This window comes from Dyella agri, assembly GCF_044904705.1.
GTDB classification, from domain to species: domain Bacteria; phylum Pseudomonadota; class Gammaproteobacteria; order Xanthomonadales; family Rhodanobacteraceae; genus Rhodanobacter_A; species Rhodanobacter_A agri.
This window is the reverse complement of sequence record NZ_JADIKL010000001.1, coordinates 507,950-565,620: the sequence shown is the minus strand read 5'-3', so window position 1 is coordinate 565,620 and position 57,671 is coordinate 507,950. Positions and strand designations below refer to the sequence as shown.

At 66.9% G+C, this 57,671-nt stretch carries 47 protein-coding genes (2 of these 47 running past the window's edge); 40 read left to right on the top strand and 7 right to left on the bottom strand.

All coding sequences use genetic code 11. The annotated features are described in order from the left end of the window. Nucleotides 1-364, bottom strand: partial view of a nuclear transport factor 2 family protein gene (locus tag ISP14_RS02480; RefSeq protein ID WP_404536012.1) — the 5' portion only. It extends 98 nt beyond the left edge of the window; 364 of the gene's 462 nt are visible here — the first part of the coding sequence; the start codon lies at nt 362-364; its stop codon lies beyond the left edge, outside the window. A 135-nt stretch (nt 365-499) separates the two neighbouring features. Here ISP14_RS02480 and thiL point away from each other — a divergent pair, with 135 nt between their 5' ends. The 3 genes from thiL (at nt 500) to ISP14_RS02465 (ending at nt 2,903) form a co-directional block, all read left to right on the top strand. Then, complete coding sequence (gene thiL / locus ISP14_RS02475; protein ID WP_404536099.1) at nt 500-1,471, top strand: thiamine-phosphate kinase; 972 nt, start codon at nt 500-502, stop codon at nt 1,469-1,471. Beyond that, nucleotides 1,468-1,974: a phosphatidylglycerophosphatase A family protein gene (locus ISP14_RS02470; RefSeq protein WP_404536010.1), complete on the top strand. Its 507-nt coding sequence runs from the start codon at nt 1,468-1,470 to the stop codon at nt 1,972-1,974. Before thiL ends, ISP14_RS02470 begins: the two co-directional genes overlap by 4 nt. A gap of 158 nt (nt 1,975-2,132) precedes the next feature. After that, the gene (locus ISP14_RS02465; RefSeq protein ID WP_404536009.1) at nt 2,133-2,903 is read left to right on the top strand and encodes a hypothetical protein; all 771 of its coding nucleotides are present in this window, start codon (nt 2,133-2,135) and stop codon (nt 2,901-2,903) included. A gap of 114 nt (nt 2,904-3,017) precedes the next feature. Here ISP14_RS02465 and ISP14_RS02460 read toward each other — a convergent pair whose 3' ends face one another. Beyond that, nucleotides 3,018-3,962, bottom strand: coding sequence for an NAD-dependent epimerase/dehydratase family protein (locus tag ISP14_RS02460; protein ID WP_404536006.1), 945 nt, complete (start codon nt 3,960-3,962; stop codon nt 3,018-3,020). 90 nt (nt 3,963-4,052) lie between these two features. On the opposite strand from ISP14_RS02460, the gene ISP14_RS02455 reads away from it, so the two are divergent. Then, on the top strand, nt 4,053-4,961 hold the full coding sequence (locus tag ISP14_RS02455) for a LysR family transcriptional regulator (protein ID WP_404536004.1): 909 nt from the start codon (nt 4,053-4,055) through the stop codon (nt 4,959-4,961). Nucleotides 4,962-4,968: 7 nt separating this feature from the next. Here ISP14_RS02455 and ISP14_RS02450 read toward each other — a convergent pair whose 3' ends face one another. After that, complete coding sequence (locus ISP14_RS02450; RefSeq protein ID WP_404536001.1) at nt 4,969-6,459, bottom strand: alpha-L-fucosidase; 1,491 nt, start codon at nt 6,457-6,459, stop codon at nt 4,969-4,971. A 233-nt stretch (nt 6,460-6,692) separates the two neighbouring features. Here ISP14_RS02450 and ISP14_RS02445 point away from each other — a divergent pair, with 233 nt between their 5' ends. The 3 genes from ISP14_RS02445 to ISP14_RS02435 all read left to right on the top strand — a co-directional run bounded on the left by ISP14_RS02445 (nt 6,693) and on the right by ISP14_RS02435 (nt 8,681). After that, on the top strand, nt 6,693-7,661 hold the full coding sequence (locus tag ISP14_RS02445; protein ID WP_404535998.1) for a potassium channel beta subunit family protein: 969 nt from the start codon (nt 6,693-6,695) through the stop codon (nt 7,659-7,661). A gap of 68 nt (nt 7,662-7,729) precedes the next feature. After that, nucleotides 7,730-7,945 (top strand): hemin uptake protein HemP, encoded by a 216-nt coding sequence (hemP, locus tag ISP14_RS02440; RefSeq protein WP_404535996.1) that lies wholly within the window; start codon nt 7,730-7,732, stop codon nt 7,943-7,945. Between the two features lie 94 nt (nt 7,946-8,039). Next, nucleotides 8,040-8,681: a hypothetical protein gene (locus ISP14_RS02435; RefSeq protein ID WP_404535994.1), complete on the top strand. Its 642-nt coding sequence runs from the start codon at nt 8,040-8,042 to the stop codon at nt 8,679-8,681. On the opposite strand, the gene ISP14_RS02430 is transcribed toward ISP14_RS02435, so the two are convergent. From ISP14_RS02430 to ISP14_RS02420, 3 genes are read right to left on the bottom strand one after another with little or no spacing between them, the layout of a single operon-like run. Continuing rightward, nucleotides 8,678-10,768: an oxidoreductase gene (locus ISP14_RS02430; RefSeq protein WP_404535992.1), complete on the bottom strand. Its 2,091-nt coding sequence runs from the start codon at nt 10,766-10,768 to the stop codon at nt 8,678-8,680. The genes ISP14_RS02435 and ISP14_RS02430 overlap by 4 nt on opposite strands. Beyond that, the gene (locus tag ISP14_RS02425; protein WP_404535990.1) at nt 10,765-12,111 is read right to left on the bottom strand and encodes an amino acid permease; all 1,347 of its coding nucleotides are present in this window, start codon (nt 12,109-12,111) and stop codon (nt 10,765-10,767) included. The genes ISP14_RS02430 and ISP14_RS02425 overlap by 4 nt, the downstream gene beginning before the upstream one ends. Then, a complete protein-coding gene (locus ISP14_RS02420; protein ID WP_404535987.1) occupies nt 12,108-13,178 on the bottom strand; it encodes an aromatic ring-hydroxylating oxygenase subunit alpha in 1,071 nt (356 codons plus the stop codon). The genes ISP14_RS02425 and ISP14_RS02420 overlap by 4 nt, the downstream gene beginning before the upstream one ends. 272 nt (nt 13,179-13,450) lie before the next feature. Here ISP14_RS02420 and ISP14_RS02415 point away from each other — a divergent pair, with 272 nt between their 5' ends. From ISP14_RS02415 to ISP14_RS02255, 33 genes are all read left to right on the top strand, one after another. Further along, entirely contained in the window at nt 13,451-15,469 is a 2,019-nt protein-coding gene (locus ISP14_RS02415) for a tetratricopeptide repeat-containing sulfotransferase family protein (protein ID WP_404535985.1), read from the top strand. A gap of 46 nt (nt 15,470-15,515) precedes the next feature. Then, nucleotides 15,516-18,077, top strand: coding sequence for a TonB-dependent receptor (locus ISP14_RS02410; protein WP_404535983.1), 2,562 nt, complete (start codon nt 15,516-15,518; stop codon nt 18,075-18,077). 379 nt (nt 18,078-18,456) lie between these two features. Continuing rightward, nucleotides 18,457-19,728: an efflux RND transporter periplasmic adaptor subunit gene (locus ISP14_RS02405; RefSeq protein WP_404535981.1), complete on the top strand. Its 1,272-nt coding sequence runs from the start codon at nt 18,457-18,459 to the stop codon at nt 19,726-19,728. Nucleotides 19,729-19,883: 155 nt separating this feature from the next. Continuing rightward, nucleotides 19,884-20,609, top strand: a complete 726-nt coding sequence (locus ISP14_RS02400; protein WP_404535978.1) for an ABC transporter ATP-binding protein — start codon at nt 19,884-19,886, stop codon at nt 20,607-20,609. A gap of 46 nt (nt 20,610-20,655) precedes the next feature. Beyond that, on the top strand, nt 20,656-22,002 hold the full coding sequence (locus tag ISP14_RS02395; RefSeq protein WP_404535976.1) for a TolC family outer membrane protein: 1,347 nt from the start codon (nt 20,656-20,658) through the stop codon (nt 22,000-22,002). Between the two features lie 62 nt (nt 22,003-22,064). Further along, nucleotides 22,065-23,375 carry an ABC transporter permease gene (locus tag ISP14_RS02390; protein ID WP_404535974.1) on the top strand — a complete coding sequence of 437 codons (1,311 nt, stop codon included), beginning with the start codon at nt 22,065-22,067 and terminating at the stop codon, nt 23,373-23,375. Nucleotides 23,376-23,385: 10 nt separating this feature from the next. Then, nucleotides 23,386-24,627 carry an ABC transporter permease gene (locus ISP14_RS02385; RefSeq protein WP_404535971.1) on the top strand — a complete coding sequence of 414 codons (1,242 nt, stop codon included), beginning with the start codon at nt 23,386-23,388 and terminating at the stop codon, nt 24,625-24,627. Between the two features lie 41 nt (nt 24,628-24,668). Then, nucleotides 24,669-25,985 (top strand): ABC transporter permease, encoded by a 1,317-nt coding sequence (locus ISP14_RS02380; protein ID WP_404535968.1) that lies wholly within the window; start codon nt 24,669-24,671, stop codon nt 25,983-25,985. 10 nt (nt 25,986-25,995) lie between these two features. After that, nucleotides 25,996-27,222 (top strand): ABC transporter permease, encoded by a 1,227-nt coding sequence (locus tag ISP14_RS02375; protein ID WP_404535965.1) that lies wholly within the window; start codon nt 25,996-25,998, stop codon nt 27,220-27,222. Nucleotides 27,223-27,353: 131 nt separating this feature from the next. Next, nucleotides 27,354-28,670: an ABC transporter permease gene (locus tag ISP14_RS02370; protein WP_404535963.1), complete on the top strand. Its 1,317-nt coding sequence runs from the start codon at nt 27,354-27,356 to the stop codon at nt 28,668-28,670. 10 nt (nt 28,671-28,680) lie between these two features. After that, nucleotides 28,681-29,940 (top strand): ABC transporter permease, encoded by a 1,260-nt coding sequence (locus ISP14_RS02365; RefSeq protein WP_404535961.1) that lies wholly within the window; start codon nt 28,681-28,683, stop codon nt 29,938-29,940. 49 nt (nt 29,941-29,989) lie between these two features. Further along, complete coding sequence (locus ISP14_RS02360; protein ID WP_404535959.1) at nt 29,990-31,306, top strand: ABC transporter permease; 1,317 nt, start codon at nt 29,990-29,992, stop codon at nt 31,304-31,306. A gap of 10 nt (nt 31,307-31,316) precedes the next feature. Continuing rightward, a complete protein-coding gene (locus tag ISP14_RS02355; RefSeq protein WP_404535956.1) occupies nt 31,317-32,531 on the top strand; it encodes an ABC transporter permease in 1,215 nt (404 codons plus the stop codon). A gap of 86 nt (nt 32,532-32,617) precedes the next feature. Next, nucleotides 32,618-33,925 carry an ABC transporter permease gene (locus ISP14_RS02350; RefSeq protein ID WP_404535955.1) on the top strand — a complete coding sequence of 436 codons (1,308 nt, stop codon included), beginning with the start codon at nt 32,618-32,620 and terminating at the stop codon, nt 33,923-33,925. Nucleotide 33,926: 1 nt separating this feature from the next. Continuing rightward, the gene (locus tag ISP14_RS02345; protein WP_404535954.1) at nt 33,927-35,159 is read left to right on the top strand and encodes an ABC transporter permease; all 1,233 of its coding nucleotides are present in this window, start codon (nt 33,927-33,929) and stop codon (nt 35,157-35,159) included. Between the two features lie 47 nt (nt 35,160-35,206). Further along, on the top strand, nt 35,207-36,514 hold the full coding sequence (locus tag ISP14_RS02340) for an ABC transporter permease (protein ID WP_404535952.1): 1,308 nt from the start codon (nt 35,207-35,209) through the stop codon (nt 36,512-36,514). A gap of 10 nt (nt 36,515-36,524) precedes the next feature. Beyond that, complete coding sequence (locus ISP14_RS02335) at nt 36,525-37,754, top strand: ABC transporter permease (RefSeq protein ID WP_404535949.1); 1,230 nt, start codon at nt 36,525-36,527, stop codon at nt 37,752-37,754. Nucleotides 37,755-37,807: 53 nt separating this feature from the next. Continuing rightward, the gene (locus ISP14_RS02330) at nt 37,808-38,968 is read left to right on the top strand and encodes an alpha/beta fold hydrolase (protein ID WP_404535946.1); all 1,161 of its coding nucleotides are present in this window, start codon (nt 37,808-37,810) and stop codon (nt 38,966-38,968) included. A gap of 244 nt (nt 38,969-39,212) precedes the next feature. Next, nucleotides 39,213-40,532 (top strand): ABC transporter permease, encoded by a 1,320-nt coding sequence (locus tag ISP14_RS02325; protein WP_404535943.1) that lies wholly within the window; start codon nt 39,213-39,215, stop codon nt 40,530-40,532. 10 nt (nt 40,533-40,542) lie between these two features. Continuing rightward, on the top strand, nt 40,543-41,775 hold the full coding sequence (locus tag ISP14_RS02320; RefSeq protein ID WP_404535940.1) for an ABC transporter permease: 1,233 nt from the start codon (nt 40,543-40,545) through the stop codon (nt 41,773-41,775). A 45-nt stretch (nt 41,776-41,820) separates the two neighbouring features. Beyond that, nucleotides 41,821-43,125, top strand: coding sequence for an ABC transporter permease (locus ISP14_RS02315; RefSeq protein WP_404535938.1), 1,305 nt, complete (start codon nt 41,821-41,823; stop codon nt 43,123-43,125). Between the two features lie 10 nt (nt 43,126-43,135). Next, nucleotides 43,136-44,356 carry an ABC transporter permease gene (locus tag ISP14_RS02310; protein WP_404535935.1) on the top strand — a complete coding sequence of 407 codons (1,221 nt, stop codon included), beginning with the start codon at nt 43,136-43,138 and terminating at the stop codon, nt 44,354-44,356. Between the two features lie 88 nt (nt 44,357-44,444). Beyond that, nucleotides 44,445-45,785 (top strand): sigma-54-dependent transcriptional regulator, encoded by a 1,341-nt coding sequence (locus tag ISP14_RS02305; protein ID WP_404535933.1) that lies wholly within the window; start codon nt 44,445-44,447, stop codon nt 45,783-45,785. Between the two features lie 74 nt (nt 45,786-45,859). Beyond that, the gene (locus tag ISP14_RS02300) at nt 45,860-46,180 is read left to right on the top strand and encodes a hypothetical protein (RefSeq protein WP_404535930.1); all 321 of its coding nucleotides are present in this window, start codon (nt 45,860-45,862) and stop codon (nt 46,178-46,180) included. 169 nt (nt 46,181-46,349) lie between these two features. Further along, on the top strand, nt 46,350-47,735 hold the full coding sequence (locus ISP14_RS02295; protein ID WP_404535927.1) for a sensor histidine kinase: 1,386 nt from the start codon (nt 46,350-46,352) through the stop codon (nt 47,733-47,735). A 72-nt stretch (nt 47,736-47,807) separates the two neighbouring features. Then, nucleotides 47,808-48,182 carry a hypothetical protein gene (locus ISP14_RS02290; protein WP_404535925.1) on the top strand — a complete coding sequence of 125 codons (375 nt, stop codon included), beginning with the start codon at nt 47,808-47,810 and terminating at the stop codon, nt 48,180-48,182. 68 nt (nt 48,183-48,250) lie between these two features. Continuing rightward, nucleotides 48,251-49,597 (top strand): TolC family protein, encoded by a 1,347-nt coding sequence (locus ISP14_RS02285; RefSeq protein ID WP_404535923.1) that lies wholly within the window; start codon nt 48,251-48,253, stop codon nt 49,595-49,597. Next, nucleotides 49,594-50,706 carry an efflux RND transporter periplasmic adaptor subunit gene (locus ISP14_RS02280; RefSeq protein ID WP_404535920.1) on the top strand — a complete coding sequence of 371 codons (1,113 nt, stop codon included), beginning with the start codon at nt 49,594-49,596 and terminating at the stop codon, nt 50,704-50,706. Before ISP14_RS02285 ends, ISP14_RS02280 begins: the two co-directional genes overlap by 4 nt. Next, a complete protein-coding gene (locus tag ISP14_RS02275) occupies nt 50,706-53,801 on the top strand; it encodes an efflux RND transporter permease subunit (protein WP_404535918.1) in 3,096 nt (1,031 codons plus the stop codon). Before ISP14_RS02280 ends, ISP14_RS02275 begins: the two co-directional genes overlap by 1 nt. Nucleotides 53,802-53,947: 146 nt before the next feature. Beyond that, nucleotides 53,948-54,892 carry an SPFH domain-containing protein gene (locus tag ISP14_RS02270; RefSeq protein ID WP_404535915.1) on the top strand — a complete coding sequence of 315 codons (945 nt, stop codon included), beginning with the start codon at nt 53,948-53,950 and terminating at the stop codon, nt 54,890-54,892. Between the two features lie 73 nt (nt 54,893-54,965). Next, entirely contained in the window at nt 54,966-55,346 is a 381-nt protein-coding gene (locus ISP14_RS02265; protein WP_404535913.1) for an endonuclease domain-containing protein, read from the top strand. A gap of 13 nt (nt 55,347-55,359) precedes the next feature. Beyond that, a complete protein-coding gene (locus tag ISP14_RS02260) occupies nt 55,360-55,827 on the top strand; it encodes an NfeD family protein (protein ID WP_404535910.1) in 468 nt (155 codons plus the stop codon). A gap of 306 nt (nt 55,828-56,133) precedes the next feature. After that, complete coding sequence (locus ISP14_RS02255; protein ID WP_404535908.1) at nt 56,134-57,411, top strand: threonine/serine exporter family protein; 1,278 nt, start codon at nt 56,134-56,136, stop codon at nt 57,409-57,411. Between the two features lie 230 nt (nt 57,412-57,641). Here ISP14_RS02255 and ISP14_RS02250 read toward each other — a convergent pair whose 3' ends face one another. Next, a protein-coding gene (locus tag ISP14_RS02250) for an H-NS histone family protein (RefSeq protein WP_404535905.1) crosses the window boundary here: on the bottom strand, nt 57,642-57,671 show its end. The gene runs 294 nt beyond the window's last position; the window shows 30 of its 324 coding nt (coding positions 295-324); the start codon falls outside the window, past its right edge; it ends in the stop codon at nt 57,642-57,644.

Below are 57,671 nucleotides of genomic sequence, written 5' to 3'. Positions count from 1 at the left end.
GCGGCTTGCCGTCGAGCAGGAAGACGTAGGGCGCCCATACCACGGCGATGTTGTCGTCCACCTGCACCAGCGGATCGTGGATACGCTCCTCGATCTGCGCCTTGCCCGGCTTCACGTGGCCGATGAAGTCGCCCAAGCTGAGTTGGTCCGGCTTGCCGTCGCGCATCAGCGTCGCCATGCCCGCGGGCAGCACCTGCGCACGCATGCCAGCCTGGTCGTAGCGCGACATCGCAGAAAAAAAGGCCTGGATCCGCGCCAGCACGGTCGCGTGGCCGCCCGCGGATGGCGATGCTGCGGCCAGCGCCGGTGCGGCGGCGGCGAGGGTGACCGAAAGGACGGCGGGACGGAAACGGGCGTAGCGCATGGCGGCAAGCTCCGGCAGGGAAACGTGGCCCAGCCTCGCATGCCCATGGTTCCCGTACATGCGCCGCAGGTCACGGGCTTGCGCCGCGCGCCCGTGGATGCTCTGCTCTGTGGCCGTTTCCGCCGCTGGACCGCCATGGAATTCCGCCTGATCGACCGCATCCGCGAGCGCACCGCGCAGGGGCGCGAGGACGTGCGCCTGGGCATCGGCGACGACGCCGCGCTGCTGGCCGTGCCGCCCGGCATGGAACTGGCGGCGGCGGTGGACACCTTAGTCGAGGGCGTGCATTTCCCCGTGGGTACGGCGCCGGCCGACATCGGCTGGAAGGCGCTGGCGGTGAACCTGTCCGATCTCGCCGCGATGGGCGCCACGCCGGCCTGGGCGTTGCTGGCGTTGACCCTGCCCGACACGCTGGCGCCGGCGGCGCGCGAGGCTTTCGTGGACGGCTTCGCCGATGGCTTCGCTGCGCTGGCCGGATCGCAGCGGCTGGCGCTGGTGGGTGGCGACACCACACGCGGCCCGCTTGCGGTCAGCGTGACCGTGCACGGTTTCGTGCCGGCGGGCCAGGCGTTGCTGCGCGCCGGTGCGCGCGTGGGCGACGCGGTACTGGTCACTGGCACGCTGGGCGATGCGGCGGCAGGCCTTGCACTGTGGCAGCGCGCCGAGAGCGATGCCCGCGCGGCCAGCCTTGTCGCGCGGCTGAATCGTCCCACGCCGCGGCTGGCGGCCGGGCTGGCCCTGCGCGGGCACGCCAATGCCTGCATCGATGTTTCCGACGGCCTGCTCGCCGACCTCGGCCATATCTGCGCGGCCAGTGGCGTAGGTGCGGAAATCGAGGCAGCGCTGCTGCCGCGTTCGTCCGCGCTGCTTGGTCTGTTCGACGATGCCGCCGCGCGCGACCTCGCCTTGTCCGGCGGCGACGATTACGAGCTGTGCTTCACCGTGCCCGCGGCACGCGCGACCGAGGTACAAGCCGACCTGGCGCGGTTGGGCTGTGGCGCCACGCGTATCGGCCGCATCGTGGCGGGCGAAGGTGTGCGCGTACGCGATGCGGACGGCGGTTGGCTGGAACCCTCGCGCCGGGGCTGGGATCATTTCGCCGCATGAACACGCCGATCGAACGCAAGACGCTCACCGCCGCGCAGCGCCGTGTGCTGCTCGCCACGCCTGCGGGCTGGATCGCCTGCGGCCTCGGCTCCGGTCTCGCGCCGGTGGCGCAGGGCACTTTCGGTTCGCTGGCGGCGATCCTGCCGTGGCTGCTGCTACGCGAGTTGCCGCTGCCGTTCTACCTGTTGGCGATCGTGCTGGGCTTCGCGCTGGGGGTGTGGGCGTGCGAGCGAGCCGGTCGCGCATTGGGCGTGGACGATCACCGCGCGCTGGTGTGGGATGAATTCGTCGGCCAGTGGATCGCTTTGCTGCCGGCGCTGTTGGCGCCGTGGTGGGCGGTGCTCGCCGGCTTCGCGTTGTTCCGTTTGTTCGACGTGTGGAAGCCGTGGCCGATCCGCGTGTTCGACCGCCGCCTGCATGGTGGCCTCGGCGTGATGGTGGACGATGTAGCCGCAGGATTTTGCGCTGCGATTCTGCTGTGGTTCTTGCTGCGCGCGCTCTGAAAAATTCAGCCTGACGATCGCTGGATTGACGGGTGTTTGTTGGTAGCATCCGCGCAGCAGCGGCGGCAAGGGATGGCTGCGGTTATCCGACTACGCCAGCTTTCATGCATCGTGCTCACAGGGGAATGGATATGCGTCTGGGAAAGATCGCGGGTGGCGTGTTTGCGGTGACGGCGGCTGGCTTGCTAGGTGGTTGCGTGCCGCCTGCGGCGCGGGCGCCCGCCACGCAGGGGCAGACGACGGTCAAGTCCATCATGCAGGACACCGACGGCTACGCGGGCCGGCAGTTCACGCCGTACATGTTGCCTGCCGAGGTTCGCAGCGCCGTCGTCAACATGGATGCCACTCCGGCCGGCTTCGGCCGTCTGGTCGTGGAGGTACGCACCACGAACAGGAAGATCGGCAGCGGCGAGGTCTCCGAATTCGACGGCCATTGGGTGGTTGAAAACCAGGGCAACGGCATGATGCGCAGCGTCGAGACCATGTCGGCCAATGGCATACCCGTGCACATGACGATGAACCTCACTTACCGGAACATCCTCAATCTGCGTTCGCAGCAGGTACAGCTGGACCAGACCTACGCGCCGCGGATCGTGCAGGTCGGCGCCGTTTCCCATTTCGATGCCGTCTCCAGTGGCCTCGGCCAGTTGAACTACACGGTCACCGACACGTACGAGGGATTGCCGCGTGTAACGGCCGAAAGCCAGACCCGGTGCACGTTCGGCGCCGCATTCAACGCGGCGGAGCTGAGCCCCAAGATTGCCGGTTCGGCGCGCAATTTCGACTGCGAATTCTTTAACAGGAATGGCGTGACAACCAGCCGGTTGCACTACGCCTACCTGGACAAGTACGGCATTGCCGTGCTGCTCGATCGCGAGAACTCCACGGCGCACATCACCTTCAAGATCACCGATTTCAACGCCAGCTGAGTCGCGTTACTTTCGCTGTGTCCAGGCCCATGGCGGCGGTGCGTTCCGCGATACGCCGCCATGGGTTTCGGCGGTGACGTCCGGCGGGCAAATGCCGGCGGCACCTGCAGAAGCTCATTCCAGGCAACCGAAGCCGCGCAAGGTGGTTTCGACGGCCTGCTGCAGCGGCGTATGCGGTTCCGCGCCCAGCCATGCGACCAGCCGGCGGTTGTCCAGTTGCAGCGGCTCGCGCCACAGGTAACGCATCTCGCGCAGTTCGCGCAGCACCACCACGAACGGCGCAGCCAGATGGGCCAGCCACCAGGGGAAGGCGCGCAACGGCAGCGTGGCGTTGCCGGTGGCGCGACGTGCCGCGGCGAGCAAGGTGTTGCCGTCCACGAGGTGGCCGGCGAAGTGGAAACGGGCGCAACGTTCCAGCTCACTCTCGCGCCCCAGCAGTTGCGCTACCGTCTCGCCCACATCGGGCAGGTAGGCCCAGGCGTGGGGCAGCTCGCGCCGACCCGGATACAGCAGGGAGCGCAGGCGGCGGCCCGGTTTGGCCATCGCCGCGAACCAGTTGCTGCTGGCGCGCGGGCCGAAGAAGTCGCCGCAGCGCAGGATCAGGCTGCGCACATCGGTGGCCTCCGCCAGCCGTTGTTCCATGGCTACCCGGATAGCGCCCTTGCGGGTCAGCGGCCGCTGCGGATCGTTTTCCGCAAGCACAGGAAAGGCATCGGGTCCGTAGTTGTAGACCGTGCCCGGCAGCACCAATCGTGCCGCGTTGGCGCGGGCCGCGGCGAGGCTGTGGTCCAGCATCGGCAACACCAGCTTGTCCCAGTCGCGGTAGCCCGGCGGGTTCACCGCGTGGACCAGCACGTCCACGCCCGTGGCGGCTTGCATGACGTCGGCGGCACGCATCGCGTCGCCTTCGTGCCAGTCGATGCGCGGGTCCAGGCCGGGGCGCGCGGCATCGCGCACCAGTGCGCGCACCGTCCAGCCTCGGCGCAGCAGGGCTGCGGCGATCTCGCTGCCGACGCCGCCGGTGGCGCCGAGGATCAGGGCTGTATGTGTCGTATTCATGGTTTGGCTCCCGTATGAGTGGAGCCAGCTTGATGCGTGAGTAGATGTTTGAAAATTGCCTAATACCAAACATCTGCTATAAATAAATGTATGGATAACCATGAGCCGGGCTGGGACCTCTATCGCTCCTTTCTCGCTGTGGCGAGCGAGGGCAGCTTGTCCGCGGCGGCGCGCACGCTAGGCATGACCCAGCCCAGCCTGGGCCGGCACGTGCGGCAATTGGAAACGATGCTGGGCGTGGCCTTGTTCACCCGCTCGCCGCAGGGATTGGCGTTGACCGAGGTGGGCACCGAGCTGGCCGAACACGCGCGCGGCATGGCCGCCGCATCGGCCGCGTTGCGGCGCGCGGCCTCGGGCAGCCGGCAGGAGGTGCGCGGCGTGGTGCGCATCACCTGCAGCGAGGTGATCGGCGGCGAAGTGCTGCCGGCCATGCTGACGAGCTTGCGGCAACAGCAACCGGGCATCGTGATCGAGCTGTCGCTGTCCGATGCGACCGAGGATCTGCTGCGCAAGGATGCCGACATCGCCGTGCGCATGTTGCGGCCGAGTCAGGCTGCACTGGTGGCGCGGCACGTGGGTGGCATCGGCCTGGGGCTGTACGCACACCGGCGTTACCTGAAGGAGCGCGGCACGCCGCGTACACTGGCCGATCTGCCGCAACACGCACTGATCGGTTTCGATCGCGAGACGCCTGCTTTGCGCGCGATGCGCGGCCGCCTGCCGGGCGGTGAGGTGTATGCGCGCGAACACTTCACGTTGCGCACCGACAGTCCGCTGGCGCAGCTGGCCGCGCTGCGCGCCGGTTACGGCATCGGTGCATGCCAGCGTGCGCTCGCCCGGCGCGAGCGCCAGCTGGTGCCGGTCCTGCCCGAGGCGTTCGGGCCGAATCTGGATACCTGGCTGGTGATGCACGAAGACCAGCGCACGAATCGTCGCGTGCGGCTGGTCTTCGACTATCTGTTCGAGGCGTTGGCGATCTACGCGGCCGAGGGCGCCTGAGGCGGGATCACTTCTCGTTGTGGCCCGGTCCGTAGCGGCGATCCGGGCCGCGGTACGCGGCGACGCAGGCCAGCTTGGGTGCGCCGTAGCCGAACTCCAGCGTCAGCCGCAACTTGCTCGTGCGCACCGGGTCCATGCGGATAAGCTTTTTGTGGCCAATCGTGGTGCCCCAGGTGAGCGGTCGCCATGCGCCGCTGTCCCAATGCTCCACCCGGTAGTTGGCGATGTTCTGGCCCAGGGCGATCGCTTCGCCGAGTTCCAGCGTGTCGAACTCGATCTCGCGGGGCAGCTCGAATTCCAGCCAGCCGTCGCGGGTGGCCGGTGCGGCGCTCCAGTAGCTGTCCGGGTCGGCATCGAGCACTTTGCTGGGGAGGTGCGGCGCGTCGCTGCTGCTGGCGCGCACACTGGCGCCTTGCAGCAGGTTGCTGGCGAACAGCGCCTTGCGCTTCGCGGCAAAGCCTTGCAGCGAGGCGATGTCTTCCGGGTCGAACAAGCCGTCGCGGTTCGGCGGCACATTGAGCAGCAGCTTGCTGTTGCGGCCCACTGAGCTGAAGTACAGATCCATCAGCCCATCCGGCGTGCGCACCTGGTCGTTCTGCTCGGGATGCCAGAACCAGCCGGGGCGGATCGATACGTCCGATTCGCCGGGGCGCCACGCGCTGCCGTGCGGATCGCCGTGACCCAGCAGGTCGCCTATCCACGGGCGGTCGTAGCCGGGGTAGGGCACGCTGGCCGGGTCGATGCTGGACCAGCAGGTTTCGCCGGCCACGCCTTTCTCGTCGCCGATCCAGCGCACGTCGGGGCCGGCGTCGGAGAACATGACTGCGTCGGGTTGCAGCTTGCGCACGGTGGCGTGGATGCGCGGCCAGTCATAGGCCTGCCTGCGGCCGTTCGGGCCTTCGCCGTTGGCGCCGTCGAACCACACTTCCACGATCTTGCCGTAGTGCGTGAGCAGCTCGGTGAGCTGGGTGATGTAGTAGTCGTTGTAGGCCTCGCCGCTGCCGTAGCTTTTGGCGTTGCGATCCCACGGCGACAGGTACAAGCCGGCGCCAAGGCCTTCGGCGCGGCAGGCGTCGGTGAATTCGCGCACCACGTCGCCATGGCCGTTTTTCCATGGACTGTTTTTCACCGAATGCTCGGTGACCGCGGAGGGCCACAGGCAGAAGCCGTCGTGGTGCTTGGTGGTGAGGATCATGCTGCGGAAGCCGGCTTGCCTGGCCGTGCGCGCCCATTGCCGCGCGTCCAGCTTGCGCGGGTTGAAGATCGCCGGCGACTCGGTGCCTTCGCCCCATTCCTTGCCGGTGAAGGTGTTCACCGTGAGGTGCACGAACATCGCCAGCTCGTCGCGCTGCCAGTGCAGCTGCTGCGGCGTGGGCCGTGGCCTGAGCGTATCGGCGGCGGGCGAGGGGGCGGCATCGGCATGGCCGAGGCGGCTGAGGCCGAGCGCGCCCAGCGAGGCGGCGGCCGAGCCGGCGAGCAGGAAACGGCGACGATCCATGGAGCGGGCCTCCGCGTGTCGATGCCGTGGCATCTGGAAGGGTGACTATATTCAGATATGACTTGATTGTTCAAATATGATCTGCCGGCGCGAACCGGCCTTGCTCTGCCTGGTCGCACCCTGTGTGCGGCAAAGAGCGAACGCGCAAGGCTTGCATCGGTCCGATGCGCCGACGCAGCATGCGCGTGAGTCGGCATGTGCCGATCGCCTTTGCCTGTCGATGGAGCTTCCCCATGCAATACCGCCGCCTTGGCCGTGCCGGCCTGCCGCTTTCCGTCCTTTCCTTCGGCGCGTGGGCCACGTTCGGCAAGAGCGTGGGACGTTCGCTGGCTCGGGAGATGCTGGCGCTGGCCTGGGATCGCGGGGTGAATTTCTTCGACAACGCCGAGACCTATGGCAACGGCGTGGCCGAGTCGCTGATGGGCGACGTGCTGGCCGACTTGCGTTTCCCGCGCGACAGTTGGTGTGTGTCCAGCAAGGTGTACTTCGGTGCGCACGATCACCCGAAGCCGACCCAGCGGGGGCTGTCGCGCAAACACGTAATCGAGGCTTGCCATCAGGCGCTGGCGCGGCTGCGCGTGGACTACCTCGATCTCTACTTCTGCCATCGCCCCGACGAAGACACGCCGATCGAAGAGACCGTGGCGGCCATGGATCTGCTGGTGCGCCAGGGCAAGGTGCTGTACTGGGGGACCAGCGAATGGCCGGCCAAGGCGATTCACGAGGCACATCGCGTGGCCCGCGAGAACTACCTGACGGCGCCGACGATGGAACAGCCGCAATACAACCTGTTGCATCGCGAACGGGTCGAAGTGGAATACGCGCCGTTGTACGCGGAGTACGGCATGGGCACCACGATCTGGTCGCCGCTGGCTTCGGGGCTGCTCAGCGGCAAGTACGACGACGGCGTGCCGTCCGACTCGCGGCTGGCGCATCCCGACTACGCCTGGCTGCACGACCAGGTGTTGGGCGAGCGTGGCGAGCGCGCGGCAAAGGTGCGCAGGCTGCGGCCGATCGCCGACGAGCTGGCCTGCAGCACCGCGCAGCTGGCGATCGCCTGGTGTCTGGCCAACCCGCATGTGTCCACGGTGATGCTGGGCGCGAGCCGGCTGGAACAGCTGGAGCACAACCTCGGCGCGCTGGATGTGTCGCCGAAGCTGGACGAATCGATGTGCCGGCGCATCGAGCAGGCAGTGGGCTGATGGATGGTTGACATGCTAATGAGAATTATTATCATCAACTCCGCCTAATCCTCATCGCGGAGTCGTCCATGTCGATTGCCACCCCCTTGAGCCTGCCTGCCGTCACCAGCCGGCTCGCCAGTCCGCTGTCGCTGCGCCCACGTACATCGGAATCGAAGCGGGTCGTGCGCCGCGTCAGCAGCCAGTCGTTGCTGGATGGCGAACGCGAACTGGTGATCCAGCACCAGGGCAGCGAATACCACCTGCGCCTCACCCGCAACGACAAGCTGATCCTTACGAAGTAAGCGGCACGATGCTTCGCTCGCTTCAGTAGGGCGCGGCTTGCCGCAAGCCGAGGTACGTCCTCTTCCTTCTCCCCTCCCGTCAACGAGAGGGGGCATGCTTGAGTCCACTCACTGCCAGCCCGCTGCCGCGCCATGGGTCCGGCAGCAGCAAGCCTGTCCGACGATGGAGATCGCGATGTTCGGTTGGCTGGCTACCCACGTTGCCCGTGTCTGTCCACGCGCCGTCGGCGCCGATGTGGAACGCCGCTGGTTGCGGATCGCACCATCGTTGCTCGCGCGTCGTTTGCCTGCCGCGGGACCCCTGCTGTACCTGCCGTGTGCGGTGCCGACGCCTGCGGATGCACCCACCGGCCTGCTGGCGGGATGTCGCGAGTTGGCGCCGCTGCTATACGTGCGCCGGCTGGTCGCCGCCTGCGCGGTCGGCAGCGACGGTCCGCACGAATGGCTGGAATGCCGCGCCCGCGATGGTCGCCTGTGCGCCCGCCTGCATCTGCTGCCGGACAGCGATTACCTCGGCTGGGATGCCCTGCTGGCGGAGGGCACCCCGGTGCGCGCCGAGCGCAGCGCGCGCCGCGGCGACGAACGCATCAAGGCGGCGCAACTGCTGGATTTCCAATGCCTGCGGCTGGCCGGGTTCGAGGTGCTGGATGCGCTGCCTACGGCGCGGGTGTCCGCATTGGGCGGCGGGATCGCGCGCGGCATCGCGCGGGCCGAGGGACTGGCGCTGAGTTGCTAACCGCGTTGGCGCTGCAAGTCGTCGGCGTCGGCCGTGTGGAAGTGGCGCCTGAAGGCGACCTCGCCGGCGGCAGTTTCTTCCAGCTCGCGCGCGTAGCGGTGGCCGGCGTAGACCGCATGCGCGATCAGGCCCGGCGCTTCGGCGTCGCCGATGCAGCGCAGCGAGCGGATGCCGGCGTCGGCCCACTCCGCCTCGCGCTGCCGCAGCGCGTGATACAGCGCATCGTCGGGCAGGCGGGCGGTAACGGTGACCACGGCGTCGCAAGCCAATTCGCGCTGCCGATGGGTCCACACGTCCTCGATGGTGAGCGTGTCGCCGGCATAGTGGACGATGTCATGCGACACCATGGCTTCGATGCCGAGTTCGGCCATCCGTTTACGGACATGCCGATAGTCGAGCGTGTTCAGCATCCACGGCGCGAGGCTGTCCTCGGGCGTCAGATGGATCACCTCGCAGCCGCGCGATTGCAGCAGTTCGGCCGCCACGCTGGCGTGGTAATAGCCGTCGTCGTCGAAGATCACCACGCGGCTCCCGGCGTCGGGCAGGCGGCCGTCCATCAAGTCGTCGGGAGTGAACACGCGCGCGTTGTCCGCGAAGCCCGGAATATCGGAACCGTGGCTGCGGCCGTAGCCGTGGCGGCGCCAGTGGCAGCCGGTGGCCAGCACCACGTGTTCGGCGCCGAAGTCGAGCACGTCCTGCGCGGTGAGCGGCGAGTCGAGATAGACGGCCACGTTGGCCAGCTTGTCGATCTGGCCTATGCGCCAGTCGCGCACGCGCGCCCATTCGGCCAGGCCGGGCAGGCGCGATTCGCGGGTGACGCGGCCGCCGAGCGCCTTGCGCGCTTCGGCCAGGCTCACCTCGTAGCCGCGCTGGCCCAGCGCCCGCGCGGCCTCCAACCCTGCCGGGCCGGCGCCGACCACCAGCACGCGCGCCGCCGTGCGTTTGGGCGCGATGTGTTCCGGATGCCAGCCTTTGCGCCATTCCTCGCCCATGGTGGGGTTCTGCGTGCAACGGATCGGCGAGATGGTCATGTCGCCGGAGACGCAGACGTTGCAGCCGATGCACTCGCGGATGTCGTCGACGCGGCCTTGCTCGATCTTCCTTGGCAGGAACGGGTCGGCGATCGACGGGCGCGCGCAGCCGATCATGTCCAGCACGCCGCGCTTGAGCTGCGACACCATAGTGTCGGGCGAGGTGAAGCGGCCCACGCCCACCACCGGCTTGGTGGTGGTCTTCTTCACGAAGTCGATGAACGGCTCCTGCGCGCCCTCGCCGGCGAAGCGCGAAGGCACCGAGTCGTTGTACCAGGCGGCAAGGTTCACGTCCCACAGGTCGGGCAACTCGGCCAGCATGCCGACGATGTCCTGCGCTTCGGCCAGCTCCACGCCGCCGGGGCCGAGCAGCTCATCGACGGCGAAGCGCAGCGCCACCGCGCAGCGGTCGCCCACTGCCTCCTTCGTATCCTCCAGCACCTCGCGCAGCAGACGCACGCGGTTCTCCAGCGCGCCGCCGTAGTCATCGCTGCGCTGGTTGCGCCGGCGCTGCAGGAAATGCATTGCCAGCGACAGATCGTGCGCGGCGTAGACGTAGATGATGTCCATGCCAGCGCGCTTGCCGCGGATTGCCGCCTCGCGGTGCCAGCGCCGGTACTCGCGGATGTCGTGCAGCGTCATCGCGCGCGCCTGGTGCGGATAGCCGTACTTGGTGGGCTGATGCGAGGGCGCGATCAGCACTTCGCGCGAATACAGGTTCGACGCGGTGGGGCCGTTGTGGGTCAGCTCCAGCGCGGCCAGCGCGCCGTGCGCGTGGACCTTGTCGCACATCAGCGCCAGTGCGGGGATGTCGCGGTCGTCCCATAACCGCGCCTCGACATAAGGGGTGAGGTCGCCGCTGGGATGGATCTCGCACTCTTCGGTGGAGACCACGGCCCAGCCGCCCTCGGCCTTCGCTTCGCGCATGGCGGCGTGCGCCAGCGGCATCGCGTGCCCCATGCCGTTGCAATGCGGCACCTGGAAGAAGCGGTTCTTGGCGGTGACCGGGCCGATCCTCAGCGGGGTGAACAAGAGGTCGTAGCGCGGATCTCTCACGGCGGCAGCGCTCCGCTCGCAGGAGCGCTGCGGCGGCGCAGGCGCATCAGCGCGTACAGCGGCAGGCCCGCCGCAGCCAGCCCCAACGCATACAGGAAGGGTTCGCGGCCGGTGCCGACGAAAGCGAACACCACGAACAGCACGCAGGTGCCCGCGATGACCATGGTCCGGCGCGTGGCGCATCCGGCGTGGCGCCTGCGCCAGAGCACGGCCAGCGCCAGGCCGCAGCACAGATAGAGCGGCAGGCTGGCGGCCGTTCCCACGCGGGTGAGGAAGGTGAACGCCGACACCAGTGACTTGCTGTAGCTCATCGCGATCATCGCCGAGGCCAGCGCGCCGGTGACCAGCAGCGCCACCACCGGCGTGCCCTGGCGGTTGTAGCGGGCCAGCACGGTTGGCAGCACGCCGTTGCCGGCCATCGTGCAGGTCAGCTCGCCGACCAGCAGGGTCCAACCGTTGAGCGCGCCCAGTCCGCTGACCGCCACGAACAGCGCCAGCCAGCGCCCGGAGCCGGCGACAGCGTAGCGATCCATCAGCAACGCGAACGGTGCGCTGGTGTCGGCCAGCTCCTGCTGCCGGATCAGCAGTAGCGGCACGGCCGAGACGATGATGTAGATGGCCGCGGTCAGGATGGCGCCGACCATGGTGGCGCGCGGGATGGTGCGCGCCGGATTGTCCACGCGTGCCGCCGGCACGCTGGCCGATTCGATGCCGATCATCGCGAACAAGGCGATGGTGGAGGCCGCGGTGATGCTGCCCAGGGTGATCGGCGTGGCGGGTAGGTGCGCGGTGTAGCTTGCCGGCGAGGTCAGCAGCAGCCAGCCGCCCAGCAAGGCAATCGCCAGCATCGGCAGCAGCTTCAGTGCCGTGGTGAGGATCTGCATGCCGCCGCTGCTGCGCACACCGCACAGGTTGACCACCACCAGCGCCCACAGCAGACCCTGCGCGAACCACATGGGCGGCAGCGCGCCCAGCGGCGGGAACACCACGACCAGGTAACCGACCACGCCTGCCGCCAGCGCGGAGTTGGTCAGCCACACCGACACCCAGTATGCCCACAGCGCCAGGTACGCCGTCAGATCCCCCAAGGTGTGGCTGATGTAGCCGTAGGGCCCGCCTACCTCGGGCAAGGCCTGGGCCAGCTGCGAAAACACGCGGGCCAGCACCAGGCAGCCCGCCAGCACGATGACCCAGCCGATCAGCGCGTTGAAGCCGTATGGCGCCAGCGAGGCCGGCAGGACGAAGATGCCCATGCCGATCACGTTGCCGATCACCAGCGCCGTGCAGGTCCAGAAACCGATCTTGCGCTCGCCGTGCGCGCTGGTGGCGGCGACCTCGCTCATGCGGACTCTCCGGCGGGGCCGGCGTAGGCCCCGCGCAGCAGATTCTGGAAATGCCAGACGCCGCTTTCGCGTTTCGGGTTGAGCCGGCCGGGTACGTAATGGCCGGAAGCCAGGCCCTTCTGCACGGCCGCGCAGATCGCGATGTCCTCGTTCTGCACTTCGTCGCTGAAGCCCTGGTCGGCGGCGATGCGCGCCTGCGCGGCCTCGTCCTGTGCGTAGTAGTAGTCGAACACCACGCGGCAGCGGCCCGGCCCCAGCGGCAGGATGCGGTTGGTCTGCATGCGCCCCGGCATGATGTTGAGCATCACGTTCGGATAGACGAAGTAGTAGTACGCCTGACCGTCGCCGTAGATGTCGCTGCTGTTCCGCAGCGGCGAGGATTGCAGCGAATGCCACGGGAACAGCTCGGTGTCGTAGGCGCGGTAGTCGAGCACCCGCGACAGGCCGGGATGCACGTGCGGCAGGTGGTAACCCTCGAGGAAGTTGTCGACGTAGACCTTCCAGTTGCAGTCGATGTCGTAGACGTCGCGGCGCAGGTAGCGCATCGCCGCCAGGTCGATCGGCGCAATACGTTCGGCGATGCCGCCATAGACTTCGTCGAAGGCCGGCGTTTCGGGATCGAGCGCCAGGAACACCAGGCCCTGCCATTCGTGCACGCGCAGCGGTGGTAGGCGGATGTCCTCGACCTTGAAGTCGCAGGCGTCCTGCATCTCAGGCGCGCTGCGCAGCTGGCCTTCCAGCGTGTAGGTCCAGCCGTGGTACTTGCAGTGCAGGGCGCGGATGCCCTTGCCGTCGCACAGCGCCAGCGGCCCGGCGCGATGGCGGCAGACGTTGGGAAAAGCGCGCAGCACGCCGTCCTGTCCGCGCACCAGCAGCACCGGCACTCCGGCGACCTGTTCGACCACGTGGTCGCCCGGCTCGGCCAGTTGCCCCTGGTGCGCCACCAGCTGCCAGCTGCGTGCGAACACTGCGCGCTGCTCCATCGCCAGCATCGCGTCGCCAAAGTAGTAGCGCGCCGGCAAGGCGCGTGCGCGGTTGAGTTCTTCGACGCTGGTGTCGACAGACATGTGGTTTCGATCCCCGGATGGCGTGGCGCGGCGGGCCTGCGTTTCGGCGGCATCCGTGCTCCGCGCGTTCCCGGCAGTGTATGTCCGATCCCGGCGCGTGTGTCCACCATCGCAGCATCGTGACTGCCACTATCTGTCGGCCGGATTCGGGTGCTAGATTGCCGCGAATCCCTTGAGGAGCTGCCGTCGCCCATGCCACGCGCCGTGTTCCTGTCGTGCCGTGCGGAAATCGCCCCGCACGCGTTGGCCGCACCGTGGCGGCAAGCCGGCGCATGACGGAGGCCGCCGCCACCGGCACGCTGGAGCAGGCGCTGGCCCACGCCACGCGGTTGCTGGAGCGCGATCCGGCACTGGCGGCCGAACAGCTCGATGAAATCCTGCAGGTGGCCCCCGGCCATCCGCGCGCCCTGCACTTGTTGGCGACCGCGCGCGCTTCGCTGGGCGATCTGCCCGGCGCGCTGGCCATCCTCGTGCCGCTGGCGCGGACGCAGCCGAACGCGGCGGCGATCCATTTCGACCTGGGAGTGGCACTGGGTCGCAGCGGCAGCGAACGGGATGCCATCGCCGCGTTGCGGCACGCGGTGGCGCTCAAGCCGGAGCTGCCGCAGGCCTGGCGCGTGCTTGGCGATTGCCTGACGGCAGCCGGTGAAGCCGAAGCGGCCGATGCGGCCTATGCCTGCCACGTGCGCCACGCCACCCGCGATCCGCAGCTGATGGCCGCCGCCGTGGCCCTGGCGGAAAACCGCATTCCCGAGGCCGAGGCGCGCCTGCGCGAGCATCTGCGACAGGCGCCCACCGACGTGGCGGCGATCCGCATGCTTGCCGAGGTCGCCGCCCGGCTGGGTCGCAACGAGGATGCGCTGCATCTGCTCGAACGTTGCCTGGAGCTGGCCCCCGGCTTCCGCGAGGCGCGCCGTAACTATGCGCTGGTCCTGCATCGCGGCAACCAGCCGGAACAGGCGCTGGCCGAGATCGAACGCCTGCTCGCGGCCGATCCGGAGGATGCCGGCAGCCGCAACCTCAAGGCGGCAGTGCTGTGCCGCACGGGCGATTACGAGCAAGCCATCGGTATCTACGCCGCGTTGCTGGAGCAGTACCCGGACAACCCGAAGCTGTGGGTGAGCCAGGGCCACGCGCTGAAGACCGCCGGGCACAACGAGCGCGCCGTCGCGGCGTATCGCCGCAGCCTGGCGCTCGAACCCTCGTTCGGCGAGGTCTGGTGGAGCCTGGCCAATCTCAAGACCTTCCGTTTCAACGCAGACGAGCTGGCCGCGATGCGCACGCAGCTGGCGCGCGCCGACCTGGGCGAGGACGACCGCCTGCACCTGGAGTTCGCCGTCGGCAAGGCGCTGGAGGACGCCGGCGAATACGAACCTTCGTTCCGCCACTACGCGCGTGGCAACGCGATCCGCCACGCGCAGCTGGGCTACCGCGCCGACGACACCAGTGCGCGGGTGCGCCACATCCGCGAGCACTACACGCGCGAGTTCTTCGCGGCCCGTGCCGGCAGCGGCTGCCCGGCGCCGGACCCGATCTTCGTGGTCGGACTGCCGCGCGCCGGCTCCACCTTGATCGAGCAGATCCTGTCCAGCCACAGCCGGGTCGAAGGCACGATGGAGCTGCCCGAGATCACCTCGATAGCGCGTCTGTTGCGCGGGCAGGGCGACGCCGACGGCGCGATGCCCTACCACGACGCGCTGGCGGCACTCGATGCCGACGCCCTGCGTGCGCTGGGCGAACGCTACCTCGCGCACACCCGCATCCAGCGCAAGACCTCGGCACCGCTGTTCATCGACAAGATGCCGAACAACTTCATGCACGTCGGCCTGATCCACCTGATGCTGCCGAACGCGAAGATCATCGACGCGCGCCGGCATCCGCTGGCCTGCGGCTTTTCGGTGTTCAAGCAGCATTTCGCGCGCGGGCAGGGTTTCAGCTACGGGTTGGAGGACATCGGCCGCTACTACCGCGACTACATGGCGCTGATGACGCATTTCGACACCGTGTTGCCGGGGCGCATCCATCGCGTGGCGTATGAGCGCATGGTCGAGGATACCGAGGGCGAGGTACGCCGCCTGCTCGATTACTGCGGCCTGCCGTACGAGGCGGCCTGCCTGCGCTTCTTCGAGAACACCCGGCCGGTGCGCACGGCCAGTTCGGAACAGGTACGCCAGCCGATCTACCGCGAGGGACTAGATCACTGGCGGCATTACGCGGCGTGGCTGGAACCGCTGGCATCGGCCCTGGGGCCGGCGCTGGCGGGCTGGTCCGACGCACCGGGAGGGGAGTAGCGGTTCGATATCGATCGATGGTCGTGGAATTGCCTGGGGAGGGCTTATGCACACGAGTAGGTTGAAACGGATCACGGGAGTGCCGAGGGTCGGACTGGCCAGGCTGCCGCTGGCGGCAGCGATCTGCCTGGCCATCGCCGCGCCGGTGCTGGCGCAGGACACGGGGCAGTCCGGGACGGCTACGGCCGCGCCCGCGACCAAGGCGAAGACGAAAACCACGACGCTGGGCGTGGTGACGGTGACCGCGCAGAAGCGCACCGAGAACCTGCAGAAGGTGCCGATCAGCATCGGCGTGCTGGAGAACGACCAGCTCGAGGCGTTGCACGTGCAGAGCTTCAACGACTACGTGAAGTACCTGCCCAGCGTCACCTTCCAGCAGGGCGGCGGCGGTATCGCCACCGGCCCGGGCTTCGCCACCATCTACATGCGCGGCGTCGCCAGCGGCGGCAACACCAATCATTCCGGTTCGCAGCCCAGCGTCGGCGTGTACCTCGACGACCAGCCGGTCACCACGATCCAGGGGCCGCTCGACATCCACATGTACGACATCGCCCGCATCGAGGTGCTGGCGGGGCCGCAAGGTACGCTGTACGGCGCCAGCGCCGAGTCGGGCGCCCTGCGCATCATCACCAACAAGCCCGACCCCAGCGGGTTCGCGGCGAACTACACGCTGGGCGTCGACCAGGTCAATCACGGCGGCATCGGCAGCACGTTCGAGGGCATGCTCAACCTGCCGGTCAGCAAGGACGCGGCGGTGCGGCTGGTCGCCTGGCATGAGCACGATGCGGGCTTCATCGACAACAAGGCCGGCTCGCGCACCTTTCCGTCCTCAGGCATCACCGTCAGCAATGCGGACGGTTGCACGCCGAGCGGCAGCGGACCGACTGCGGCGGTGCAATGCTCGGGACACGCCAGGAACCACTACAACGACGCCACTACCAACGGCGCACGCGCGGCGCTGAAGGTCGACCTCAACGACGACTGGTCGATCAGCCCGACCCTGATGGGGCAGCAGGCCATCACCCACGGCAGCTTCGCCGTCGACCCCGTCGTCGGCCCGCTGGCGGTGACGCATTTCTACCCCGAGCGCGTCGACGACCGCTGGTGGCAGGGCGCGTTGACCGTGCAGGGCAAGATCGGCAACTTCGACCTGACCTACGCCTATGCGCACCTCAAGCGCAACCAGGAGGAGCAGACCGACTACAACGACTACTCGTTCTGGTACGACACGCTGCAGTCGCTGGGCACCTACTTCGTCGACAACAGTGGCGCGATGGTCAATCCGTCCGAGTACATCACCGATCGCGATCACTACAGCAACACCAGCCATGAGCTGCGCATCGTCTCGCCTGCGGAAGACCGGCTGCGGGTTACCGCAGGCGTGTTCTGGCAGAAGCAGAAGCACGACATCCTGCAGAACTACCAGATCAGCGGCCTGGCCACCAATCTGTCGGTTACCGGCTGGCCAAACACGATCTGGCTGACCCGGCAGGTGCGCTACGACTACGACAAGGCGCTGTTCGGCGAGCTGTCCTACGACATCATCCCCGACACGCTCACCGCCACGGTCGGCGGGCGCTACTACCGCAGCGAGAACCACCTCTACGGCTTCTACGGCTACAGCAAGGGCTTCTCTTCCAGTTCGCTGTACGGCGAGGCGGGTTGCATGGACGCTACGCCGTTCCTCGGTGCGCCATGCTCGGACTTCAACCGGTCGGTGAAGGACAGCGGCACGCTGGGCAAGGCCAACCTGACCTGGAATATCTCGCCCACCAAGATGCTCTACGTCACTCGTTCGGAAGGCTATCGGCCGGGCGGCATCAACCGTGCCGGCGACATTCCGCCCTACCAGCCGGATTTCCTGACCAATATCGAGCTCGGCTGGAAAACCTCCTGGCTCGACAACCGGCTGTCGTTCAACGGCGCGGTGTTCCGCGAGACCTGGAACCACTTCCAGTTCAACATCCTGGGCCCGAACGGCCTGACCATCATCAAGAACGCCAACTCGGCGCGGATCGACGGCTTCGAGTCGCAACTGGTCTGGCAGGCCACCTACAACCTCAACCTCAGCGCCGGCGTCGCGTTCTACGATGCCAAGCTCACTGCCGACTACTGCGGCTTCGTCGACAACGCCGGCAACCCGGTCAGCTATTGTCCGGCGGGCACGATCAATCCGCAGACGGGCACGCCGGTGTCCGGGCCGCAAGCGCCCAAGGGCACCCAGTTGCCGATCACGCCGCGCTTCAAGGGCAACCTGGTCGCGCGCTACACCTTCGATCTGGGCCAGTACGAGGGCTTTGCCCAGGCCGCACTGGTGCACGTGGGCCAGCGCACCAGCGACCTGCGCCTGAAAGAACGCAGCGAGCTCGGCGGTCTGCCTGCGTACAACTCCGTCGATCTGTCCGCGGGTATCGGCAAGGGCAGCTGGTCGGTGGACGCCTACATCGACAACGCGTTCGACAAGCGGGCGGCGCTGTTCAAGTTCAGCGAATGCCAGCCGTCGATCTGCGCCGCGCCAGGTGTATCGGCGCAGTATCCGAACGGGCAGGTCTACACGGGTGTCAACCAGCCGCGCACGATCGGCCTTCGCTTCAAGCAGGAGTTCTGAGCGGCGATCGCAGGTCGCCGGTCAGTGCGAGCCACGGACGGCTCGCGCGCTGGCCAGGCGCTTCGCCTGACCAGCGGAGCGCGAACGAAGTTCGGGCGCAGCGAGCGGGGAAAGTGCAGGAAAGCGCTTTCCCTGCATCCATGCCGGCTGTTGCCGGACTGGCAATAAACCGACAAACCCCGGCACCCGCCGGGGTTTTTCATATGCGCGCGTGCAACCGCCCTGTCCGGTGTCCGCGCAGTGTCCGCGGACACCGGGGTTTTGCGCCTTGGTGAATGCAAGCTACGGAAATGTCGCGTGTTTTTCCGGCGAGGCGGGTTGGCACGCCGATTGCTGAGTAGAGAACAGGGCCGCACTGTCCGCGGCTGGGGAATGCTCGATGATCCGCGATACTTCCGCTCAAGACCGCATCGTTGAGGTCAAGCCCAACCGCAAGCGGCGCCTGCTGTTCATCGGCGGCGGCGTGGCCTTGCTGGTGGTGCTGGCGCTCGCCATGCCCAGCATCTTCCGCCTGTTCTCGGCCGACGCCTCGGTGAGTGCGTCGCGGCTGGCTTTCGCCAACGTCGAGCGTGGGCCGTTCGTGCGCGACATCGCCGCCGAGGGCAAGGTAGTGGCGGCGAACAGCCCCACGCTTTATGCCACCTACGGCGGCGCGGCGGTGCTGAAGGTGCGCGCCGGCGATACGGTGAAGAAGGGCCAGGTGCTGGCCGTGGTAGACAGCCCCGAGCTGCGCAACAAGCTGGCGCAGGAGCAATCCAAGGCCGACGCGATGCAGGTGGATTATCTGCAGTCGCAGGTAGACGCGCGCACCAAGCGCGGCGAACTGCAGAAGGCCTACGACAACGCCCAGATCGACGCCAAGAGCGCCGCCAACAACCTCGATCGCGAGCAGAAGGCCTACGCTGCCGGCGCCTCCACCGGCGTCGCGGTCGACAAGGCCAAGGACGACCTGGAGAAGGCCAAGATCACCCTGGCGCATGCCAAGGCCGATCTCGGCATGAGCAACGACAGCCTCAACTTCAACATCCAGTCGAAGAAGCTCACGCACGACAACCAGATGCTGGTGGTGCAGGACCTGCAGCGCCAGGTGGACGACCTCAACGTGAAGTCGCCGGTGGACGGCCAGGTCGGTCAGCTGTTCATCGCGCCGGTGGCTACCGTGGCGAAAGACGCCCAGCTGCTCAGCGTGATCGATCTCACCGCGCTGGAAGTGGAAGTGAAGGTGCCCGAGAGCTTCGCCCGCGACCTCGCGATCGGCATGACCGGCGAGATCAGCGGCAACGGCAACACCTGGAAGGGCCTGGTCAGCGCGATCTCGCCCGAAGTGGTGAACGGCGAAGTGGCTGCCCGCGTGCGCTTCGAAGGCACCACGCCGAAACAGCTGCGCCAGAACCAGCGCCTGTCCGTGCGCATCCTGCTCGACAAGCGCGACAACGTGCTCACCGTGCAGCGCGGCTCCTTCGTCGACGAGTCCGGCGGCAGCTACGCCTACGTGGTCAAGGACGGCATCGCCACCAAGACGACGATCCGCGTGGGCGTGAGCAGCATCGACAAGGTGGAGATCCTGCAAGGCCTGAACGAAGGCGACCGCATCGTGATCTCCGGCACCGACAGCTTCAAGGGCGCCCAGCGCGTCGCGATCAGCAGGTAAACGCTTCCCCTCTCCCGTCGGGAGAGGGGGCGCAGGGAGGGAGAGGGTGCGGGCAGAGCGATAGGTATCGCTACGGCCGGACCCTCGACCCGACACCTCTCCTGGAGGGAGAGGCGCTTCAAAGAACCATCCACCACCACCGAGGAATGTGAACCATGCTCAAGATGACCCACCTGTCCAAGGTCTACCGCACCGAAGTGGTGGAGACCTACGCGCTGCGCGACTTCAACATCGACGTGAAGGAAGGCGAGTTCGTCGCCGTCACCGGTCCGTCCGGTTCGGGCAAGACCACCTTCCTCACCATCGCGGGCCTGCTGGAAACCTTCACCGGCGGCGAGTACCACCTCGATGGCATCGAAGTGAGCCAGTTGAACGACAACGCCCGCTCGAAGATCCGCAACGAGAAGATCGGCTTCATCTTCCAAGCGTTCAACCTGATCCCCGACCTCAACGTGTTCGACAACGTGGAAGTGCCGCTGCGCTATCGCGGCATGAAGGCCCCCGAGCGCAAGCAGCGCATCATGGACGCGCTGGAGCGCGTGGGCCTGGCTTCGCGCTTCAAGCACTACCCGGCCGAGCTCTCCGGCGGCCAGCAGCAGCGCGTGGCGATCGCCCGTGCGCTGGCCGGTTCGCCCCGCCTGCTGCTCGCCGACGAACCTACCGGCAACCTGGACACGCAGATGGCCCGCGGCGTGCTGGAGCTGCTGGAAGAGATCCACCGCGACGGCGCCACCATCGTGATGGTGACCCACGATCCCGAACTGGCCGCACGCGCGCAGCGCAACGTGCACATCATCGATGGCCAGGTGGTGGATCTCGCCGAGGATCCCCGTTTCCACGCCAGCGTGGCCGCCGCGCGCGGCAATGCCAGTCCGGCCTGAAACCGGCCGTGACCGCCATCGTCTACACCATCCACGAGTGCCGTCCATGCGTGTGAAGCTGCTACCCGTGCTACTCCTGCTCGCCGTCGCCCCCGTCGCGGGGCACGGCGAAGACCTGATGGATGCCTACCGGCAGGCCGTCGCCAACGACCCGGTGCTGGCCACCGCCGACGCGCAGCGGCTGCTGGTGGCCGAAGGCGTGCCGGTGGCCCGCGCGGCGCTGTTGCCGCAGTTGTCCGCCGGGTTGGAAATGGACCAGATCCACAGCGGCGGCAACACCCAGACGACTGCAGGCAACGGCAATATCGTGCAGACCGGCGGCGGCGGTCACACGCGCGACCGCACCCTCACCGGCAACCTCAGCCAGTCCATCATCAACCTGTCCGCCATCGCCGACCTGCGGGCCGCGAGTGCGTCCCGCGATTCGCAGGAACAGACCTATCAGGCCGCACTGCAGAACCTGTACGTGCGTGTGGCCAACGCCTACTTCGGCGTGTTGCAGGCGCAGGACGTGCTGGACATCGACCGCTCCTACGAGGACTCCTACAAGACCGAGTTCGAGCAGACCTCCGCGCGCTTCAAGAATGGTCTGTCGATGGAGGCGGATGTCAACCAGACCAAGGCGCTTTATCTGTACTACAAGAGCGTGCGGATCAACGCCGAAGACAATCTCAAGGATGCGCGCCGTGCGTTGCAGCAGATCACCGGCAAGCCGACGGGCGAGTTGAAGAAGCTCCGCGACGACCTGCCCATGCAGGGGCCGCAGCCTAACGACGAGCAGGCCTGGGTGGATTCGGCGCTGAGGACCAATCCCTCCGTACTCGCCGCGCGCTACGCGGTGAACAGCGATGAGCACAAGGTCACGGCGGCACGCGCAGGGCACCTGCCCACGCTCACCGCCGGCGTGGGCTACAACAAGTTCGGCCAGTGGTCGAACACCACGCCGAGCACGGGCGCCTACGGGCCGGCCACCACCACGGTGGGCCTCACGCTCAGCATCCCGCTGTTCAGCGGCGGCCTCACGCACGCACAGGTGAAGCAGGCGCTGTACCAGCGCGACGCCGACCTCGGCACGCTGGACAGCCAGCGCCGCCAGGCCGCGCGTGACGCCGCCAACTATTTCAACCTGGTGAAGGACGGTATCGAGCAGGTGAAAAGTGCACGCGAATCGGTGGACGCGGCGGAGAAATCGCTGACCTCGATGCGCGCGGGTTACACCATCGGCACGCAATCGATGACCAATGTGGTGTTTGCCATCCAGTACGTGGCCAATTCGCAGTTCCAGTACACCGCGGCCAGGTACCAGTTCGTCCTCAACAAGCTGCTGCTCAAGCAGGCCGCCGGCACCATCGACATGCACGACCTGGCAGCAGTCAACGGGTTGTTGCAATGACGCACGAACCTGCCATCGCCAGTCGTATTCCGGCCATCGCCGCTGCGGGGAGGGGCTGACTCATGTTCGCCTACTACTTCCAGCTCGGCCTGCGCAGCCTGCGCCGCAATCCCGCACTTACCGCTCTGATGGTGATGGCGATCGGCTTCGGCGTGGCCGCGTCGATGACCACGTACTCCGTGTTTCGCGCGGTGTCGGGCAACCCGATTCCGGACAAATCCGCGCGGCTGTTCACGCCGCAGATCGATGCCTGGGGCCCGCAGCAGAACCTGAAAGGCGAGCCGGCGGAGGCGGTGGGCTACACCGACGCGATGGCGCTGATGCGGGCGCACGAGGCGAAGCGGCAGACCCTGCTGTACCAGGTGCAGCTCTCGGTGATACCTGAGGGCAACCGCGACATGCCGTTGAATGCCATCAGCTACGCCGTCTCCAGCGATTTCTTCAGCATGTTCGAAGTGCCGTTCCGCTACGGCGGCGGCTGGAGCGCGCAGGACGATGACGCGCGGGCCAGCGACGTGGTCATCGGCAGCGAACTCGACCGGAAACTGTTCGGCGGCGCGAACAGCGTGGGCCGCACGCTCAACCTGGGTGGCCATGACTACCGCATCGTGGGTGTCGCCAGCCACTGGAATCCGCGGCCACGCTTCTACGACCTGTTCAGCACCAACGGCTTTGCCGAGGAGCCGGATATCTACATCGTGTTCAACCGTGCGCTGGATCTGGAGATGCGTCCGAGCGGCCGCAACAGCTGCCGCGGTTCGCTGAGCTTCACCACCTGGCAGGAGTACCTGCAAAGCAACTGCGTATGGATCACGCCGTGGGTGGAACTGGACAGCTCCGCCGAAGTCGACAGCTACCGTCGCTTTCTCACCAATTACGCCGATGTGCAGCAACGCGCCGGCCGGTTCGCCTGGGCTCCCAACGTGCGCCTGCGCGACGTGGTGCAGTGGCTCGATTACGAGAAGGTGGTGCCGCCGGAAAGCCGCATGTCGCTGGTAGTGGCGCTGGGTTTCTTCCTGATCTGCCTGGTCAACACCATCGGCCTGCTGCTGGCCAAGTTCATGCGCCGCGCCAGCGAGATCGGCGTGCGGCGCGCACTGGGCGCGACGCGCGGCGAGATCTACGCCCAGTACCTGATGGAAGCCGGCACGGTGGGTCTGGCCGGCGGCGTGCTGGGCTTGTTGCTCACCGCGGTGGGCGTGGCTGGCGTCGGCGTGTTGTTCCAACCGGAAATCGCGAAGCTGGCGACGCTCGACCCGTCACTGGTGGCGCTCACGTTTGCCGTGGCCATCGCCGCCACGGTGCTCGCGGCGTTCTATCCGGCCTGGCGTGCGGCGCACGTGCAGCCTGCGTGGCAGTTGAAGTCGAGCTGAGGAGCAAGCCATGAACATCCAGATCAGGCCCATCCTCGTCGCGCTGCGCCGGCACAAGGCAGGCACCTTGCTGATCGCGCTGCAGATCGCGTTGACGCTGGCCATCGTTTGCAATGCCCTGTTCATCATCCACCAGCGGCTGAGCAACCTGTCGCAAGCCAGTGGCGTGGACGAGGCCAATGTATTCGTCATCACCAACATATGGGCCAACGGCGACCAGCCGACGACCCAGGTCGATGCGCAGGTACGCGCCGACCTGCTCGCGCTGCGGCAACTGCCGGCGGTGCTCGATGCCACGCCCGGCAGCAGTTACCCGCTGAAGGGGGGCGGCTGGGACAACTTCGTCATGCTGACGCCCGAACAGGTGCAGCCGACGTCGGATGTGGCGGTATATACGGGTGACGAGCATTTCGTCGACACGCTGGGCCTGAAGCTTATCGAAGGGCGCAATTTCAGGCCCGACGAGGTGATGCTGATGGGTACCCAGCAGGCCATCACGCCGCCGTCGGTGATCGTCAGCAAGGCAATGGCCGATCGCCTGTTTCCGGGCGGCCATGCGCTGGGCAAGAGCTTCTACTCGATGAGCCCGGTGCCGACCACCATCATTGGCATCGTCGACACGCTGCAACGGCAGACAGTGGACAATTTCAGCCGTTCGCATGCCAAGCAGTCGTTGATCTGGCCGTTGCGTGCGGACGATTCGCGCGGCGTCTACTACATCGTGCGCGCCAAACCCGGCCAGCTTGCCGATGCGATGCGCGAGGCGCCCAAGGCGCTGATTGCGCAGAATCGCATGCGCATCATCGATCCCAAGGATGGCATCCAGGATTACGCCACCATCCGCCGCAAGGTGTACGACAGCGACCGCGGCATGGTCATCCTGATGAGCATCATCTGCGCGGTGCTGCTGGCGATCACCGCCGCGGGCATCGTGGGCCTCACCAGCTTCTGGGTGGGCCAACGCCGCAAGCAGATCGGCGTGCGCCGCGCGTTGGGCGCACGGCAGCGCGACATCCTCGCCTACTTCCTGACCGAAAACTTCCTCATCAGCGCGGCCGGTGTGGTGATGGGAACCGTGCTGGCGATCGCGTTCAACCTGTGGACGAAAACCCGTTTCGAAATGAGCAACATGTCGATGGCTTACGTGGGCGTCGGCGTGATTGTGCTGTTGCTGCTGGGGCAGGGCGCCGTGCTGGCGCCGGCGCTGCGCGCTTCGCGCGTGTCGCCGGTGGAAGCGACGCGTTCGGTATGAGTGTGGATCGACACCAGGCCAACAGGAGATAGGGAAACCGCATGCTTGCGTACTATCTACGCCTCGGTCTGCGCAGCTTGCGGCGCAACCCGATACTGACGACGCTGATGGTGCTCGCCATCGGCTTCGGCGTCGCGTCGTCGATGACGACCTATGCGGTGTTCCGCGCGGTATCCGGCAATCCGTTGCCGGACAAGTCCTCGCAGTTGTTCGCGCCGCAGATCGATATCTGGGGGCCGCAGAGCCGCACGCAGGGCCTGAATCTCCCGGACGCGCTCAGCTACACCGACGCGATGGCGCTGATGCGCGCACGCAAGGCGCGTCGCCAGGCCGCGATGTATCCGGTGAGCTACACCGCGATTCCGCAGGATGCCGCCAGCGAGCCGTTTGCGGTCAGCGGCTACGCCACCTACGGCGACTTCTTCCCGATGTTCGAGGTGCCCTTCATCTATGGCGGCGGCTGGGACGCCGGCCAGGACGACGCGCACACCTCCGTGGTCGTGATCAGCAACCAGCTCAACCGGCAATTGTTCGCCGGTGCCAACAGCGTGGGCCGCACGGTCCGCCTGGACGACCACGACTACCGGGTCATTGGCGTGACGGCGGACTGGAATCCGCGGCCCCGCTTCTACGATCTCGCCAACAACGATGGCTTCACCGATCCGCCGGATTTCTTCCTGCCATTCACGCACGCGGTGGATCTGCAGACGGAAACCATGGGCAACAACAACTGCTACGGCAGCGCCGGGCGCGCGCCGGGCTGGCAAGGCTGGCTGCAGTCCAGCTGTACCTGGGTGTCCTTCTGGGTGGAGCTGCCGGATGCCACCGCGGTACGGGCGTATCGCGACTTCCTCCAGGGCTACGAGGCCGAGCAGAACCGCGCCGGGCGTTTCCACTGGCCGGTCTACTACACGTTGCTCAACCTTACCCAGTGGATGGATTACGAAAAGGTGGTGCCGCCCGAGACGCGGATCTCGCTGCTGCTGTCGCTGGGGTTCCTGCTGGTGTGCCTGGTGAACACGGTCGGCCTGATGCTGGCCAAGTTCATGCGTCGCGCGGCGGAGATTGGCGTGCGGCGCGCGCTGGGTGCCTCCCGGCGCGAGATCTGGGCGCAGTTCCTGATGGAGGCGGCCATTGTCGGCATCAGTGGTGGTGTCATCGGTGTCCTGTTCACCGGCATCGGCGTGCTCGGCATCGGTCTCGTGTTCGAACCGGATATCGCCCGGCTTGCCCGCATTGACGTCAGCCTGGTGGCGCTGACCCTGGTCTGTGCACTGGTCGCGACGCTGGGCGCCGCGTTCTATCCCACGTGGCGGGCCGCGCGGGTGCAGCCCGCGTGGCAGCTGAAATCCAACTGAGGCGAAGACGATGCAGATCCGTCCCATCCTCGCCACGTTGAAGCATCACAAGGCCGGCACCTTGCTGATCGCGATGCAGATCGCGCTGACCCTGGCGATCGTCTGCAATGCGCTGTTCATCATCCGCCAGCGCGTGACGCATCTTTCGCAACCCAGCGGCGTCGACGAAGCGAACCTGCTGGTGGTCAACAACGAATGGGCCGGCAAGCCGGCGCCAGGCGAGATCGCATCGCTGATGGCGGCCGACGTGGATACCGTGCGCAAGCTGCCGGGTGTGGCGGATGTCTACGCCAGCAACACCTACCCGATGAGCGGCGGCGGCATCGCCTACGGCATCGGCCATTCCCCCGACAAGCTCAAGCCGGTATCGACCACCGCGATCTATTTCGCGGACGAGAATGCGCTGCCGACCCTGGGGCTGAAACTGGTGGCGGGGCGCAACTTCCAGCCCGACGAGATCGGCCAGGTCGACCGGCACGGCGATGTCCAGCCTGGCGCCATCATCGTGACGCGCAAGCTGGCCGACCGGCTGTTCCCCGATGGTTCGGCGCTGGGCAAGACCGCCTACATCAGCAAACAGCCGAGCACCATCGTGGGCGTCGTCGAGCGCCTGCAAACGCCCTGGGTGGACAGTAGCGTGGCCGAGTTCGCCGATGACTCGACACTGATCCCCTACCGGCAGCTCACGGCTTCCACCGTCTATGTGGTGCGCGTGCAGCCGGGACAGCTCGAGAGCGTGCGTAGTCATGTGCGCCCGGCGCTGTATGCCGCCAATCGCATGCGGGTGATCAGCCCGAAGACTGGCGTGCGGACATTTGCCGAGATCCGCGCGGCCGCCTACACGAGCGACCGGGGCATGGCGGTCCTTATGGGCGTCATCAGCGTGGTGCTGCTGGCCATCACGGCAGCAGGCATCGTCGGTCTCAGCAGCTTCTGGGTCGGACAGCGGCGCAAGCAGATCGGCGTACGCCGCGCGCTGGGCGCCACGCAGCACGACATCCTCGGTTACTTCCTCACCGAGAACCTGCTGATCAGTGTGGCGGGTGTGCTGGTCGGCGCGGTGCTCGCGCTGGGGCTGAATCTGTGGCTGATGAAGCAGTTCGAAATGTTGCGGATCGCGCCGGGTTATGTGGTGGTCGGGGTGGTCGTGTTGCTCTTGCTCGGACAGGGCGCGGTGTTGGCGCCGGCGCTACGCGCTTCGCGCGTGCCGCCGGTGGAGGCGACGCGCAGCGTGTGAGTCTGGTTTCTCCCCTCTTCCATCGGGAGAGGGGCGGGGAGAGGGGACGGGCGAGCGCGCTGCTCGCTACCGGGCCCTCCACCCCAACCCCTCTCCCGATGGAAGAGGGGCCCAAACAACGGAGAGACGAAATGTTCGCCTACTACCTTGATCTGGCACTGCGCAGCCTGAAACGCAGCCCTGGCCTCACCGCGCTGATGGTGCTGGCGATCGGCTTCGGCGTGGCCGCGTCGATGACCTCGTGGTCGGTATTCCGTGCCGTATCGGGCGACCCGATTCCGTGGAAATCCTCGCAACTGTTCGTGCCCCAGGTCGACAACTGGGGGCCGAGCGGGCGCAACGCCAACGGCGATCCGCCGAACGCGATGGACTACACCGAAGCGACGGCGCTGATGCGCGACCATCGCGCCAAGCTGCAATCCGCGATGTACCAGATCTCGCCTTCGGTCGTGCCTGCGGAGGCCACCAAGCATCCGATCAACGTCAGCGGCCACGCGGTATTCGGCGAGTTCTTCGCGATGCTGGATGTGCCGTTCCAGTACGGCAGTGGCTGGGCCGCAAGCGACGATGCCAACCGCGCTCAGGTGGTGGTGATCAGCAGCAAACTCAACCAGAAACTGTTCGGCGGCGCCAACAGCGTGGGCAAGAGCGTCAACATCGAGAGCCGCGACTATCGCGTGGTGGGCGTGCTGAACGACTGGAACCCGCAGCCGCGCTTCTACGACGTGGTCAACTCCGGCGGCTTCGATAGCGGTACGGAGGACGTATTCGTGCCGTTCCAGACCGCCATCCAGGCCAGTATCCCCAACGACGGCAACACCAACTGCAACGCGACGCCGAAGGAATCCGGCTTCGTCGGCCTGCAGCACTCCGAGTGCATCTGGATCTCCTACATGGTCGAGCTGGACGACGCGGCGGCGGTGACTGCCTACCGCGACTACCTGCAAGGCTATGCGCGCGAACAGAAGCAGGCCGGCCGTTTCAGCTGGGAGCCGAACAACCGCCTGCGCAACCTGCCGGCCTGGCTGGACAACCAGCAGGTGGTGCCTAGCGATACCAAGGTCTCGTTGCTGGTGGCGCTGGGGTTGCTGCTGGTGTGCCTGGTCAACACCATCGGCCTGCTGCTGGCGAAGTTCCTGCGCCGCAGCGCCGAGATCGGCGTGCGCCGCGCGCTCGGCGCGCCGCGTCGCGCGATCTACCTGCAGTTCCTCACCGAGGCCGGCATGGTCGGCATGGCCGGCGGCGTGCTGGGCCTGCTGCTCACCTGCGCCGGCGTGGCCAGCGTGGGCTGGGTGATGCCGAAGGACATCGCTGCCCTGGCGCGACTGGACGTCTCGTTGCTGGTGATGACCCTGATCGTGGCGGTGATCGCAACGATGCTCGCCGGCTTGTACCCCACCTACCGTGCCTCGCGCGTGCAGCCCGCGTGGCAGCTGAAGAGCAATTGAGGAGCGCGTCATGAAACTGCATCCCATGATTGCGGCATTGCGCAAGCACAAGGCCGGCGTGGTACTGATCGCGCTGCAGATCGCGCTGACCCTGGCGATCGTCTGCAATGCGATCTTCATCATCGGCCAGCGCGTCGACCGGGTGAACCGCCTCACCGGACTGGACGAGAGCAACCTGTTCCTGGTCAGCCAGCAATGGGTGGGCGCGCCCAGCGCCGACACGCCGGATGGCGTCGCCAAACTCGATGCCATGCAGAAGGAGGATCTCGCCGCGCTGCGCAACCTGCCCGGCGTGGCCTCGGTGACGCCGATCAACTCGATACCGCTGCTCAACTCCTCGTGGAACGGAGCGCTTTCGACCAAGCCGAACACGCAGTTTTCCGACAAGGGGCAGAACGTACGCACCTCGTACTACTTCACCGACGAGAATGCCTTGTCGACCCTGGGGCTGCGTCTGGTGGCGGGCCGCAATTTCACCGCGGCGGATATACAGAACCACGGCGTCCGCGACCAGTTCACCAACGCGATCGTGATCGTCACCAAGGCGCTGGCCGACAAGCTGTACCCGAAGGGCGACGCCGTGGGCAAGGTCATCTACGTCGACGGCAGCAGCTCGCCCAGCACCATCGTAGGCGTAGTGGAGCGTCTGCAGGTGCCCGGCACCGGCACCTGGACCAACAGCTTCGTCTGGAACACCACCTTGATCCCGGTGCGGCTGGACGCGAACTTCGCGCGCTACGCAGTGCGCACCAAGCCGGGCCAGCTGGAGGCGACGATGCGCGCGGCTACGCCCACGCTGTACCAGGTGAACCCGTTGCGCGTGCTTGACGACGACAGCGTGAGGTCGTTCGGTGACATCCGCACCAAGGCCTATCGTGCCGACGTGGGCATGGCGATCCTGATGGGCGTGATCTGCCTGGTGCTGCTCAGCGTTACTGCGGCAGGCATCGTCGGCCTCACCAGCTTCTGGGTCGGCCAGCGGCACCGCCAGATCGGCGTACGCCGCGCGCTGGGTGCGCGCAAGGTCGACATCCTGCACTACTTCCAGCTGGAGAACCTGCTGATCGCGGGCTGCGGCGCCCTGATTGGCATCGGCATGGCGGTGGGCCTCAACCTGGCCTTGATGCGCTACTACGAGATGGATCGCTTGCCGATGCTCTACACCGTGGTCGGCGTGGTGGCCGTGCTCGTGCTAGGCCAGTGTGCGGTGTTCGTGCCCGCGCGGCGCGCGTCCAACGTGCCGCCGGTGACGGCCACGCGCGCGGCATGAGTGCTTCCCTCCCTCGCATGGGGGAGGGAGCAAGGCTAAGGAGGAAGGAATGTTCGGCTATTACCTCGATCTCGCACTGCGCAGCCTGAAGCGCAACCGTGTGCTCACCGTGCTGATGGTATTGGCGATCGCGGTGGGCATCGGCGCCAGCATGACCACGCTGACGGTGATGCACCTGCTCTCCGGCGACCCGTTGCCGGGGCGCAGCCAGCACCTTTATTACCCGCAGGTCGATCCATCCCCCAAGCAGGAGCAGAAGCGGCCGTTCGACGTGATGGACTACCGCTCGGCGGTGGACCTGTGGAGCGCGCATCGCGCCGACCGTCAGGCGCTGATCGCGGTCGCCACGCTGAAGCTGCGCGCGCCGGAGACGAACCTGCCGCCGCTGATGTCGCGCGTGCTGGCTACCACCGGCGACTTCTTTCCCATGTTCAACGTACCGTTCCAGTACGGCAGTGGCTGGAGCGCCGACGACGATACGAAAAACACGCGCGTTGCCGTGATTTCCGACGACCTCAACCGCCAGCTGTTCGGCGGCGTCGACAGCGTGGGCCGCACGTTGCGGCTCAAGGACAGCGACGTGCGCATCGTGGGCGTGCTGGCGCCGTGGCGGCCGTCGCCGGTGTTCTACGACGTGGCCGGCGGCCGCTTCTCGAACGGAGACACCGCCAGCTTCTACGGGAAGCCCGAGGATGTGTACCTGCCGTTCGGTACCGGGCAGGACATCATCGCCGACGACTTCAGCGTGTTCACTTGCTGGGGCACAGGCGGCAACCAAAAGCTGCAGAGCTCGCCCTGCGTCTGGGTGGCGTTGTGGGTGGAGCTGGACAGTGCGGCCAAGTTGCGCGACTACACCCGTTTCGTCGCCGGCTACGCCGCGCAGCAAAAAGGCTTGGGCCGCTTCGCGCATGCCGACGACACGCAGCTGATGAGCCTGATGCAGTGGCTGGATTTCAATCACGTGGTGCCCAGCGATGTGCGTTTGCAGACCTGGCTGGCGTTCGCCTTCCTGGCGATCTGCCTGTTCAACACGGTGGGCCTGCTGCTGGCGAAATTCCTGCGCCGCAGCGGCGAGATCGGCGTGCGCCGCGCGCTCGGCGCCACGCGCCGCACGGTGTTCGCGCAATGCCTGGTGGAGGCAGGGCTGATCGGTCTGCTCGGCGGCACCGGCGGCTGGCTGCTCACCATGGTTGGCCTGTGGCTGGTGCGCAGGCAGCCGGTGGAATACGCCGATCTCGCGCACCTGGACGTAGCGATGTTCCTGACCACCTTCGTGCTGGCGGTGATGGTGAGCCTGGTCGCTGGCGCGCTGCCGGCGCTGCGGGCCAGCCGCATCGCGCCCGCCCTGCAACTCAAGACGCTGTGAGGGCGACGACATGCAGACCCGACTGATATTCGCCGCACTGCGCAAGCACCGTCTCGCCACCGTGCTGATCGCGATGGAGATCGCGCTGGCCTGCGCGGTGCTGTGCAACGCCTGTTTCATGATCGCCAACCGCCTGCAGCTGACCAAGGTCGACGGCGGCGTGGACGAGCGCGCACTGGCCGTGCTCACGCTGAGCGGCTTCGACGCGGCGCAGCCGGGCGATCTCAACGCACGCGTGACTGCCGGGCTGCGCGCGATTCCCGGCATGCAATCGGTGAGCGTGGTCGGCAGCGTGCCGTTCGCCGGGCACGGCACCAATGCCGGCGTCACGCTGGACCCTGCCGGCAAGCGTTTCGGCGGCGTGCTGGGCTTCTACACGGATGGCCCCGGCAGCTTCGAGGCGCTGGGCCTGCACCTGGTGGCCGGCCGTGCGCCGCAGGCCGAGGATTTCCAGCCGATGGCCGCCTTCGTGCCGAACGACTCGCAAGTGGTGGTGAGCCGCACGCTGGCCGAGCATCTGTGGCCCGACGAAGATCCGCTGGGCAAGGAGTTCTGGTGTGGCAACTTCCATTTCCGCGTGGTGGGCGTGGTAGCGCATATGGCGCGCCCCGGCGCGGGCGAGGGCGGCACGGGCACGATCGAGTGGTCGGTGTTCGTGCCTGCGCAGCCGGGGCCGAACCTGGCCGGCACCTACCTGCTGCGCGCCGATCCGAAGGACTTGCCGCGCGTGCTGCGCGACGCCAAGGCGGCGATTGCGAAGATCGCACCCGACGTGGTGCTCGACCACGACGCCAGCCGCACCATCGGCGAGCTGCGCGAACGTTACTTCCGCAATGACCGCGTGATGGCCGGCATGCTGGTGGGCGTGATCGCTGCGCTGCTCGGCGTCACCGCGCTGGGCATCGTCGGCCTGGCCAGTTTCTGGGTGGCGCAGCGGCGCAAGCAGATCGGTATCCGCCGTGCGATCGGCGCCACCCGCGGCGACATCCTGCGCTACTTCCAGACCGAGAACTTCCTGATCGTCGGTTTCGGCATCGCGCTGGGCATGTTGCTGGCCTACGCCCTCAACGCGGTGCTGATGAAGTTCTACGAGTTGCCGCATCTGCCGCTGTACTACCTGCCGGTTGGCGCGCTGGCGTTGTGGCTGCTCGGCCAGCTCGCCGTGCTCGGCCCGGCGCTGCGCGCGGCGGCGGTACCCCCGGTGGTGGCGACGCGGAGCGTGTGAGTTTTCCCCTTCGCCGATGGGAAGGGCAGCGAGGTGCGATCTCTTCCCCAGGCAGGGGAGGAGGGTGCAACTGAGGAGGCAGGGGAATGTTCGGGTACTACTTCGATCTGGCGCTGCGCAGTCTCAGGCGCAACAAGGCGCTTACCGCGCTGATGGTGCTGGCGATCGCGCTGGGCATCGGCGCGTCGATGACGACGCTCACCGTGCTGCACGTGTTGTCGGGCGATCCCCTGCCGGGACGCAGCAACACGCTGTATTACCCGCAGATCGATCCGCGCGACGGCCACGGGTACCTGCCCGGCAAGACGGAGCCGACGGATCAGGTGACCTGGATCGACGGCATGAACCTGCTGCAGGCGAAGCGCGCGGACCACCAGGCGCTGATGACGGGCGGCGACGTGGCCATCCAGCCCGACAACACCACGCTCGATCCGTTTTACGTGGATGCGCGCTACACCTCGGCCGATTTTTTCCCGATGTTTGGCGTGCCATTCCTCCACGGGCGCGCCTGGGCCGCGGCGGACGACGACGCGCATGCGCGCGTGGCGGTCATCAGCAGCCAGCTCAACGACAAGCTGTTCGGCGGCCAGGACAGCACCGGCAAGGAGTTGCGCCTGTCCGGCACGACCTTCCGCATCGTCGGCGTGATCGGCGACTGGAACCCCAATCCGCACTTCTACGACCTGAACCGGAAAAATTACAACGAGGATGAGGACGTCTTGGTGCCGCTGTCCACTTCGCAGGATGTGGGCTTGATCCACGATGGCAGCGTCAACTGCTGGGGCAACGGCGGCGGCGGGAGCACGCCCGACCACAACTCGCCCTGCGTGTGGCTGCAGTTCTGGGCGCAGCTGGACAGTCCGGCCAAGGCCGCCGCGTACCAGCAGTTCCTCGTCAACTACTCCGAACAGCAAAAGGCATTGGGACGCTTCCAGCGGCCGCCGAACGTACGCCTGCGCAACGTGATGCAGTGGCTGGATTACAACCAGGTGGTGCCGGACGACGTGCGCCTGCAGACCGGCCTGGCCTTCGGCTTCCTGCTGGTATGCCTGGTGAACATGGTGGGCTTGATGCTGGCGAAGTTTCTGCGCCGCGCTGGCGAGCTGGGCGTGCGCCGCGCGCTGGGCGCATCGAAGCAGGCGTTGTTCGCGCAATTGCTGGTGGAGTCCGGCGTGGTCGGCCTGGTTGGCGGTGCGGGCGGCTTGCTGCTTGCGCTGGTCGGCTTGTGGCTGGTGCGCCGGCAGCCGGCCAGTTACGCGGCCTTGGCAAGCATCGATCCGGCCATGCTGCTGACCACGTTCCTGCTGGCGTTGGGCGCGAGCCTGCTGGCCGGCCTGCTGCCCGCCTGGCGCGCCTGCCAGGTGACGCCCGCCCTTCAGTTGAAGAGCAACTGACATGGACATTCGACCGATACTTTCCACCCTGCGGCGCCACAAGATCACCGCGTGGCTGCTGATACTGGAGATCGCGCTGACCTGCGCGATCGTGTGCAACGCGGTGTTCATGATCGGCCAGCGGCTGCAGCTCATGAATTTGCCCAGCGGCATTGCCGAGCATGAGCTGGTGCAGATCGACCTGGGCCATATCGGCAGCACCCCGAACGCCATCGCGCAGTCGCAGACCGACCTGGCCGCGCTACGGCAAATAGCCGGTGTGCGGCAGGTGGCGGTGATCAATCAGCTCCCCTTCGCCGATGGCGGGTCATCCAACAGCGGCATCCGGCTGAGTCCGGAACAGCCACAGGACACACTCGAGGCATCGACGTATTACGGCGAAGGCGTACTGCCCACGCTGGGGGTGCAACTGCTGGAAGGGCGTGATTTCCAGCACGACGAATACGTCGACTTCGAGACCGTCATCGCCGATCTGCGCAACGGCGACCTGAAAAACCTGCCTTCGACCATCATTGTCACCCAGACCTTGGCCAAGCGGCTGTGGCCGGACAAGGACGCGCTCGGCCAGACGATTTATGTCGGCAAGGGCTTGCCGTTCCGGGTTGTTGGCGTGGTGGCCGACCTGGCCCGGCCGAACAACCCGAACCTGGGCGTGGAGTACAGCACGGTATGGCCGATACGCATGACGGGGTCCGGCGGCAATAGCTATGTCATCCGCACCGCACCGCAGGATCGCGACGTCGTGCTCAAGGCCGCGGTGGCCAAGCTCAAGCAGCTCGACCCGAACCGCGTCGTACTGGTGAAGCGCACTTACGACGAAGCGCGCCATGCGTTCTTCGCGAACGACCGCGCGATGGCCGGCATCCTGGTAGGCGTGATCGTGGCGTTGCTCACGGTGACCGTGCTGGGCATCGTGGGGCTGGCCAGCTTCTGGGTCGGGCAACGTCGCCGCACCATCGGCGTGCGCCGTGCCTTGGGCGCCACTCGCGGCGACATCCTGCGCTACTTCCAGACCGAGAATTTCCTGCTCGCCAGCTTCGGCATCGTGCTCGGCATGATGCTGGCCTACGGCATCAACCTGTTCCTGATGCTGCATTACGAGTTGCCGCGGTTGCCGGGCATCTATTTCCCGGTCGGCGCATTGGTGCTGTGGATCATCGGCCAGCTCGCCGTACTCGGTCCTGCGCTGCGCGCTGCGGCGGTGCCCCCGGTGGTGGCGACGCGCAGCGTGTGATTTTCCGCCTCCCCGAGAGGGGAGTACCCAGATGACGGAGGTGTGTGATGTTCGGTTACTACCTGGACCTCGCGTTGCGCAGCCTCAAGCGCAACAAGGTGCTCACCGCGTTGATGGTGTTGTCGCTGGCGCTAGGCATTGGCGCCTGCATCACCACCACGACGGTGTTGCGGCTGCTTTCGGGCGACCCGCTGCCGCAAAAGAGCAGCCAGCTGTTCTATCCGCAGGTCGATCCCAACGCCAAGGAAGGCTATATCGCCGGCCAGACCGAGCCGCCGTCGACGATGCCTTACACCGATGCCATGTATCTGGTGCACGCCCACCGGGCGAAGCGGCAGGCAGCGATGGCGTTGACCGAGGGCAAGATCGCGCCGCAGCGGGCCAACGAACGGCCCTTTTTCAGTGACGGGGTGCAGACCACCGCGGATTTCTTCGGCCTGTTCGATGCACCATTCCAATACGGCAGCGGCTGGACGGCGGCGGACGACGAGGCCGGTGCCCGGGTGATCGTGATCGCGGGCTTCCTCAACCAGAAGCTGTTCGGCGGCGCCAACAGCGTGGGCAAGACGATCCGCATGGACGACCACGACTTCCGCATCGTCGGCGTGCTCAAGCCGTGGTCGCCGCAGCCGCGCTTCTACGCGCTGGACCTGGGCGGGCACGACTACGGCGGCGATGGCGACGCGATGTTCCTGCCGCTGAAGACCGGCAACGACCTGAAAATGGGGCCGCAGGATATCGAGTGCTATGACACGGTCTCCAACATGGACGACCTGGCGGCGGCGCCGTGCAGGTGGCTGGGCGTGTGGGTGGAGCTGCCGGACCAGGCCGCGGTGGCCGACTACCGCACGTTCCTCGCCAACTATGCGCGGCAACAGGTGACCCTGGGCCGCTTCAGCCGCGACGAGACCGCCATGCCGGATCTGGTGGGCTGGCTGCGTCACGAGCAGGTGGTGCCCGACGACGTGCGGCTGCAAGCGGGCCTGGCCTATGGCTTCTTGCTGATCTGCGTGCTGAACACGGTGGGCTTGCTGCTGGCCAAGTGCCTGCGCCGCTCGCGCGAGATCGGCGTGCGCCGTGCGCTTGGCGCCACGCGTGGCGCGGTCTTCGCACAGTTCATGGTCGAGGCCGGCATCATCGGTGTGGTCGGCGGCGTGCTCGGCCTCGGCTTCGCCGAGCTGGGCCTGCTTGGCATCCGCCACCAGCCTGCCGAGTACGCCAGCCTCGCGCATTTGGATCTGTCGATGTTCCTGTTCACCTTCGTGGTGGCGCTGGTGGCCAGCCTGATCGCTGGCCTGCTGCCCGCGTGGCGCGCCTGTTCGGTTGCCCCGGCACCGCAACTCAAAGCCAGTTGAGGAGATGCACATGGAAATCCGTCCGATACTCGCCAGCCTGCGCAAGCACCGCATCCCGACCATACTCATCGTGCTGGAGATCGCGCTGACCTGCGCAGTACTCTGCAATGCGGTGTTCATGATCGGCCAGCGCGTGACCGCCATCCGCCTGCCCAATGCCATCGACGAGCGCAACCTGAGTGTGGTCGCGCTGGGCGGCACCGACGAGAAAACCTCCGGCAGCGACGTTCCGCGCAACCTGGCGGCGCTGCGCGGCATTCCCGGCGTGCAGGCGGCAGCGGCGATCAGCACGTTGCCGCTCAGCCACAACAACTGGGGCTGGAGCTTCGGCACCACGCCCGATGTGTCCGCCTTCGACAAGAGGACGGTCAACTTCTCGCTGTTCTTCCTCGGCGAAGGCGCCGAGCAGACGCTGGGCCTGCGTCTGCTGCAAGGGCGCTTCTTCAATGCCGACGACTACGCGGGCAGCTCGTTCGGCAGCGCACCGCTGCCGGAAACGCACGTGACCCTGGTGACGCGCAGCGTGGCGGAACGCTTGTGGCCCGGACAATCGGCGCTGGGCAAGACCTACTACTCCATGCCGCACTACTACACAGTGGTCGGCGTGGTCGCCGACGTACTGCGGCCGAACATCGGCAGCCAGGGCGAGGATTGGAGCTACTACAGCGCCTTCTTCCCGATGAGCGCGGCAGGCTCCAGGGGCAACCTGAGGCGCTATCTGCTGCGCAGCGCGCCGGGCGACCGCGACCGCGTAATGCGTGCGGCGGAACAGAAGCTGGCCGAGCTGAATCCGGGCGCGGTAACCAAGAGCGCGATCTACACAGACATGCGCGATCAGTATTTCGCCGACATGCGCAGCATGGCGTGGATGCTGGTGCTGGTCTGCGCGGTGATGCTGGCGGTGACCGCATTCGGCATCGTCGGCCTCACCAGCTTCTGGGTGGGCCAGCGGCGCCAGCAGATCGGCATCCGCCGCGCGGTGGGTGCCAGCCGCGGCCACATCATGCAGTACTTCCAGACCGAGAACTTCCTGCTCAGCGCCGCCGGCGTGGTGCTCGGCATGGCGATGGCCTACGGCATCAACCTGTACTTGATGCGGCACTACGAGCTCACGCGTATGCCCTGGTACTACCTGCCGATCAGCGCGATCGCGCTGTGGGGGCTGGGTCAGCTTGCCGTGCTCGGCCCCGCGCTGCGCGCCGCGGCGGTGCCGCCGGTGGTGGCGACGCGAGCGGCGTGAATTTTCCAGGAGGTGGGAAACCACCTCCCATCGTTGACCTGACGGAGTATGGGATGAAGAAAATTCGACTGGCCACCGCCGCCATGCTGACCACTGTCATGCTGATGGCGACTGGCGTCGCGAATGCCGGTCCGGCGGAACACGACGCGGCGCACTGGATGATGCGCGCCAAGGTCACCGGAATCATTGCCGAGAACCAGAGGATCGTTTCGCCGAACGGCATCCAGGAACAGATCAAGGTGCATGTCGACGGCATCGACCAGTGGCTGACGATACGCGGCCGCGACCTGCGCAATCCGATCCTGCTGGTGCTGCACGGTGGCCCGGCTTCGCCGGACACGCCGCAGGCCTGGACGTTCGAGTCGCCGTGGCAGGACTACTTCACCGTGGTCGAATGGGATCAGCGCGGCACAGGCAAGACCTACGCCGCCAATACCGAGGCACAGATGGCGCCGGGCATGAGCATCGACGGCATGACCGACGATGCGGCGAAGATCGTCGACTACCTTCGCCAGCGTTTCCACAAGCAGAAAATCTTCGTGATGGGGCACTCCTGGGGCAGCGTGCTTGGTGTGGAGTTGGCGCAGCGCCATCCGGATTGGCTCTATGCCTACATCGGCGTGGGTCAGCTCGTGAACATGCGCAGGAACGAGGAGGACGGCTACGCATCCGCATTGCGCGACGCCAAGGCGCACGGCAATGCCGCTGCCGTGCGCGAACTGGAGGCGATCGCACCCTATCCGGGCCCGAAGGACATCACCCTCGATCAGATCGGCGTGCGCGACAAGTGGGAGATGTACTACGGCGGCCTCGCCTGGGGCCGCCGGGATTATCAATTCGCGGCAGATACCTGGGACCTGTCGCCCGACTACAGCGAAGCCGATCTGGACGCCATAGGCAAAGGCAGCGTGTTCTCGCTGCAACACCTGCTCAAGCCATTGCTGGCGGTCGATTTCGATCACACCACCCGATTCGACTGCCCGGTGGTGATGTTCGTCGGCGCACACGACAACACCACCTCGCACGTGTTGGCCGAACAGTGGTTCGACAAGTTGCAGGCACCGTCCAAGCGGCTGGTGGTGTTCGCGGACTCGGCACACATGATCATGCTGGAGCAGCCCGGCCGCTTCCTGGTGCATCTGGTGGACGACGTACTGCCGTATGCGCAAAAGGCAGGCGATGGGGCGCCGGCCGAGACGGAACGCGATCGCTGACTGTGGATGAGGTTCTCGTGATGCCCCGGCATCACGGGAACGACGAGCGGATCTGGGTATGCGTGTGCACGGCAGAACCATGTCCGGTCATCGCCTGAACTACGTACTGCACGTCCTGGGCATGCCGCCGCCGATGACGGGGTGTTCGGCATGAGGGCAGGCATGGGGCCGGCATGGGAGATTCGTATAGGCCATGGCCCGCGGTGCAATGGCTCTTTCGGGTCTCGATCAAATGGAGATCGCGATGTTTGATTACTACTTGCGCCTGGCCTTGCGCCGCTGCCGGCAGAACCTGCCGATGGTGGGCCTGCTGATGCTGACGATGGCCATCGGCATCGCCTCGTGCATGACCGCGCTGACGATCTTCGGCGCACTCTCCGGCGATCCGCTGCCGGGCATCAGCCAGCATTTGTATGTGGCGACGATGGATGCGCGCGTGGCAGTGGACAAGGACAACTCCGACTACAAGCAACCGGGCAGCTGGCTCAAGCTGGCCGACGCCAAGGCGCTGGTGGATGCGCACCGCGCACGCCAGCAACTGGCGCTGGCGCAGAGCTACACCGAGATAGGCAACCCGGACGGCAAGCAGTCGGATCAGGTCAACGGCTTCATGGCGTACGGCGAACCGCTGGGTATGCTGAGCGTGCCTTTGCGTTATGGCCGGCCGTGGACGATGCAGGAACTGGCTACGCGTGCGCCGGTGGTGGTAATCGACAGCGATCTCGCACAGAAACTGTTTGGTGCCGTGGATGTGGTGGGGCGCAGCGTGCTTATGGGAGGCAAGCCGTTTCGGGTGATCGGGGTCAGCGCACCCTGGAAACCGCACACGGTGTTCCTGGACTTGTCGCGCAACCAGGGCAATCCGCTGGGCGGCAACGAGCAGTTCTTCGTGCCCGCCGAGGCAGCGTTGGATGGGGGCGTGGGACCGATGACGACGGGAGAGTGCGGCAAGGGTGCGCCGGTCATCGCGTTCCAGTCGGCCGAGGTGAAGCAATGCCGCTGGATGGAGGTGTGGGCGGCGCTGGATACGCCGGCCGAGGTGGCGGATTGGCGCGACTTCGTCGCGGGCTATGCGAATGCGCAGCACGATGCGGGCCGTTTCGCCTATCCGCCGCAGCCACGGCTCTATGGCTCGCGTCCGTGGATGACGTTGCATCGTGTGGTGCCCGACGACGTGCGTCTCAACCTGATGCTGGCCGGCGCCTTCCTGTTGCTGTGCATGGTCAACGTGGCGGGCCTGTTGGCCGCGCGCTTCCTGCGCAGGCAGGCCGACGTGGCAATCCGTCGTGCGCTGGGCGCGTCGAAGCGCACCGTGTTCAACCAGCATCTGGTCGAAACCGGCGTGCTGGGATTGCTCGGCGGTGTGCTTGCGCTGCCGTTGACCTGGCTGGGCCTGTGGATCGTGCGCCAGCAGCCGGTGGCTTATGCCGAGGCGGCGCGTTTCAGCGTTGGCGTATTCGCCGTGCTCCTGCTGTTCTCGCTGCTGGTGGGCATGGTGGTCGGGATTCTGCCGGCATGGCGCATCTGTCGCCTGCCGCCGGCCATGCAGATCAAGCAGGCCTGAGGAGAGATTTGTGCGCCACATCGTGAGTCCACTGTTGCGTCATCGCCTGATGCCTATGCTGGTCGTGCTGCAGGTGGCATTGGCCTGTGCCATCGCCTGCAATGCCTTGTTCCTGCTGCAACAGAAGCTGGTGCCGTTGCTCACGCCCGACGGCATGGGCGATCCGGGAAGGCTGGTGATGGCCTGGAACATCGCGCCGCGCGGCAAGCTCTGGCCCACCAGCCGTTTGCTGGAAGTGCGCCAGCAGCTGCGTACCTTGCCGGGCGTAAGCGCCGCCAGCGTGTCCGGCTCGCTGCCGATGGAAACCAACGCCCAGATGAACGGCACCGTGCTTGGCATCGGCGCGAACACCAAGGCCACCACTGCGCTCTACATCGGTGCCGACATGGTCGATGCGCTGGGCCTGAAACTGGTTGCCGGGCGTGATTTCAGTGCGGACGAGCAAACCCTGCAATACCACGGCATGGGCATGGACCAGTCCGGGCCGGCGATCATCACCCGGGCGTTGGCGCAGCGGCTGTTTCCTGGCGAATCCGCCGTGGGGCGGCAGATCAGCATCGGCCAGGACGCCGGTGCCGCGCACCGTACGGTGGTCGGCGTGGTCGCGCACCTGATGAGCAACAAGTTCGACACCGACGGCGGTGATGTCGACTACAGCATGCTGTTCCCGGGGGTCCCAGGCGACTGGCCGATGCCGGTGTTTGCGGTGCGCGTCGCGCCCGACGCGGATGCGGAGCGCGTGCGCAAGGCGGTCGAGGCTGCCATCCATCGTGAGCTGGGCAATGAACTGGTACGGGGTTTCGATCCCAGTATCCGGATGTACGACGAGATGCGCGCGCACGCGCTGGCGAAGTTCAAGGCTGCCGTATGGCTGCTGGGCGGCGTCAGCCTGGTGGTGCTGGTCGTAACCATGGTCGGCATCATGGGCCTCACCAGCTACTGGGTGCAGCAGCGCACGCGGCAGATCGGCATACGTCGCGCGCTGGGTGCGCGGCGGCGTCACATTCTGCGCGAGCTGCAGCTCGAGAACCTGCTGGTGGTGTGCGCCGGCGTGCTGCTGGGCCTGGTCTCGGCCTATGCGATCAACCTGTGGCTGATGCATCACTACGAACTGACTCGCTTGCCGTGGACTTACCTGCCGTATGGCGCGGCGCTGATGCTGCTGCTCGGCCAGTTCGCCGTGCTGTCGCCGGCACTGCGCGCCTCGCGGGTGCCGCCGGTGGTGGCGACGCGGAGTGTGTGATGTGTTGGCAACCCCTGTGGGCATGAGCTTCAAAGGAGTGAGTGCATGTTGGGTTACTACCTCGATCTGGCCCTGCGCAGCCTGAAGCGCAACAAGATGCTCACCGCGCTGATGGTGCTGGCCATCGCGCTGGGCATCGGCGCGAGCATGACGATGGTGACGGTGCTGCACGTGATGACGGCCGATCCGATACCGGGGCGCAGCGGGCAGCTGTTCTATCCGCAGGTCGATCCACAGGGCATGGACGGCTACTCCAAGGACAAGGAGCCGCCGGACGAGCTGACCTGGATCGATGCGATGAACCTGGTACGTGCCGGCAAGGCGACCCACCAGGCGGCGATGTCGGGCGGCCGGGTGACGGTAGTGCCGTCGCAGGGGGCGACGCATGCGTTCATTGCGGACGCACGTTACGCCACGGCGGACTTCTTCCCGATGTTCGAAGTGCCGTTCGTCGACGGCGCCGGCTGGACGGCCGGCGACGACGACAAGCATGCACGCGTGGCGGTGATCGCCCGCGAACTGGCGGACAAGCTTTACGGTACGCCGCACGCGACGGGCCAGATGCTGCGCTTGGGCAAGTACGATTTCCGCATCGTCGGTGTGATCGGCGATTGGAACCCGGTGCCGCATTTCTACGACCTCACGCAAGGTAGATACGCCGAGCAGGAACAAGTTTTCCTGCCGTTCGCGACAGCAATGGAACTGAAGCAGGGTACCCAGGGAAGCATGCAATGCTGGGGTGGTTTCCCGGGCGAGGACGGTCCGACCAAGACGGATCAATGCTCGTGGGTGCAGTTCTGGGCGCAACTGGACACGCCGGCGCGGGTCGCGGCCTATCGCGACTTTCTCGCGAGCTATTCGGAACAGCAAAAAACGTTGGGGCGTTTTGCCCGGCCGCCGAACACGCGGCTGTACGGCGTGATGGCATGGCTGGACCACAACCACGTGGTGCCGGGCAGCGTGCAGCTGCAGACCCTGCTGGCGCTGGGCTTCCTGCTGGTGTGCCTGGTCAACACCGTGGCGCTGCTGCTGGTGAAGTTCCTGCGTCGCGCCGGCGAACTTTCCGTGCGCCGAGCGATGGGCGCATCGAAGCAGGCGGTGTTTGCGCAATTGCTGGTGGAAGCGGCGCTGGTGGGCCTGACCGGTGGCTTGGTGGGCCTGCTGCTGGCGGCCTTTGGCCTGTGGGTCGTGCGCCAGCAGCCGGTGGAATACGCCACGCTGGCGCACATGGACGGCGCGATGCTCTGCGGCACCTTCGTGCTGGCCGTGTGCGCCACCTTGCTGGCGGCCCTGTTTCCGGCCTGGCGCGCCTGCCGCATCGTGCCGGCCCGTTTGCTGAAGACGCAATGAGGCCGTGACCATGCATCCCATCATTTCCGCATTGAAGCACCACAAGACTGCGGTCGCGCTGGTGGCGCTGGAAATCGCGTTGACCTGCGCCATCGTCACCAATGCACTGTTCCTGATCGGCGATCGCCTGGCGGCTATGCGCATGGTTACCGGCGTGGCCGACAGCGAGCTGGTGTGGGCACGCGCCACCGGCCTCGATCTCGGACAAGACACCAAGGCGGGGGGCGACATCGACGCCGATCTGGCCGCGCTGCGCGGCATGCCTGGCGTCGAGTCGGTGGCGATGACCAACTCGCTGCCGCTGAGCCCCAACTACTGGAGCATGGCCGTATGGCGCCATCCCGGCGACCAGAAGAGCGCGCTCAACAACGTGGTCGAATACCTGGGCACACCCGGCATGCTGAGGACGCTGGGTATCAGCCTGTCGGGAGGAAGGGACTTCCTGCCGCAGGAGTACGCCGATTACCGACCATTCGACAACAAGAGTGCGCCTCCGCCAACGGTCGCCATCGTCACGCGTTCGCTGGCCGGGGAGCTTTGGCCGGGAGAGAACCCGCTGGGGAAGACCCTTTGGCTGGACAGCGACGGCAAGCAAGCCGTGCAGGTGGTGGGCGTGGTGGATCATCTGCTCAACCCGAGCATCAACAAGCACCAGGGCGTGGATCGCAGCCTGATCCTCCCGGTGGCCAGGTTGATAGGAGGCGCATATGTGTTGCGTGTGAGGCCGGACATGTGCGCTGCGGTCGCGCGCGATCTGCCCACGGCGTTGACCCGCATCGACCCTGCACGCATGGTGAAAGCCAATGTCTACACCGACACCATCGCCGACTATTACCACGGCGACCGTGCGATGGTCTGGCTGCTGCTGGTGGTCACCAGCTGCCTGCTGGCGCTGACCGCGCTGGGCGTGGTCGGCCTGTCCAGTTTCTGGGTGCAGCAGCGCACGCGCAGCATCGGCATCCGCCGCGCCATTGGTGCCACACGTCGCGACATCCTGCGTTATTTCCAGTTCGAGAACCTGCTGATCGTCAGCGCCGGCATCGTGCTCGGCTCGCTCAGCGCGGTGGGGCTCAACTTATGGCTGATGAAGCACTATGAGCTGGCGCACATGCCGCTGGCTTGGCTGGTCTCGGGTGCCGTCGTACTGTGGCTGCTTGGCCAGCTCGCCGTGCTCGGTCCCGCGTTGCGCGCGGCCGCAGTGCCACCGGTGGTGGCGACGCGGAATGTGTGATGCGCAGAAATTTTCATGTACGTAGGCCGATGGTCATGGCAACCTTTTCCACCGGAGCCGCATCCATGCGGACATGTGCAGGAACAAGATGCGTACCGTACTGATCATCGACGACAACCCGTCCGTGGGCGAGGCGCTGTCGCTGCTGCTGTCGCTGCACGACATCCGCCCGCTGGTGGCGCTGAACCAGGCCGAAGGCCTGGCTGCGCTGGAGCGCGAGCGGGTGGACGTGGTGATCCAGGACATGAACTTCACCGCCGACACCACCTCGGGCGAGGAGGGCGTGGAGCTGTTCCGCGCGATCCGCGAGCAGCACCCCGACCTGCCGGTGATTCTGCTCACCGCATGGACCCATCTGGAGACCGCGGTGGAGCTGGTGAAGGCCGGCGCTGCCGACTATCTCGCCAAGCCCTGGGACGACCACAAGCTGCTGGCCACGGTGGAGAACCTGCTGGAACTCTCCGAGTCCACCCGCGAAGTGAGCCGCGCGCGGCGCGAGCGTCGTCGCCGCCGCGAGGTGCTGCAGACCACCTACGATCTGGACAACCTGGTGTTCGCCTCTGAAGCGATGGCGCGCACGCTGGAGCTGGCCTGCCAGGTGGCGCGCGCCGAGGTGCCGATCCTGATCACCGGGCCGAACGGCGCGGGCAAGGAGCGTATCGCGGCGATCGTGCATGCGAACTCGCTGGTGAAGAAGGGGCCGTTCGTCGCAGTGAACTGCGGCGCACTGCCGGGCGAGCTGATCGAGGCCGAGCTGTTCGGTGCCGACGCGGGCGCCTACACCGGCGCGAACAAGGCGCGTGAGGGCCGTTTCGAGCTGGCCGACGGCGGCACGCTGTTCCTCGACGAGATCGGCAACCTGCCGCTGCCGGGCCAGATGAAGCTGCTGCGCGTGCTGGAGACCGGCCAGTTCGAGCGGCTAGGCTCAGGCAAGACGCGGCAGGCCAAGGTGCGCGTGCTGTCCGCCACCAATGCCGACCTCAAGGCGATGATCCGCGCCGGCACCTTCCGCGAGGACTTGTACTACCGCCTCAACGTGATCGAAGTGAACCTGCCGCCGCTGTCCGAGCGGATCGACGACGTGCTGCCGCTGGCCGAGCATTTCCTCGCCGGCCGCGCCACGCTGGGCGATGCCGCACGCGAGGCGCTGCTGACCTACCCGTGGCCGGGCAACGTGCGCGAGCTGAAGAACGCGATCGAGCGTGCCTCGCTGCTGGCCGGTGGCAAGCCGATCACGCCGGAGCTGCTCAACCTGCCGCAGCTCGCGCCGGCCGCGGCGCGCAACCTCGACGAACCCAGCCGCGAGGCGGTGGAGGGTGCACTGCACCAGGCCGAGGGCGTGGTGAGCCGCGCTGCGCAGTCGCTGGGCCTGTCGCGCCAGGCGCTGTACCGGCGCATGGAGCGCTACGGGCTGATCGCGCCGGCATGACTGATGTCGCTTGCGGGCACCGTGGCGGCGTGGAAAGCTGCCGCAGCGTTCGCGCTTCCCGCCCGGAGATCTCCATGCGCATCCGTAGCCTCGTTTTCCTGTCGCTCTGCCTGCCGGCTTTCACGGTCGTGGCACAGACGGCGTCCGACCAGTTCGCGCCACCCGCACCGACCGCCAGCGTCGCCCCAGCGCACGGCAACGCTTCGCTCGGTGGCGATGCGACGGCGAAACCTTCGCCGTTCAAGTTCAAGAGCGAGCGCAAAGCCTGGGAACCGGAACCGCCGCCGCCGCGCGCCAACGACCAGAACGCGGTGATGGGCACCGAGCGCCCCTGGCAGAACGGCCAGCCGCCAGTGAGTTGCGCACAGACGCCGCACGATCCGGCATGCCGTTGAGCCACGGAGCCTGTTCAATGCCGCCATACAGCCCGCCGGGCCGGGTCGGGTTGCCCGCATGCCTGCGTCGTTACCCGATCGTGGACGGATGTCTACTTCTTGATCCCTCCTTGTCCCTTGCGCAAAAAGCTCACGGCGCGGGCCATGCGGAGACACGGGATAGGCGCATATGTGGAGCCGCCTGAATTCGCTGCAGGGCCGCCTGACGCTGCTGCTCGCGGTGGCCGCGGTGGCCGGTGCGCTGGTTTACGTGGGCCTGACCCAGTGGCCGTTGCCGCAGCTGTTCGAGTGGCTGCACAAGGATCTGTCGGTGTCGCTGCGCACGCCTGCGCAAATGGGCATCTACGGGACCCTCGCGGTCAGTGCCCTGGTGCTGCTGCCACTGGCCTGGTGGCTGGCATATCTGGTGATGGCGCCGGTGAGCCGGCTGCTGCGCGCGCTGGAAGGCGCGGTGGCAAGCTACCGCGACGGCGATTTCAGCTTCTCCATCGCAGCGCGCCGGCGCGACGAGCTGGGTGAGCTGATCCGCATGCACAACGCGCTGGGTCAGACCCTGCGCGAGCAGCGCCAGCACCTGGTGCAGCGCGAACTGCTGCTGGAGACAGTGGTGCAGAACACCCCGGTGGCGCTGGTGCTCACCGACGGCAATGGCCGCGTGGTTTATTCCAACATCGCCTCGCGCCACCTGTTCAACGAGGGCAAGAGCCTCAACGGGCTGGATTTCGCCGAGCTCCTGGCAGAGGCGCCCGAGGCGCTGTCCCGCGCGGTGGAAGGCGGCGAGGACGCACTGCTCAGCGTGGAAATGGACGGCAGCGAGGAGACCTTCCACCTGTCGCAACGCGCCTTCCGCCTGCAGGGGCGGCCGCACCGGCTGCACCTGTTCCGGCGCATGACGCGCGAGCTGTCGCGGCAGGAGGTGGCGACCTGGAAGCGGGTGATCCGGGTGATCAGCCACGAACTCAACAACTCGCTGGCGCCGATCTCCTCGCTGGCGCATTCTGGTGCCGAGCTGGCGCGCCGCGGCGACCTGGAGCGCCTGCCCGGCGTGTTCGCCACCATCAGCGGGCGCGCCAAGCACCTGCATGGTTTCATTGCCGGCTATGCCAGTTTCGCCAAGTTGCCGGCACCGCAACCGCAGGCGATCGAATGGGAGCCGTTCCTGGCCTCGCTGGCGCTGCATTGCCGTTACCAGCTCGCTGCGCCGGCACCTACCCATCCCGGCCGCTTCGACCCGGTGCAGATCGAGCAGGTGCTGATCAACCTGATCAAGAACGCGCACGAATCCGGCAGTGCGGAGGACGAGGTCAGCCTGACCATCCTCGATGCCGGCAGCGAGCTGCGCATCGAAGTGGCCGACCGTGGCCCCGGCATGAGCGAGACCGTGCTGGCGCAGGCCTTGCTGCCGTTCTATTCCACCAAGCGTTCCGGGACGGGGCTTGGCCTCGCGCTGGCCCGCGAGATCGCCGAGGCACACGGCGGACGGGTAGTACTCGCCAATCGCGAGGGCGGCGGCTTGCGCGTGAGCCTGCGCCTGCCGCAATTCAGCAGCAGATAGATCGCGCGGCATCCTGGCGTCGTGGCGCCAATGCAATTGTCTAACACGCCCCGTCTTGCCTAGCATGTGCGTATGTCCCGTACTGCTACGCCACTGCTGACCCGCTTGCGCCGCCATCGCGGACTGTGGGTGCTGGCGCTTGCGGTGCTGCTGATCAAGCTGGTGACCAGTTCGGTTTGCCTGGGCGACGCACCCTCCCAGCGGCTCGTTGCGGCGCAGGCCGCGGTCGGCGTGGCCGCGCTGGCGGTCGACGCCGGTACCGACGACGGCTGTCTGCTGGGCGAGGCCGGCGGGTGCCATTGCGCCTGCGCGCACTCGCTCACCGTGACCAGCGCCAGCGTCGCGTTCGCGCTTTCGCCGCAACCCGAGCGGCTGGAACCTGCCCGTTCCGACACGGGCCACTTGCCGGCCGTGACCGGCTCACTGTTGCGCCCACCCATCGCCTGAAAACGCCATGCCCTGGCGACGCTGCCATGCGGCGCGTCGTCGCGTGACCGTTTTCAGGAGATTTGTGTATGTCTTTTTTTCGAGCGGTGCCCGTGGGTGCCGTGTGTCTGTGGTGGGCGACGTGGCTCCCTGCCGCACCGTTGGTCGAGCCGGTAGCGGCGCCCGCGCCACTGCGCGAGGCAGTGCAAGCCGTCTGGCAGGCCAGTCCCGAAGTGGCGGCGGCGAAGGCCGGGTTCGATGCCGCAGCAGCGCAGGCGCGTGCCGCCGCGCGCCCTTTGTACAACCCGGAGCTGCAGTTCGAAGTCGAGAACGCCGACGTCGATCGGCGCGTGGCCGGCGTGGGCTTGACGCTTGATCTCTCCGGCAAGCGCCGTGCCCGCGCGACGCAGGGTGAGGCCGTCGCGCAGGCGAGTGAGGCTGCCTATGCGCTGGCTCGTCGCGACGTGGCGACGCGCTGGCTGAAGGCCTGGGTAGCGCAGGCGCAGGCAGCGCGCCAGATCGCGTTGGGACGGCAGCGCGTGGAGCTGATGCGTCGCTTCGATGCGCTTGCCGCGGAACGCCTGCGCGTGGGCGACGTGAGCAGTCCCGAGCGCGATCTCGCTGCGCTGGCGCTGGGCGAGGCGCAGATGCAGCAGGCAGCGCTGGTGGGGCAGGAAGCGAGCGCCCGGGCCGCGCTCACGGCGATAGCCGGTCCTGCATCGTCGTTCCCGCGAAAGCAGGAGCCCGGCGCCTTGCCGTCGGGACCGACGCCGCTGGCCCCCGGCCCGCGCCGGGACGACGGGCCGGTCGACTTGCCGCCGATGCCGGTCGGACTGCCGCCCCCGGCGGACAGCGTGGCGCCGGTGGAGGTGGACGTGCTGCCCGAACTCGCGCAGGCCCGCGCCGAGCAGCAGGCTGCCGCGGCCGGCGTGCGTGTGGCGCGGCGTGCGCGCGTGCCTGATCCCACGGTGAGCCTTACCGGTGGCGAGGTACGCAGCGGTTCGCGGCATGACCGCGTGATCGGGCTCAACGTGTCGCTTCCCTTGCCGCTGCTCAACTCCGGCAGCGCCGAGGTGGCCGCCGCACTGGCCGAGGAGGACGCGGCCAGCGCGCGCCGCCGCGCCAGCGAATTCGCGCAGCACGCAGGGCGCGAGGCAGCGCGTGTCCGCTACGCCGCGCTGCGCGAGACAGCCGGCGCATTTCGCCAAGGTCGTGCCGGCGCATTCGCCGAGCGTACGGCGCTGCTGGAAAAGCTCTGGCGTGCCGGCGAGATCGGCACCGGCGACTACCTGACGCAGCTCAAGCAGAGCCTGGACACCGCGCTGTCCGGACAAGAGCTGCAAGCCCAGGCCTGGCAGGCCTGGTTCGACCATCTCGCCGCCGCCGGTCGCTTGAACGACTGGCTGGACGGCCGCGGCACCGGAGTCTCCCCATGAAGCACATGATTCTTTTGCGCAGCGCGTTCGTGCTGGCCTTCGCCTGCATACCACTCGCCGCGGCGCCCGCATTCGCCGCCGGCACCGGGCGTGCCGACGCGCCCGATCCGCTGACGCTGGATCCCGCCACGATGCACGAAACGGGCATTGAGATCGCCACGCTCGCGAGGCGACCGCTCGCTGAGGAGTTGAAAGCCCCTGGCGAGGTGCGCGTCGACGCCTATTCCACCGTGCTGGTGACCCCACGTGTGGAGGCCCAGGTACTCGATCGGCGAGTGCAGCTGGGCGATGCGGTGAAGGCCGGCCAGCCGCTGCTGAAACTTTCCAGCGTGGCGGTGGCCGAGACCCAGGGCGCGCTGATCGTGGCCGAGCAGGATTGGCAGCGCATCGCCCAGCTCGGTCCGCAGGCAGTGTCGGGCCGCCGCTACGCCGAGGCGAAGGTGGCGCGCGACCAGGCCCGCGCAAAGCTGCGCGCCTACGGCCTCACCGAGGGCCAGATCGCCGCGCTGCTGCGCAAGGGTTCGGCGGCGGCCGACGGTGGCTTCGAGCTGCTCGCGCCGGTGGCCGGTCGCGTGGCCAGCGACGATTTCCTGGTCGGCGAGCGGGTGGAGCCTGGCCGTACCTTGTTCACGTTGGTGGAGGAGGGCACGGTGTGGGTGGTGGCGCAGTTGCCGCCGCGCGAAGCCGAGCGCGTGGTGCCAGGCGCCGCCGTGCGCATCGACGCGCACGGGCAGACGCTCGCGGGCAAAGTGGTGGGCCGCGCCCACGCCACCGACGAGCGCACCCGCACGGTGCCGGTGCGCATCGCGGTGGACAACCGCAGGGACCTGATGCATCCGGGCGAATTGGTGGATGCACGCATCGCGGCGGGCGGCGCCACCAGCGAACTGGCGGTGCCCGACGGAGCGGTGGTGCTACTGCTGAACCAGCCCACCGTGTTCGTCGACCGCGGCAATGACCGTTTTGAGCCAGTGGCGGTGGAAGTGGGCGCCGCGCGCGAAGGCTGGACGCCGATTCGCCAGGGCCTTGCGCCCGGTGCGCGCTACGTAAGCCGCGGAGCGTTCGCGCTGAAGGCGCGCCTGCTGCGCTCGCAACTGGGAGAGCACTGATGCTGGAACGACTCGTTGCGCTTTCGCTGCGCTACAAGCTGCTGGTGCTGATCGCCTTCGCGGCGATCGCCTTCCTCGGCGTGCAGGCCGTGCGCCAGTTGCCGATCGACGCCTTCCCCGACGTGACGCCGGTGCAGGTGAATGTCTATACCGAGGCGCCCGGCCTGGCCGCCGAGGATGTGGAGCAACTGCTTACCACGCCGGTGGAGTCCGCGCTGGGCGGCCTGGCAGGCGTGGAGGAAATCCGCTCCACCAGCTTGTTCGGGCTGTCGTATGTGTCGGTGAACTTCAGCGACAAAACCGACGTCTATTTCGCCCGCCAGCTGGTCAACGAACGCCTGCAGCAGGTGGCCGAGCAATTGCCGGCGGGCTATGGCAAGCCGGCGATGGGGCCGAACATCTCGGGCCTGGGCCAGGTGCTCTGGTACACGGTGGAACGCGGCGACGACCAGGCGGCCGCGCCCTCGGACATCGACTTGCGCACGTTGCAGGATTGGAACCTGCGCCTCGCGTTGCGCACTGCGCCGGGTGTGGACGACGTCATTTCGTGGGGCGGGCGGGAGAAGCAATACCAGGTGCGCGTGGATCCGATGAAACTGATCGCGCATCGGCTCGGTTTCAAGGATCTGATCGATGCGCTGCAGGCCAACAATGCCCAGGTAGGCGGCAACTTCGTCGACGTGGGCCGCGAGCAATACCTGGTGCGCGGGCTGGGGCTGGTGCGCAATGCCGCCGACATCGGTCGCATCGTGCTGAAGAGCGAGGGTGGTACGCCGGTCTATCTGCGCGACGTGGCCAGCGTTGTCGAGGCCGATGCGCCGCGCACCGGCGCGGTGACGCGCGATGGCAGGGAAGTAGTGCTTGGCATGGCGCTTGCGCGCATCGGCGAAAACGCCAAGAACGTGGTCGATGGCGTGAAGACACGGTTGAAGAAACTCGCCGCCAACTTGCCGCCCGGGGTGTCGCTGAAGACGGTGTACGAGCGCACCGACCTGGTGAACGCCGCGGTGGGCACTGCCCAGCGTGCCTTGATCGAGGGCTCGCTGCTGGTGGCGCTGGTGCTGTTCCTGTTCCTGGGCGAACTGCGCAGCGCACTGGTGGTGGTGGTGGCGCTGCCGCTGGCGATGCTGATCGCCTTCATCTGCATGGAGCAGGCAGGTCTCTCGGCAAATCTCATGTCGCTGGCGGGTCTGGCGATCGGTATCGGCATGATGGTGGACGGCGCGCTGGTGATGGTGGAGAACGCGTTTCGCCTGATGGCCGAGCAGAAGGCGCGCGGCCTGCCGCTGGATCGCAGCACCGCGGTACTGGAAGCCGCGCGCGAAGTGGCCAAACCGATGGCGTTCGCCATCGGCATCATCATCGTGGTGTTCCTGCCGCTGTTCAGTCTGGAAGGGCTGGAGGGCAAGCTGTTCAAGCCGATGGCGTTCAACATCGCCTTCGCCATGGCGGGTTCGCTGCTGCTGGCGTTGACCTTGATCCCGGTGCTGGCGGCACTGGTGCTGAAACCGGGCGAGGAGAAGGACACGCGCCTGGTGGCGTGGCTCAAGCGCGGTTACGGCAGGTTGCTCGTGTGGTCGCTTGGCCATCGCAGGCGCGTGCTGGGCATCGCGGGCGGCGTGCTCGTCGCCAGCCTTGCCCTGTTTCCCTTCCTCGGCAAGGAGTTCATGCCGAACCTGAGGGAGGGCGCGATCATGTGGCGAGTGACCTCGATACCCTCGGCGTCGCTGGACGAGTCCATTGCCATCTCGAAGCAGGTGTCCGCGCTCATCAAGGGCAAGTTCCCCGAGGTGGACACCACGCTGGCGATGATCGGCCGCGCCGAAAAGGGCGAGACGGCGGATGTGAACTACATGGAGGTGTACACGCCGCTCAAGCCAAAGTCGCAATGGCGCAAGGGCGCCACGCTGGAAAGCCTCGAAGCCGACATGCAGCGCGAACTTTCCGCCGCGCTGCCGACAGCGGTGGTGAGCTACACCCAGCCGATACAGATGCGCATCGAGGAGCTGATCTCTGGCGTGCGCGCCACGCTGGCCCTGAAGCTCCAGGGCGACGACTTGGCCGAGCTGGATCGTCTGAGCGGCCGCATCAAGAACGTGCTGGCCACGGTGCCGGGCGTGGCCGATCTCGCGCTGGAAGCGAACCTCGGCAAGCCCCAGGTTCGCATCCAGGTGGATCGCGACGCGCTGGCGCGCTATGGGCTGAACGTCGACGGCGTGCTCGCCGTGGTGAAGAACGGCATCGGCGGCGAAGCGGTAGGCAGCTTGCTCGACGGCGTGAAGCGTTTCGATATCGCGCTGCGGCTGGACAACGCCGACAAGGCCTCGCCCGAGGCGATCGGGCGCATCCCGATCCGTACACCTTCGGGTGCGCTGGTGCAGCTCGCGCAGGTGGCGGATGTCGAGGTGGCTGAAGGCTACTCCTTCATCCGCCGCGAGTCGCTGCGCCGGCAGGCGGTGATCCAGATGGATGTGCGCGGGCGCGATATAGACGGCTTCGTCAGGGAGGCGAACGCCAGGATCGCGCAGGCGGTGCGGTTGCCGGTCGGCTACAGCACCGAATGGGGCGGCGCATTCGAGAATCAGCGTCGTGCGATGGCACGGCTGGCGCTGATCGTGCCGATCACGATCGGCTTCATCTTCGTGCTGCTCTACACCGCGTTCAATTCCCTGCGCCAGGCGGCGCTGATCCTCGCCAACGTGCCCTTTGCGGCGGTGGGTGGCGTGATAGCGCTGGCGCTTACCGGGCAGTACCTCTCGGTGCCCTCGGCGATCGGCTTCATCGCGGTGTTCGGCGTGGCGATGTTGAACGGCATCGTGCTGGTGAGCTTCCTGAACGATCAGCGCAAGCAAGGCATGGGCGTGCGCGAGGCCGTGTTGCGTGGCGCCGCGCTGCGCCTGCGCCCGGTGTTGATGACCGCCGGCGTGGCGGTGCTGGGCCTGCTGCCCATGTTGCTCTCCAGTGGCGTCGGCGCGGAAACCCAGCGCCCGCTGGCTGCCGTGGTGGTGGGCGGTCTGGTCACCTCGACCCTGCTGACCCTGTTGCTGCTGCCGTTGCTGTACGACTGGGCGGAGGGGCGCACGGAACGGCATTGAGCAGCCGTGCGGGAGCGCATCCGGCGCGCGACAAGACCTCTTCGCAGGTGGCCTTCGGCGCACCGGGCGCGCTCCTGCCATCGTCTCCCGGCAGCCCGCCGGCCCGCCTATACTGCAACTCTCATCGGGGGAAAGGAGAGCAGGTCATGGGACAGTTTCTTGCCTTGGTCATCGTGGTGCTGGTGGTCGTCACGCTGCTCAAGATGGTGCGCATCGTGCCGCAGGGTTTCGAGTGGACGGTGGAGACCTTCGGCAAATACACGCGCACGCTCACGCCGGGCCTGCACCTGCTGATTCCGATCTACCAGTCGGTCGGGCGCAAGATGAACATGATGGAGCAGGTGCTGGACGTGCCCTCGCAGGACGTCATCACCAAGGACAACGCCGTGGTGCGCGTGGACGGCGTGGTGTTCTACCAGGTGCTGGACGCCGCCAAGGCCGCCTACGAGGTGGCCCAGCTGGAGCAGGCCTCGCTGGCGCTCATCATGACCAACATCCGTACCGTGCTCGGCTCGCTGGACCTCGACGAGAGCCTGAGTCAGCGCGACGCGATCAATGCCAAGCTGCTGCGCGTGGTGGACGAGGCGACCCACCCATGGGGCGTCAAGGTCAATCGCATCGAGATCAAGGACATCGCCCCGCCGCGCGACCTGGTGGACGCGATGGCGCGGCAGATGAAGGCCGAGCGTGAGAAGCGCGCGAACATCCTCGACGCCGAGGGCCTGCGTCAGGCGGCGATCCTCAAGGCCGAGGGCGCCAAGCAATCGGTGATCCTCGCCGCCGAAGGCGAGAAGGAAGCCGCGTTCCGCGCCGCCGAGGCGCGCGAGCGCACTGCGGAGGCCGAAGCCAAGGCCACCACCATGGTTTCCAGCGCGATCGCCAGCGGCAACGTCAATGCGCTCAACTACTTCGTCGCCAACAACTACGTCGATGCGCTGAAGGCGATGGCCGCGTCGCCGAACCAGAAGATGCTGCTGCTGCCGATCGAAGCCACCGGCGTGATCGGTGCGATGGCCGGTATTGCCGAGCTGGCCAAGGAGTCGTTGGGCCAGCAGCAGGCTGCTGCCAGGGCCATGCCGCCGTCGCGCTGACGCGCTTTTCTCCCCTCTCCCGCTTTGCGGGAGGGGGGCGGGGGAGAGGGCGCTTTTCGCGGAGGAAGCAGGCATGACCAACCTGGATCACGCCAAATCCATGCGTTCGGCCCCAACTCAAGCCGAGCAACGCCTCTGGTACCACCTGCGCGCCCACCGCTTCCTCGGCCTGAAGTTCAAGCGCCAGAAACCGCTCGGCCCGTATATCGTCGATTTCGTCTGCATGGAGCAGGGGCTCGTGGTTGAACTCGACGGCAGCCAACACGGCGATCAAGTCGCCTATGATCGTGAACGTGATGCGTGGCTGGCGGGGCAGGGGCTGACCGTGCTGCGCTTCTGGAATCACGATGTAATGAACCAGACGGAAAGCGTGCTCGAACGAATCAGGCAATTCGTGGAAGCCGCGCCCTCTCCCCCAACCCCTCTCCCGCAAGCGGGAGAGGGGAGCCAATAGCCAGGATTTTCAAATGCTCGGACAGATCGCAACACACTACCTGTGGTGGATCCTCGCCTTGCTGCTGATCGCGGGCGAAGTCATGGTGCCCGGCTATTTCCTGCTATGGATCGGCATCGCTGCCGCTGCGATGGGCGTGTTGCTGTGGCTGATTCCCGGCATGGGCTTGCTGTTGCAGGCCGTGCTGTTTGCCGTGCTGGCGCTGGCTGCCTGCTTCGCTTATGCGCGATGGTTGCGACCGCGGATCGAACGTCGCGCGCCCGGCGGCGAACGGCTGAACCGTCGCGCCGAACAGATGATCGGCCAGCGTTATGAGTTGGTCGAGGCCATCGTCAACGGTCGCGGCAAGGTGCGCGTGGGCGATGGCCAGTGGCTGGTCAGCGGGCCTGACCTGCCGCTGGGCAGCACGGTGGAAGTGGTGGCGGTGGACGGCACCACGCTCAAGGTGCGCGCTTTGAACCTGTCCGATGCCTCCGCATAGCCCGCGTTGCGTTGCCGTGGCTGTCAGGTGGTGGCGCGTGGCGCAGCGCCTGCCTGGTCGGCAGGCCAAGCTGCGCGCTGCCGCATGGCGGCCACCGCAAGGCAACCCCTGCACCTATGAATTCCGGGGCCAGGTCTGTTTGCCCGCATCCCTGCGTCATCACTCCGTCGTGGACGGACGTCCACTCCTCGCTCCTCAAAGCCGAGTCCATCCATGGACTCTCCCCGCGTGCCTTCGTTCTTCCTTGGCCTACGCACAAACAGCTCCCGGCGCGGGCCACGTGGGGGCATCGGACAGGCTCTACGCATGAACGTACCGGTCGCGGGCGCCCAGCCTCTTGTCACCGCCGCGCTGAACACGCGCATCGCCTTTCTGCTGGAGCTGGCGCGGCGGCTGCACCAGTACGGCACCTCGGCACCGCGACTGGAGATGGCGATCGATCTCAGTGCGCGGCGGCTGGGCCTGCAGGCCGACGTATGGTCCAGCCCCACCGCGATCATCATTTCCTTCTCCGACCTGGGGCAGGGCGATGAGGGTGTGGCGCAAACCACCCAGGTGATGCGGCTCGCCCCCGGTGACATCAACCTGGCGCGTCTGTGCGAGGCGGACGACATCGCCGACCGGGTGATCGCAGGCGAACTGGACCTGCGCGAAGGTTTCCGGCTGTTGCGCGAATTGGGTGCGCCGGATACGCGCAAGGCGAAGATCAATACCGTCGCCAGCTATGGCCTGTCCGCCGCCAGCATCGCAGCATTGTTCCTGCACAGCTCATGGGTGGATCTGGTGGTGGCCGGTGTGGTCGGTGTGCTGATCGGCTGCATCACCCTCCTGTCCGCCACGCGCCCGCGGTTGGCAGTGGCCAGCGACGCGATCAGCGCGATCGTGGCGACCGCGGTGGCGATCCTGGTCAGCGCCTTCGTGGTGCCGCTGGCGATCAAATCGGTGGTGCTGGCGGCGCTGATCATCTTGGTGCCGGGCATGTCGCTCACCACAGCGGTGCGCGAGGTATCCAGCGGACACCTGGTATCGGGCATGGCGCGCCTGGGCGGCGCCATGGCGACGCTCCTGAAGCTGGTCTTTGGCACGGTGGCGACCACCGAGGTCTGCGCCGCGTTTGGTATCCATGCGCGCGATTTCGCGCTGCCGCCGTTGCCGGGGTGGACCGACTGGCCGGCGCTGCTGGTGGCGGCGGTGGCGTTCGCGATGCTGTTCCGCGCCGCGCGGCGCGACTGGCCGGCCGTGGTCGTGGCGGTGATCGCCGGCTATCTCGCCACGCGCTGGGGCGGCGAATTTTCCGGGCGCCTGCCCAGCGCGCCATTCGGCGTGTTCATCGGCGGCCTGCTGGTCAGCGCGTTGGCCAACCTGTATGCGCGGATATCGAAACGGCCGGGCGCGGTGATCCGCGAACCGGGCATCCTGCTGCTGGTGCCGGGCAGCGTGGGCTTCCGCAGCGTATCCTTCCTGTTGGAGCGCGACACCAGCCTTGGCATGGACACGGCCCTGCTGCTGCTTACCCTGTTGGTGTCGCTGGTGGCGGGCCTGCTGTTCGGTGAGCTGTTGGTATCGCCGCGTCGCTCCCTGTAATCCGGCGCATATCGGATTCGCGGGCTGTCGGTTACGAATGCGTCGAAGAGGGTCGAGCTAACTGCTCTGTTTGCTTCATCTCTCCTGCGAGAAGTGAAAAAAGGGCGTCGATGCCCCGTTCTGCTGACTGGAAAAGGAGATGGGGGCTCGCAAAATTCCACCTGCGAAAGCCCATAAAAAAACGCCGACCCGAGGGTCGGCGTTTTCATGACGAGCGGGAGTATCGCGAATCAGATCAGCAGATCCTTTTCCTTCTTGCC

What these genes read in the sequence shown, in the direction of transcription:
- ISP14_RS02420 (WP_404535987.1), bottom strand. Translation starts at nt 13,178, where the DNA reads ATGTCTGTCGACACCAGCGTCGAAGAACTCAACCGCGCACGCGCCTTG.
- ISP14_RS02415 (WP_404535985.1), top strand. Translation starts at nt 13,451, where the DNA reads ATGACGGAGGCCGCCGCCACCGGCACGCTGGAGCAGGCGCTGGCCCAC.
- ISP14_RS02300 (WP_404535930.1), top strand. Translation starts at nt 45,860, where the DNA reads ATGCGCATCCGTAGCCTCGTTTTCCTGTCGCTCTGCCTGCCGGCTTTC.
- ISP14_RS02460 (WP_404536006.1), bottom strand. Translation starts at nt 3,962, where the DNA reads ATGAATACGACACATACAGCCCTGATCCTCGGCGCCACCGGCGGCGTC.
- ISP14_RS02325 (WP_404535943.1), top strand. Translation starts at nt 39,213, where the DNA reads ATGTTTGATTACTACTTGCGCCTGGCCTTGCGCCGCTGCCGGCAGAAC.
- ISP14_RS02280 (WP_404535920.1), top strand. Translation starts at nt 49,594, where the DNA reads ATGAAGCACATGATTCTTTTGCGCAGCGCGTTCGTGCTGGCCTTCGCC.
- ISP14_RS02425 (WP_404535990.1), bottom strand. Translation starts at nt 12,111, where the DNA reads ATGAGCGAGGTCGCCGCCACCAGCGCGCACGGCGAGCGCAAGATCGGT.
- thiL (WP_404536099.1), top strand. Translation starts at nt 500, where the DNA reads ATGGAATTCCGCCTGATCGACCGCATCCGCGAGCGCACCGCGCAGGGG.
- ISP14_RS02305 (WP_404535933.1), top strand. Translation starts at nt 44,445, where the DNA reads ATGCGTACCGTACTGATCATCGACGACAACCCGTCCGTGGGCGAGGCG.
- ISP14_RS02360 (WP_404535959.1), top strand. Translation starts at nt 29,990, where the DNA reads ATGTTCGGCTATTACCTCGATCTCGCACTGCGCAGCCTGAAGCGCAAC.
- ISP14_RS02455 (WP_404536004.1), top strand. Translation starts at nt 4,053, where the DNA reads ATGGATAACCATGAGCCGGGCTGGGACCTCTATCGCTCCTTTCTCGCT.
- ISP14_RS02410 (WP_404535983.1), top strand. Translation starts at nt 15,516, where the DNA reads ATGCACACGAGTAGGTTGAAACGGATCACGGGAGTGCCGAGGGTCGGA.
- ISP14_RS02390 (WP_404535974.1), top strand. Translation starts at nt 22,065, where the DNA reads ATGTTCGCCTACTACTTCCAGCTCGGCCTGCGCAGCCTGCGCCGCAAT.
- ISP14_RS02350 (WP_404535955.1), top strand. Translation starts at nt 32,618, where the DNA reads ATGTTCGGGTACTACTTCGATCTGGCGCTGCGCAGTCTCAGGCGCAAC.
- ISP14_RS02255 (WP_404535908.1), top strand. Translation starts at nt 56,134, where the DNA reads ATGAACGTACCGGTCGCGGGCGCCCAGCCTCTTGTCACCGCCGCGCTG.
- ISP14_RS02285 (WP_404535923.1), top strand. Translation starts at nt 48,251, where the DNA reads ATGTCTTTTTTTCGAGCGGTGCCCGTGGGTGCCGTGTGTCTGTGGTGG.
- ISP14_RS02315 (WP_404535938.1), top strand. Translation starts at nt 41,821, where the DNA reads ATGTTGGGTTACTACCTCGATCTGGCCCTGCGCAGCCTGAAGCGCAAC.
- ISP14_RS02275 (WP_404535918.1), top strand. Translation starts at nt 50,706, where the DNA reads ATGCTGGAACGACTCGTTGCGCTTTCGCTGCGCTACAAGCTGCTGGTG.
- ISP14_RS02295 (WP_404535927.1), top strand. Translation starts at nt 46,350, where the DNA reads ATGTGGAGCCGCCTGAATTCGCTGCAGGGCCGCCTGACGCTGCTGCTC.
- ISP14_RS02405 (WP_404535981.1), top strand. Translation starts at nt 18,457, where the DNA reads ATGATCCGCGATACTTCCGCTCAAGACCGCATCGTTGAGGTCAAGCCC.
- ISP14_RS02380 (WP_404535968.1), top strand. Translation starts at nt 24,669, where the DNA reads ATGCTTGCGTACTATCTACGCCTCGGTCTGCGCAGCTTGCGGCGCAAC.
- ISP14_RS02400 (WP_404535978.1), top strand. Translation starts at nt 19,884, where the DNA reads ATGCTCAAGATGACCCACCTGTCCAAGGTCTACCGCACCGAAGTGGTG.
- ISP14_RS02270 (WP_404535915.1), top strand. Translation starts at nt 53,948, where the DNA reads ATGGGACAGTTTCTTGCCTTGGTCATCGTGGTGCTGGTGGTCGTCACG.
- ISP14_RS02355 (WP_404535956.1), top strand. Translation starts at nt 31,317, where the DNA reads ATGCAGACCCGACTGATATTCGCCGCACTGCGCAAGCACCGTCTCGCC.
- ISP14_RS02335 (WP_404535949.1), top strand. Translation starts at nt 36,525, where the DNA reads ATGGAAATCCGTCCGATACTCGCCAGCCTGCGCAAGCACCGCATCCCG.
- ISP14_RS02450 (WP_404536001.1), bottom strand. Translation starts at nt 6,459, where the DNA reads ATGGATCGTCGCCGTTTCCTGCTCGCCGGCTCGGCCGCCGCCTCGCTG.
- ISP14_RS02370 (WP_404535963.1), top strand. Translation starts at nt 27,354, where the DNA reads ATGTTCGCCTACTACCTTGATCTGGCACTGCGCAGCCTGAAACGCAGC.
- ISP14_RS02265 (WP_404535913.1), top strand. Translation starts at nt 54,966, where the DNA reads ATGACCAACCTGGATCACGCCAAATCCATGCGTTCGGCCCCAACTCAA.
- ISP14_RS02310 (WP_404535935.1), top strand. Translation starts at nt 43,136, where the DNA reads ATGCATCCCATCATTTCCGCATTGAAGCACCACAAGACTGCGGTCGCG.
- hemP (WP_404535996.1), top strand. Translation starts at nt 7,730, where the DNA reads ATGTCGATTGCCACCCCCTTGAGCCTGCCTGCCGTCACCAGCCGGCTC.
- ISP14_RS02290 (WP_404535925.1), top strand. Translation starts at nt 47,808, where the DNA reads ATGTCCCGTACTGCTACGCCACTGCTGACCCGCTTGCGCCGCCATCGC.
- ISP14_RS02375 (WP_404535965.1), top strand. Translation starts at nt 25,996, where the DNA reads ATGCAGATCCGTCCCATCCTCGCCACGTTGAAGCATCACAAGGCCGGC.
- ISP14_RS02470 (WP_404536010.1), top strand. Translation starts at nt 1,468, where the DNA reads ATGAACACGCCGATCGAACGCAAGACGCTCACCGCCGCGCAGCGCCGT.
- ISP14_RS02445 (WP_404535998.1), top strand. Translation starts at nt 6,693, where the DNA reads ATGCAATACCGCCGCCTTGGCCGTGCCGGCCTGCCGCTTTCCGTCCTT.
- ISP14_RS02395 (WP_404535976.1), top strand. Translation starts at nt 20,656, where the DNA reads ATGCGTGTGAAGCTGCTACCCGTGCTACTCCTGCTCGCCGTCGCCCCC.
- ISP14_RS02330 (WP_404535946.1), top strand. Translation starts at nt 37,808, where the DNA reads ATGAAGAAAATTCGACTGGCCACCGCCGCCATGCTGACCACTGTCATG.
- ISP14_RS02435 (WP_404535994.1), top strand. Translation starts at nt 8,040, where the DNA reads ATGCTTGAGTCCACTCACTGCCAGCCCGCTGCCGCGCCATGGGTCCGG.
- ISP14_RS02345 (WP_404535954.1), top strand. Translation starts at nt 33,927, where the DNA reads ATGGACATTCGACCGATACTTTCCACCCTGCGGCGCCACAAGATCACC.
- ISP14_RS02365 (WP_404535961.1), top strand. Translation starts at nt 28,681, where the DNA reads ATGAAACTGCATCCCATGATTGCGGCATTGCGCAAGCACAAGGCCGGC.
- ISP14_RS02260 (WP_404535910.1), top strand. Translation starts at nt 55,360, where the DNA reads ATGCTCGGACAGATCGCAACACACTACCTGTGGTGGATCCTCGCCTTG.
- ISP14_RS02340 (WP_404535952.1), top strand. Translation starts at nt 35,207, where the DNA reads ATGTTCGGTTACTACCTGGACCTCGCGTTGCGCAGCCTCAAGCGCAAC.
- ISP14_RS02385 (WP_404535971.1), top strand. Translation starts at nt 23,386, where the DNA reads ATGAACATCCAGATCAGGCCCATCCTCGTCGCGCTGCGCCGGCACAAG.